At 65.5% G+C, this 57,671-nt stretch carries 47 protein-coding genes and 2 pseudogenes (2 of these 49 running past the window's edge); 23 read left to right on the top strand and 26 right to left on the bottom strand.

Annotation, left to right across the window (positions count from 1 at the left end):
• Positions 1–523 carry the start of an MFS transporter gene (locus tag ACOOF5_RS11500; protein WP_420439247.1) on the bottom strand. The gene continues 848 nt to the left of window position 1, outside the view, so the window shows 523 of its 1,371 coding nt (coding positions 1–523); it begins with the start codon at positions 521–523; its stop codon lies off the left edge, out of view.
• 213 nt (positions 524–736) lie between these two features.
• Between ACOOF5_RS11500 and ACOOF5_RS11495 the strand changes: the two genes are divergently transcribed.
• Positions 737–1,516: an SDR family NAD(P)-dependent oxidoreductase gene (locus ACOOF5_RS11495; protein WP_420439245.1), complete on the top strand. Its 780-nt coding sequence runs from the start codon at positions 737–739 to the stop codon at positions 1,514–1,516.
• A 32-nt stretch (positions 1,517–1,548) separates the two neighbouring features.
• Here the strand turns inward: ACOOF5_RS11495 and ACOOF5_RS11490 are convergent, their stop codons facing one another.
• On the bottom strand, positions 1,549–2,328 hold the full coding sequence (locus tag ACOOF5_RS11490; RefSeq protein ID WP_420439243.1) for an alpha/beta fold hydrolase: 780 nt from the start codon (positions 2,326–2,328) through the stop codon (positions 1,549–1,551).
• 130 nt (positions 2,329–2,458) lie between these two features.
• Positions 2,459–3,298 carry an SMP-30/gluconolactonase/LRE family protein gene (locus ACOOF5_RS11485; protein ID WP_420439241.1) on the bottom strand — a complete coding sequence of 280 codons (840 nt, stop codon included), beginning with the start codon at positions 3,296–3,298 and terminating at the stop codon, positions 2,459–2,461.
• Between the two features lie 198 nt (positions 3,299–3,496).
• Here ACOOF5_RS11485 and ACOOF5_RS11480 point away from each other — a divergent pair, with 198 nt between their 5' ends.
• Together ACOOF5_RS11480 and ACOOF5_RS11475 are read left to right on the top strand one after the other, a co-directional pair.
• Positions 3,497–4,735, top strand: coding sequence for an exonuclease SbcCD subunit D (locus ACOOF5_RS11480; protein WP_420439239.1), 1,239 nt, complete (start codon positions 3,497–3,499; stop codon positions 4,733–4,735).
• Entirely contained in the window at positions 4,732–7,794 is a 3,063-nt protein-coding gene (locus tag ACOOF5_RS11475; protein WP_420439237.1) for an AAA family ATPase, read from the top strand. The genes ACOOF5_RS11480 and ACOOF5_RS11475 overlap by 4 nt, the downstream gene beginning before the upstream one ends.
• Positions 7,795–8,072: 278 nt before the next feature.
• On the opposite strand, the gene ACOOF5_RS11470 is transcribed toward ACOOF5_RS11475, so the two are convergent.
• Together ACOOF5_RS11470 and ACOOF5_RS11465 are read right to left on the bottom strand one after the other, a co-directional pair.
• The gene (locus ACOOF5_RS11470; RefSeq protein WP_420439235.1) at positions 8,073–9,470 is read right to left on the bottom strand and encodes an HNH endonuclease; all 1,398 of its coding nucleotides are present in this window, start codon (positions 9,468–9,470) and stop codon (positions 8,073–8,075) included.
• A gap of 470 nt (positions 9,471–9,940) precedes the next feature.
• Positions 9,941–10,675, bottom strand: a complete 735-nt coding sequence (locus tag ACOOF5_RS11465; protein ID WP_420439233.1) for an NUDIX hydrolase — start codon at positions 10,673–10,675, stop codon at positions 9,941–9,943.
• A 47-nt stretch (positions 10,676–10,722) separates the two neighbouring features.
• Between ACOOF5_RS11465 and ACOOF5_RS11460 the strand changes: the two genes are divergently transcribed.
• Positions 10,723–11,988, top strand: coding sequence for an acyl-CoA dehydrogenase family protein (locus ACOOF5_RS11460; RefSeq protein WP_420439231.1), 1,266 nt, complete (start codon positions 10,723–10,725; stop codon positions 11,986–11,988).
• Positions 11,989–12,045: 57 nt separating this feature from the next.
• Here the strand turns inward: ACOOF5_RS11460 and ACOOF5_RS11455 are convergent, their stop codons facing one another.
• Positions 12,046–13,233 (bottom strand): CaiB/BaiF CoA transferase family protein, encoded by a 1,188-nt coding sequence (locus ACOOF5_RS11455; protein ID WP_420439229.1) that lies wholly within the window; start codon positions 13,231–13,233, stop codon positions 12,046–12,048.
• A gap of 88 nt (positions 13,234–13,321) precedes the next feature.
• Between ACOOF5_RS11455 and ACOOF5_RS11450 the strand changes: the two genes are divergently transcribed.
• The 3 genes from ACOOF5_RS11450 (at position 13,322) to ACOOF5_RS11440 (ending at position 16,420) form a co-directional block, all read left to right on the top strand.
• On the top strand, positions 13,322–14,005 hold the full coding sequence (locus ACOOF5_RS11450) for a nitroreductase family protein (RefSeq protein ID WP_420439227.1): 684 nt from the start codon (positions 13,322–13,324) through the stop codon (positions 14,003–14,005).
• A gap of 182 nt (positions 14,006–14,187) precedes the next feature.
• Positions 14,188–15,411, top strand: a complete 1,224-nt coding sequence (locus ACOOF5_RS11445) for an aminotransferase class III-fold pyridoxal phosphate-dependent enzyme (protein WP_420439225.1) — start codon at positions 14,188–14,190, stop codon at positions 15,409–15,411.
• Between the two features lie 172 nt (positions 15,412–15,583).
• Complete coding sequence (locus ACOOF5_RS11440; RefSeq protein WP_420439223.1) at positions 15,584–16,420, top strand: LLM class F420-dependent oxidoreductase; 837 nt, start codon at positions 15,584–15,586, stop codon at positions 16,418–16,420.
• A gap of 75 nt (positions 16,421–16,495) precedes the next feature.
• Here the strand turns inward: ACOOF5_RS11440 and ACOOF5_RS11435 are convergent, their stop codons facing one another.
• Positions 16,496–17,326, bottom strand: coding sequence for a DUF6159 family protein (locus ACOOF5_RS11435; RefSeq protein ID WP_420439221.1), 831 nt, complete (start codon positions 17,324–17,326; stop codon positions 16,496–16,498).
• A gap of 222 nt (positions 17,327–17,548) precedes the next feature.
• On the bottom strand, positions 17,549–18,694 hold the full coding sequence (locus ACOOF5_RS11430; RefSeq protein ID WP_420439219.1) for a DMT family transporter: 1,146 nt from the start codon (positions 18,692–18,694) through the stop codon (positions 17,549–17,551).
• 142 nt (positions 18,695–18,836) lie between these two features.
• Here ACOOF5_RS11430 and ACOOF5_RS11425 point away from each other — a divergent pair, with 142 nt between their 5' ends.
• From ACOOF5_RS11425 to ACOOF5_RS11390, 8 genes and pseudogenes are all read left to right on the top strand, one after another.
• Complete coding sequence (locus tag ACOOF5_RS11425) at positions 18,837–19,637, top strand: SDR family NAD(P)-dependent oxidoreductase (protein ID WP_420439217.1); 801 nt, start codon at positions 18,837–18,839, stop codon at positions 19,635–19,637.
• A gap of 4 nt (positions 19,638–19,641) precedes the next feature.
• Positions 19,642–20,673 (top strand): hypothetical protein, encoded by a 1,032-nt coding sequence (locus tag ACOOF5_RS11420; protein ID WP_420439215.1) that lies wholly within the window; start codon positions 19,642–19,644, stop codon positions 20,671–20,673.
• Between the two features lie 71 nt (positions 20,674–20,744).
• Positions 20,745–20,942, top strand: a pseudogene (locus tag ACOOF5_RS11415) (hypothetical protein); the annotation flags it as partial.
• Between the two features lie 291 nt (positions 20,943–21,233).
• On the top strand, positions 21,234–21,551 hold the full coding sequence (locus tag ACOOF5_RS11410) for a hypothetical protein (RefSeq protein ID WP_420441023.1): 318 nt from the start codon (positions 21,234–21,236) through the stop codon (positions 21,549–21,551).
• Between the two features lie 83 nt (positions 21,552–21,634).
• A pseudogene (locus ACOOF5_RS11405) lies at positions 21,635–22,342 on the top strand (nucleotidyl transferase AbiEii/AbiGii toxin family protein); the annotation flags it as partial.
• Between the two features lie 120 nt (positions 22,343–22,462).
• On the top strand, positions 22,463–22,732 hold the full coding sequence (locus ACOOF5_RS11400) for a WYL domain-containing protein (protein ID WP_420440969.1): 270 nt from the start codon (positions 22,463–22,465) through the stop codon (positions 22,730–22,732).
• A gap of 84 nt (positions 22,733–22,816) precedes the next feature.
• Positions 22,817–23,740 carry an SMP-30/gluconolactonase/LRE family protein gene (locus tag ACOOF5_RS11395; RefSeq protein ID WP_420439213.1) on the top strand — a complete coding sequence of 308 codons (924 nt, stop codon included), beginning with the start codon at positions 22,817–22,819 and terminating at the stop codon, positions 23,738–23,740.
• 76 nt (positions 23,741–23,816) lie between these two features.
• Complete coding sequence (locus tag ACOOF5_RS11390) at positions 23,817–24,845, top strand: LacI family DNA-binding transcriptional regulator (protein ID WP_420439211.1); 1,029 nt, start codon at positions 23,817–23,819, stop codon at positions 24,843–24,845.
• Positions 24,846–24,985: 140 nt separating this feature from the next.
• On the opposite strand, the gene iolG is transcribed toward ACOOF5_RS11390, so the two are convergent.
• The 8 genes from iolG to ACOOF5_RS11350 all read right to left on the bottom strand — a co-directional run bounded on the left by iolG (position 24,986) and on the right by ACOOF5_RS11350 (position 35,582).
• Positions 24,986–26,008, bottom strand: a complete 1,023-nt coding sequence (gene iolG, locus ACOOF5_RS11385) for an inositol 2-dehydrogenase (protein ID WP_420439209.1) — start codon at positions 26,006–26,008, stop codon at positions 24,986–24,988.
• A 33-nt stretch (positions 26,009–26,041) separates the two neighbouring features.
• Positions 26,042–27,967 (bottom strand): 3D-(3,5/4)-trihydroxycyclohexane-1,2-dione acylhydrolase (decyclizing), encoded by a 1,926-nt coding sequence (iolD, locus tag ACOOF5_RS11380; protein ID WP_420439207.1) that lies wholly within the window; start codon positions 27,965–27,967, stop codon positions 26,042–26,044.
• Positions 27,968–28,014: 47 nt separating this feature from the next.
• Positions 28,015–29,232, bottom strand: a complete 1,218-nt coding sequence (locus ACOOF5_RS11375) for a Gfo/Idh/MocA family protein (RefSeq protein ID WP_420439205.1) — start codon at positions 29,230–29,232, stop codon at positions 28,015–28,017.
• A 78-nt stretch (positions 29,233–29,310) separates the two neighbouring features.
• The gene (locus ACOOF5_RS11370) at positions 29,311–30,102 is read right to left on the bottom strand and encodes an ATP-binding cassette domain-containing protein (RefSeq protein WP_420439203.1); all 792 of its coding nucleotides are present in this window, start codon (positions 30,100–30,102) and stop codon (positions 29,311–29,313) included.
• Complete coding sequence (locus ACOOF5_RS11365; RefSeq protein WP_420439201.1) at positions 30,099–32,375, bottom strand: ABC transporter permease; 2,277 nt, start codon at positions 32,373–32,375, stop codon at positions 30,099–30,101. The genes ACOOF5_RS11370 and ACOOF5_RS11365 overlap by 4 nt, the downstream gene beginning before the upstream one ends.
• Positions 32,376–32,381: 6 nt before the next feature.
• Positions 32,382–33,404 carry a substrate-binding domain-containing protein gene (locus ACOOF5_RS11360; protein ID WP_420439199.1) on the bottom strand — a complete coding sequence of 341 codons (1,023 nt, stop codon included), beginning with the start codon at positions 33,402–33,404 and terminating at the stop codon, positions 32,382–32,384.
• Positions 33,405–33,431: 27 nt separating this feature from the next.
• Positions 33,432–34,361 (bottom strand): sugar phosphate isomerase/epimerase family protein, encoded by a 930-nt coding sequence (locus ACOOF5_RS11355; RefSeq protein WP_420439197.1) that lies wholly within the window; start codon positions 34,359–34,361, stop codon positions 33,432–33,434.
• A 285-nt stretch (positions 34,362–34,646) separates the two neighbouring features.
• Positions 34,647–35,582 carry an MBL fold metallo-hydrolase gene (locus ACOOF5_RS11350; RefSeq protein ID WP_420439195.1) on the bottom strand — a complete coding sequence of 312 codons (936 nt, stop codon included), beginning with the start codon at positions 35,580–35,582 and terminating at the stop codon, positions 34,647–34,649.
• Between the two features lie 113 nt (positions 35,583–35,695).
• Here ACOOF5_RS11350 and ACOOF5_RS11345 point away from each other — a divergent pair, with 113 nt between their 5' ends.
• A complete protein-coding gene (locus ACOOF5_RS11345) occupies positions 35,696–36,934 on the top strand; it encodes a cytochrome P450 (RefSeq protein ID WP_420439193.1) in 1,239 nt (412 codons plus the stop codon).
• A 27-nt stretch (positions 36,935–36,961) separates the two neighbouring features.
• Here the strand turns inward: ACOOF5_RS11345 and ACOOF5_RS11340 are convergent, their stop codons facing one another.
• Complete coding sequence (locus tag ACOOF5_RS11340; RefSeq protein WP_420439191.1) at positions 36,962–39,364, bottom strand: DNA translocase FtsK 4TM domain-containing protein; 2,403 nt, start codon at positions 39,362–39,364, stop codon at positions 36,962–36,964.
• Positions 39,365–39,420: 56 nt separating this feature from the next.
• Complete coding sequence (locus ACOOF5_RS11335; RefSeq protein ID WP_420439189.1) at positions 39,421–40,188, bottom strand: hypothetical protein; 768 nt, start codon at positions 40,186–40,188, stop codon at positions 39,421–39,423.
• Between the two features lie 85 nt (positions 40,189–40,273).
• On the opposite strand from ACOOF5_RS11335, the gene ACOOF5_RS11330 reads away from it, so the two are divergent.
• The 7 genes from ACOOF5_RS11330 to ACOOF5_RS11300 all read left to right on the top strand — a co-directional run bounded on the left by ACOOF5_RS11330 (position 40,274) and on the right by ACOOF5_RS11300 (position 46,242).
• Positions 40,274–41,896, top strand: coding sequence for a long-chain fatty acid--CoA ligase (locus tag ACOOF5_RS11330; protein ID WP_420439187.1), 1,623 nt, complete (start codon positions 40,274–40,276; stop codon positions 41,894–41,896).
• A 7-nt stretch (positions 41,897–41,903) separates the two neighbouring features.
• Positions 41,904–42,599: a transcriptional regulator gene (locus tag ACOOF5_RS11325; protein WP_420439185.1), complete on the top strand. Its 696-nt coding sequence runs from the start codon at positions 41,904–41,906 to the stop codon at positions 42,597–42,599.
• A gap of 72 nt (positions 42,600–42,671) precedes the next feature.
• Positions 42,672–43,556 carry a 4-hydroxy-tetrahydrodipicolinate synthase gene (gene dapA / locus ACOOF5_RS11320; RefSeq protein ID WP_420439183.1) on the top strand — a complete coding sequence of 295 codons (885 nt, stop codon included), beginning with the start codon at positions 42,672–42,674 and terminating at the stop codon, positions 43,554–43,556.
• On the top strand, positions 43,553–45,289 hold the full coding sequence (locus ACOOF5_RS11315) for a ribonuclease J (protein WP_420439181.1): 1,737 nt from the start codon (positions 43,553–43,555) through the stop codon (positions 45,287–45,289). Before dapA ends, ACOOF5_RS11315 begins: the two co-directional genes overlap by 4 nt.
• A 7-nt stretch (positions 45,290–45,296) precedes the next feature.
• Positions 45,297–45,464 carry a hypothetical protein gene (locus tag ACOOF5_RS11310; RefSeq protein WP_420439179.1) on the top strand — a complete coding sequence of 56 codons (168 nt, stop codon included), beginning with the start codon at positions 45,297–45,299 and terminating at the stop codon, positions 45,462–45,464.
• Positions 45,465–45,685: 221 nt separating this feature from the next.
• A complete protein-coding gene (locus tag ACOOF5_RS11305; RefSeq protein WP_420439177.1) occupies positions 45,686–45,907 on the top strand; it encodes a DUF433 domain-containing protein in 222 nt (73 codons plus the stop codon).
• Positions 45,904–46,242 carry a DUF5615 family PIN-like protein gene (locus tag ACOOF5_RS11300; RefSeq protein ID WP_420439176.1) on the top strand — a complete coding sequence of 113 codons (339 nt, stop codon included), beginning with the start codon at positions 45,904–45,906 and terminating at the stop codon, positions 46,240–46,242. Before ACOOF5_RS11305 ends, ACOOF5_RS11300 begins: the two co-directional genes overlap by 4 nt.
• A gap of 23 nt (positions 46,243–46,265) precedes the next feature.
• Here ACOOF5_RS11300 and ACOOF5_RS11295 read toward each other — a convergent pair whose 3' ends face one another.
• The 8 genes from ACOOF5_RS11295 to ACOOF5_RS11260 form a co-directional block, all read right to left on the bottom strand.
• Positions 46,266–46,868 carry a hypothetical protein gene (locus ACOOF5_RS11295; RefSeq protein WP_420439174.1) on the bottom strand — a complete coding sequence of 201 codons (603 nt, stop codon included), beginning with the start codon at positions 46,866–46,868 and terminating at the stop codon, positions 46,266–46,268.
• 298 nt (positions 46,869–47,166) lie between these two features.
• Positions 47,167–49,164, bottom strand: coding sequence for an AAA family ATPase (locus ACOOF5_RS11290; RefSeq protein ID WP_420439172.1), 1,998 nt, complete (start codon positions 49,162–49,164; stop codon positions 47,167–47,169).
• Entirely contained in the window at positions 49,161–52,481 is a 3,321-nt protein-coding gene (locus ACOOF5_RS11285) for a helicase-related protein (RefSeq protein WP_420439170.1), read from the bottom strand. The genes ACOOF5_RS11290 and ACOOF5_RS11285 overlap by 4 nt, the downstream gene beginning before the upstream one ends.
• Before the next feature lie 168 nt (positions 52,482–52,649).
• Positions 52,650–52,940, bottom strand: coding sequence for a hypothetical protein (locus ACOOF5_RS11280; protein WP_420439168.1), 291 nt, complete (start codon positions 52,938–52,940; stop codon positions 52,650–52,652).
• Between the two features lie 27 nt (positions 52,941–52,967).
• Positions 52,968–53,726, bottom strand: a complete 759-nt coding sequence (dapB, locus tag ACOOF5_RS11275) for a 4-hydroxy-tetrahydrodipicolinate reductase (protein WP_420440967.1) — start codon at positions 53,724–53,726, stop codon at positions 52,968–52,970.
• A gap of 181 nt (positions 53,727–53,907) precedes the next feature.
• Positions 53,908–56,442 (bottom strand): polyribonucleotide nucleotidyltransferase, encoded by a 2,535-nt coding sequence (locus ACOOF5_RS11270; protein ID WP_420439166.1) that lies wholly within the window; start codon positions 56,440–56,442, stop codon positions 53,908–53,910.
• Positions 56,443–56,619: 177 nt separating this feature from the next.
• Positions 56,620–56,892, bottom strand: a complete 273-nt coding sequence (rpsO, locus tag ACOOF5_RS11265) for a 30S ribosomal protein S15 (protein WP_420439164.1) — start codon at positions 56,890–56,892, stop codon at positions 56,620–56,622.
• Positions 56,893–57,100: 208 nt separating this feature from the next.
• Positions 57,101–57,671, bottom strand: the 3' portion of a protein-coding gene (locus tag ACOOF5_RS11260) for a bifunctional riboflavin kinase/FAD synthetase (protein WP_420439162.1). Its footprint extends 374 nt past the window's final position; only the last 571 of its 945 coding nucleotides appear in the window; its start codon lies off the right edge, out of view — the gene reads right to left on this strand; its stop codon occupies positions 57,101–57,103.

Genomic DNA, 57,671 nt, shown 5'->3' with positions numbered 1-57,671 from the left:
TGGTCATGGAGATGCGAGCAGGCCCGATCAGGCCGAACATCAAGCCCTGCAAGGCGCTGGACACCACCAGCATCCAGAACTGGATGATGTCCGTTGCCAACGCAATGCCCATGCCGAGCGCAGTAAGCAGCAGTATCAGCTGGCCGGCGATCAGCAGCGGCCGTTTGGGCAGCCGGTCGGCAGCCACGCCCCCGAGCGGCGTCGACACGAGCAACGCCAAGCCGAAGAAGAAGAACACGGTGCCCAGCGCGCTCTCCCGCTCGGTGAGTTCCCATGCCAGCCAGCCCCGCAACAAGAACTGCATCTGGATGGCCATGAACGAGAACACGCCGCTCAGCCACAGCGCCCGGAAGGCGGGAACAGCAAGTGTGGCGAACGTCGTCATCTTGGCAGGTGCCGCAGAGGAGCCCGCTGGCGTCGACTGCAGCCCAGGGTCGGGCGCTGAGGCAGCGGCAGGAGCGTCGCAGTCGTCGAGCGAGGGGGCAGGCCCGCCGGGCGCCGCCGTCGCCCGTGATTCCGTCATCCCTGTGGCCCCTTCGGACAAGCCGACAGCCGACGCTAGCGGTTTGCCGGTTCACGGCACCGCTGATCGGCTCTGCCTCTTGGTGAGCGCGGGGGTGGCTCGTCTCGGTGAACGGTGGCTGCGGGTAGCGTCACACCGGCCCGGATCCGGCGCGGGATTGGCCCACAACCGTTGTCAACCGCGTCCGGAGCCACCAATGAGGAGGTTCCCCAGATGCCACGTCTCGATCTCAGCGGCGCATCAGCCATCGTCACCGGCGGGGCGTCGGGCATCGGCGAAGCCAGCGCACGCCAACTTGCCGAGGCCGGCGCCCATGTCGTCGTCGCCGACCTGCAAGAAGACCTCGGCACCGAGGTGGCGTCGTCTTTGGGCGGCTTGTTCGTGCGCTGCGACGTCACCAGCGTCGATGACGCCGGCGCAGCCGTCGATGCCGCATCGGAGATGGGGCCGCTGCGTGCGCTGGTCAATTCCGCAGGGTTGGGCCGGGCCGGGCGCACCATTGACCGCAACAACGTCCCGATGGACCTCGAGCAATTCCGGTTTGTCATCAATGTGAACCTGATCGGGTCGTTCAACATGCTCGCCCAAGCTGCGTCGGCGATGGCCAAGACCGAACCCGCCGATGCCGACGGGTCACGCGGCGCAGTCGTGAACATGGCGTCAGTGGCAGCGTTCGACGGCCAGATCGGCCAAGCCGCCTACTCGGCCTCCAAGGGCGGAGTGGTGGGCATGACCCTGCCGATCGCCCGCGACCTGTCCGCTACGGGCATCCGTGTCAACACGATCGCACCGGGCCTCATTGATACGCCGATCTATGGCGAGGGCGAGCAGTCAGATCAGTTCAAGGAGCACCTCGGCCGCAGCGTGCTGTTCCCGAAGCGGCTCGGCTACGGCGAAGAGCTCGCCTTCATGGTCATGGAGTGCATCACCAATCCGTACATGAACGGCGAGGTGATCCGCGTCGACGGCGGCATCCGCCTTCCTCCCCGCTGACTCGCCAGACCGCAGCGGCGCCGGCAGGGATCTCAACCAGTCGTGTCGGCAAGAAACTCGGCGATGGCGTCGTTGAATGCCTCAGGCTGTTCTTGGTTGGCCAGGTGGCCCGCGTCGCCGATTTCCACATAGCGTGCAGCCGCGATTCCCTCCGCCAGCCGCTGCGAAGCGCGCGGCGGGGTGACCTCGTCGTGCTCCCCCACCACCACCAGCGTCGGCGCTGCGATGCGCCAGAGGTCCGGGTAGTGGTTCGATTCGGCCATCGAGTCGCATGCCCACTGGTAGCAGGGCATGCGGATTGACGGAATCATCATCTCGGCGACATGAGACCGGAGTTCGTCGGTTGCGTCGGCGCTGACGAGCCGCTGCGCCCGTGCCTCGGCGAAGCCTTCGGGACCCAGGTCGACGAAATCGATCGCCCGCGCTCGCATGGCCTCCGCCTGCTCGGGCTTCGTGCCCGCGCCGGCACTGGAGTCGGCCAGGATCAACGCAGACACCAACTCTGGGTGGCGCAGGATCAGCCGCGTCGCAGTGACGCCGCCCCACGAGACGCCGAGCACAGCGACGGGGCCGTCTGACTCGGCGGAGATCAGCGACGCAGCCGCATCAGCCCAGCCGTCGATGCCGGGGGCACCGTCAGGATCGGCCGAATAGCGGTAGCCGGGAGCGTCCCAGGCCACGAGCCGCATGCCCAAGCGCTCAGCCAGCGGGCGCTGGCCCAGAAAGGCATCAGCGCACGATCCAATGCCGTGGAGGCACAACAGCACCGGCGCGTCGTGGGCGCCATATGACCAGCGAAAGATGTTGCTCATGTCGCCTCCGTCACCAGGGGAGAATTGCCGGCCACGCTCGCTCGCCTGCTCCCCAGCGCAGATCCAGTTGGCGCGCACACATCGTGCTTGGCGAAGGAAGAGCGAAGATTCGAGCTGACGTGCAGAGCGCTCACGGGTTCAGGCGCACCTGCGCCAACGGGGTGGGCACGCCGGCTATGGACGCACGCGTGCGGAAGATGCAGCCGCCGTCATCGGTGCCGCCGCCGGTCACGACATAGAGATCACGCATGTCGGCACCGCCGAAACAGACACTGGTTACGAAGTGATCAGGCACCGGCACGGCGACGTCCGACTCACCGTCGGGCGTGTAGCGCTGTACCCGGCCACCTTCAGCCAGCGCCACCCACACGCCGCCCTCGACGTCCACCGCCAACCCGTCGGGCACTTTGCCTTCCCGCACGAACTCACGACGGTTGGATACTGCGTCGCCGTCCACGTCGGACACCCACACCCGGCCCGGGATGCTGTCGGAGTGGTACAGGCGTGAGCCGTCGGGCGAGAAGCCGATGCCGTTCGTGAGCCGCACGTCGCCGTACACCTCGTCAGCGGAGCCGTCGAGGTTGATGCGGTACAGCTCGCCCGGCACATCGGCAGATGACTCGTCGAAGGGATTGCGGCGCAGCGAACCGACGTAGACGCGGCCCAACGCATCGGTGTGCATGTCGTTGAAGCCGGCGACGTCGGGAGCAAACAGCACCTCCGAGCCAGCCTCGGTGACGTGCTGGATATTGCGCCCGCTCACCACCACGCCGCCGTCGGCGTGCAGCACCATGCCGCCCACGCCCCGACGCTTAGGCACCACCACCTCGATCTCGCCATCGGGCCTCCGCCGACGCACACCGCCGTTGGGCACATCGGAGAAATAGAAATTGTCGTGTTCGTCCACCCGGGGCCCTTCGATCAACCCCCATCCCGAACTCAGCAACTCCAACTCGAACTCCGCACTCATCGACCTCTCCCCTACTCCAAGTCCTGACAATCGCCCATCGGCCCCGGCCCATCGGCCAGCGGCCAGCGGTGTGCGGACACTAACGAACGCAGCGAGAACCGGCGCAGGGGCGACGAACTCATGCGGCAGCAATATGTCGGCGCTCGGGATTCTTGATTCTCCAGACTCGCCGTGACAGCCCCTCGGTACTCTGCGGCCGTGCGAATCCTGCACACCTCCGATTGGCACCTGGGCCGAAGTTTCCATGGCGCGTCGTTGATGCGCGAGCAGCAAGAAGTCGTTGACCGCCTCGTCGATCTGGCAGCGGAAGCCAAGGTCGACCTCGTAGTCATTGCGGGTGACTTGTACGACCGAGCGATTCCACCAGCCGACGCCGTGAGGCTCTTCGACGACGCACTGGTACGCATGCGCGCAACTGGCGCGAAGATCGTGGCGATCGCCGGCAATCACGATTCGCCGTCTCGAGTTGCGGTTGCCGATCGGGTCCTCGAACAAGCGGGCGTGACCATCCGAGGCGATGTCAGTCGGTGCCTCCAGCCGGTGCAGATCGACGCCGACGACAACGGACCACCAGTTCTCGTCTGGCCGGTGCCGTACCTCGAGCCGTCACTTGCCGGCCAGGTTCTTAACGAGCTCGGTGCAATGTCCAGCGAAGCCTCCGACGCCACAGATCCTGAAACCGAAGCTGCTGAGACCACTGATCGTGAGCGAACTCGCCGCGCCAGTCACCACGACGTCACAGCGCATGCGACGGCATTGATCCGCCGACACGCCACCGCCGCGGGCGCCATTCGCACGGTCGTGGTGGCGCACACGTTCGTCGATAGAGGCAAGACCACGGATTCCGAGCGTGATCTCAGCATCGGCAACATCGAGCGCGTCGGCCTGGACGTGTTTGAGGGCTTCGACTACGTCGCGCTCGGTCACCTCCACCGAGACCAAGCGTTCGACAACGGCCGAATCGCCTACTCAGGCAGCCCACTCGCCTACTCGTTCTCCGAGGAAGACCAGACCAAGTCGGTGCGCATCGTCGAGATGGATGCCGCCGGGCGCTGCAGCACCGAGATCGTTCCGCTCGGCGTCGGCCTTCCGCTGCGCACGCTGTGCGGCCGATTGGCCGACCTCCTCCGGGACCCTGCGTTCGACGATGCCGAGCAGGCTCGGGTGCGGTTCCAGCTCACCGACACCGAGTTGCCGTTGCAAGCTATGAAGAGGCTGCAAGCCCGTTTTCGGCACGCCGTGACGCTCGAACACCATCCCGAAGGGCGAATGTCGCCCGACAGCCAAGACGTGGTCGGCGCCGTGGAGAACTCAGAGAGCCCGCTCGACCTCATCCGGCGATTCTGGGCAGATCAGCACGGCGCCGACGCGTCAGATGCCCAGGAGGAGGTGCTGGCCTCGGCGCTCGCGGCTGCCGTCGCCGGGAACGAGACATGAGACCGCACCGCCTCAGGCTCTGCGCGCTGGGTCCCTACCCCGCAGAGACCGCGATCGACTTCGACCAGCTCGTCGCAGATGGGCTGTTCTTGATCTGGGGCCCGACTGGTGCCGGCAAGACATTCCTGCTCGACGCGCTGTGCTTCGCTCTGTACGGCGAAGTGCCCGGAGAGCGCCGCCATGACGCCCTCCGCTCGGATCATGCCCCGCCTCATGCGTCTCCCTTGGTAGAACTCGAGTTCACCGCCCAAGGCACCCGCTGGCGCATCTGTCGCACTCCTTGGCATGAGCGTGCCAAGAAGCGAGGCGAAGGCACCACCGAGAACAAGCCCGAGGCGACTCTGGAGCGACGGGAAGGAGAACATTGGGGTGCCGTCGCGCAGCGGATTGCCGAGGTGAACGCCGAAGTCACCCGGCTGATCGGCTTCACCGCCTCGCAGTTCCAGCAGGTCGTCCTGCTCCCGCAAGGGCGATTCGAGAAAGTGCTGCGATCGCGGTCCGAGGACCGAGAGCAGTTGCTCCGCACGCTGTTCGACACATCGATCTATGCGTCAGCGGCGGGTTGGCTGGACGAACAGGCCGAGCAGCGGCGCGACACAGCAGCAGGCATCGAGCGCGAACTCCTCGGCCTGCGCAGCCGGGCAGCCGATCGGTGGCGCGAGGAGTTCCCCTTCGACGAGAGCGGCGGCTCACCCGACGATTCGGCTGAGCGATCGGGGGCCGAAGACCCGGCCGATGCACCATGGCCCACTGATCAGATCGAACTCGACGAACTCCTGCGACAAGCACAATCGGCTGCCCGACGGGCCGCAGGCGCTGCGGAGACCGCAGATGCGGCACTCCGTTCGGCGACCAACGACCACAAGCAAGCGGCGCAGCTTGCCGAACGGTGGGATCGGCGCGAGAGCGTTCGGCGACAGATCAGCAGACTCGCCGACATCGACGGCGCCATCGACGCCAACCGGGAGGTCCTGCGTCTCGCTGAAGCCGCTGAAGGCCTGCGGCAACTGCTTGACGACGAAGAACGCAGCCGCAATGCGCTGGACCAGTGCATCACCGAGCTCACAGAACGCTATGACGTGTTGCAGGAATGCTGGGCCAACGCGCCGAGCCTCCCAGCCGATCTGGTCGTTCCGGCCATCGACGAGAGATCATCACCGAATCTTCTCGCTTCCACTGCCGCGCAGATTTCCCGCCATGCGGACAAGCTCGCCGAGTTCGCGGAGCTTGCCATCACCGCAGACGGGCGCGAGTCCGATGCTGCCACTGAGCGAGGGTCCGCGGCCGACCATCTGCAGGCGCGCAATGAGCTGGACGGTGCCGCCGAAATACACGACTCCAAGCGGACCAGTGCCGAAGCGGAGCTTGTCAAGGCCCAGTCAGCCGTTGATCGGATCCCGGTGCTCACTGCCGCCGCACAGCGCTCACGCGAACGGGCTGCGGCAGCAGCCGCACTCCGAGAATTTCTGCCTCGGCTTCGCGCAGCCGACGACGCCGTGCGAGCCGCACGAGCGGCAACTCTCGATCGGCGCAACGAAGAGCTGGACCTGCGTGAGCGGTACCTCGGGGGCATTGCGGCCGTGCTCGCAGGTGAGCTGGTCGACGCTAAACCGTGTCCTGTTTGCGGATCGGTTGAACATCCGAACCCAGCCGAGCCTGCTGAGGACGCCGTGCGCGTCGAGGATTTCGAGACCGCCTCGGCTGCAGTCGAAGCGGCAGTCGGCGTCGAAGAGCGCGAAGAGGCGACCCTGCAAGACATCCAATTCCGTGTCGACGAGCTGCGCGGACAGGCTGGCGGCGACGACGACGCCGATACCGCCGCCGGGCAAGCCGAGTCTGACGCCGCCGACTTGGCAGTCGCCACTGAATTAGCTGGCCGGGTGCCGGCACTTCAGGAAGCGGTCGCCCTGCACACGAGCGACGCCGGCACCGCCCGGCGGCAGTCAGGTGAAGCGGCGACGTCTGCAGCGCTGGCGTGCGAACGGGCGAAGACTGCAGAGCACGAGGCTGCAGACCTACGGACAAAGATTCGTCAAGCGATCGGCGAAGTCGCCCCCGACGAAGCCGTCGCCAGCGTCAAAGCAGTCGAGTCATGCCTTGTCGAATTGCAAGATGCAGTCGGAGCTCGCGCAGACGCCCGAACATCGCTGGACGCATTGGTCGGCACGCTCGATGGAATGCTGGAAGGGTCTCCGTTTGCGACGGCTGACGAGGCTCGATCCGCTCTGCTCGAAGACACCGAGCGCGACGAATTGCGACTACAGGTCGAGCTTCATGACCAAGCGACCCGTGATGCCGAACGCGACCTCCGCGCCGATGACCTGCAAGGACTTGCAGACGAGCGTCCCGACACCGACGCCACACAACAGGCGTCGACGGCGGCGGATGACTCGGCCAAGGGCGCCCGAGCTCATTACACCCGAGTAGCTGGCGCCCGCGACGCGATCGGCGGTTGGACTGCAGAGCATCGAGAGGCCGATGCGCAGCATGCCGCCGCCCTCGCCGAGGCTGAACTCTGGTCCGCAGTAGCCAACCGCTGCAACGGCCGATCGGCGCCGAGAGTGTCCCTGCAGCGATGGGTGCTGTCGGCCTACTTGGAGCAGATATGCAAGTTCGCCAACCGGCGACTCGGCGCCATGAGCGGCGGCCGGTACCGGCTCAGCGTCTACCGCGAGGGCGAGCGGCGCGGTGCCAAGGCCGGACTTGGCCTGCGCGTTCACGACGCCCACACCGGAGCCGAGCGCGAGGTCTCCACCCTCTCGGGCGGCGAGACGTTTCAGGCATCGCTGTCGCTTGCGCTCGGCGTCGCCGACGTGGTGACTGCTCGCACCGGCGGCGTGCGCCTCGACGTGCTCTTCGTCGACGAGGGCTTCGGGACACTCGACAGCGAGGCGCTGCAGCTCGCTATGGACGAACTGGACTGTCTGCGCGAGGGCGGCCGCGCTGTCGGCCTCATAAGTCACGTTTCCGAATTGCGTGAACGCATCCACACCGGCATCGAAGTCCATCGAACGGACAAGGGATCCGATATCACGGTCGGCGCGATTTCCCAGATCTGACCCCGGGGCTCTGAACTGACCGCCAGTGCGCTGCCTCCACCGAGCTGCAAATCAGCTGACGTCACCGCTGCAGCGACCAGCGGGTGGGTACACGTCTCCATGCAAGGCGCACAAGCTGCCGGAAGTTGCGGTTGCGGTGACCGCTGTGCTCCGCCATCGCTATTCGTCCCGAGTCCATGTTCGACGCGCTTACACCGTCCTCCAGGGCGCTGGCTGATCGCAAACGCACAGGTCAGGGTCTTGCCGCTATAGCCATACCTGCAGGCTTCCGCATCCTGCTAAGGGAATAGAGCAGGCTCCCGAGACTGAGCCGGATTGCAAGACGGAGCGGGCTTGCGGGATGGGGCGGGGTTGGGGGACGAGGTGTTGTCGGGCGGTATGAGTCGATAGCGGCCGTTGCGGCGGATGACTTGCCAGTTGTGGTCGTGGATGCGGTCGTGGCAGGACCAGCACACGAGCACGAGGTTGTCGATCTTGGTGGGGCCGCCGCGTTTCCAGGGGATGATGTGGTGGGCCTCGCAGTCGCCGGGCGGGGCTCCGCAGCCGATGCAGGCGCCGTCGCGGGCGATCAGAGCGCGGCGCTGTGCTGCGGTGGGTGCTCGTGAAGCGACGGCCTCGTAGAGCGGTGTGAGCTGATCGCCGAACAGCACCACCGTGACGTCAGCGTTGCAGCTCAGCCGATCGACCACGCCAGCGGGGAGAAGGCCGGCGCCGTCGATCTCGCCGATGCCAGAGCACTCGTCGAGCAGGTCTGCGAGGTCGGCTCGCACGATGATCTGCGTCGAGTGGGCTTTGTGTCCCTCGGAGCCTGTGCCGTCGCCGGAAGCTGTGTCGCCGCAGGTGGAGTCTTGGGGGCCAGTGTCGTTTGAGGCTGTGCGGCCCGTGGGGGCGTCGGCGAGGATGCGGTCGAGCGCGTCGGCCATGCGTTGATCACGGGTGCGAACTGCGCCGATACCATCCGAGCTGTTACCCGCTGCCTCCTTGGGTGCCACGCCGTTGCCAGCAGCGTCCTCGGGGTTCGTGGCAGTGCCGTTGCGCATCAGGCGGCGGTCGGCTCGGCGGAGACGTTCGGCTTCGTCGCGGATGCGGGCTTGAATGCGGGCACCCATCTCGGCGTCGAATGCGCCGCGCATCTGCACGGTTCCGTCGTCGCCGTTCCAAAAGCGCACGCTGCGGTTCCGTCGATTGCGGAGGTGACGCTCAGCGAGGTCCGCAGCGTTCTGGTGCTGTGCAGTCCAGCGTTGGGAGGCTTGGGCGAACTCATCGGGCGGCAACGTCTTGGCCAGATTCACGAACTCGGTGTCATCTTGCACCGCATCGGGGCTGGTGTCGCGCGCGGCGCGGGCCAAACGGGCGGCGTTCGCCATGCACATCTCGCCCTCGGCCAGCGCGGACTGTGCATCAGGCACACGCTCGAGTTCGGCTGCTGTGCGCACATTGCGCGCTGCCTCCGAGCGCGGGACTGCGGCGAGCTGGTGCAACACTCCGGCGCCGCCGTCACCGTGGCGTTCGCGCTGCGCGATCTGCGACGCCACGGCGGTCTCGAGCGTTTCGAGCTTGGCACGCAGCGGCTTTGTCAGCCCCAGCGCCTCGCGCAGCTCCGCGGTGGGCGCACCGTCGACGTCGTCGAGCGCTGCTGCGAGCGAGTCGAGCGCCTGCCGCACCTGCGAGAACATACGTTCATCCTACCAATACGGTGTCACACTCGAACACTTGTGCGCTGCCAGAATTGTTTCAGTCATATGACACTTGGAGCGCGCTCTACCAGTAGCTGACCTGCGGGAACGAGTCGCTGACCTCATTCGCACTCAGGACTCTGACCTACGTGTGTGCACACGCTGACAGTCGAGGGCTCCCGATGAGAGGAAGTTTCCCCACCCATGGGCACGGCCCATCGCGCTGCTCTGAGAGGGAGCGTCAATAGGCGCCGACCTGCGCAAATGCTCAATACCCCCGCCGTCGGTACGGGGCTGTGACCTGCAGCTTTGCTGGGCTTTCTCATGGCTTGAGCGAAATTGGCCAAAAACGGCTTCGCTTCTTGGCGCGGTCTCTTAGCCGACTGATTTCAGTGATTGTCGGCTCTGCTACGGGGAGAAGACTGCGCGAACCGCTAACCGCGGCGGCACTGGAAGCAGCGCTCGCCGGGTCAGCTCGAAGGGCTGAATGTGATGGGCAGCGGGTGGCCGGCTCGGGTGAAGAGATCCTGGAGCATCCGCAACGTCATGCCCCAGACCACCCGACCGTGACCAACCTCGATGCCCGGGAAACGCTCATCGGGCCGTGGCGGGTAGAGGTAATCGATGTGGTGCTTCGGGTCGGCCAATTCCGCCACCGATACCCACAGCGCGTCCGCCACTTCATAGTTGAGCGTCAAGTCAGGGCGGTCGCCTGCGAGCCAGCACACATGCGGGGTCACTCGCAGCGCCGCGCCCCGCCAGCGCGGATTGCCTTCCAGATCATTGAGCCGGCCGAGCCAGTGGACCCCTGCGTGCGCGGTGATGTCGAAGCCGATCTCCTCGCGGCTCTCGCGAACGGCCGTGTCGAACGTGTCGTCGTCGTCGGGTTCAGTCCTGCCGCCCGGAAATGCCATGTGACCAGACCATGGGTCGCCATTGCGGATGGCGCGCTCGATGAACAGCATCTCGGGACCGCCGTCGCCCTGTCGCACCACCGCTGCCACGGCCGCAGTCGGACCCTCATGCGAGGTATCCAAGTCCTGGCTGAGCACCTCGGACAAGCGCTCAGCCTCGAACGCCCCAACCACGGAGTGCTGCCCAACCACGACATCGCAGCGTAGGTGGCCGAGCTCGGTCGGCTCCGGGTTGCCCTCCGCCTCGACCCCGGCCGCGACGCGAACGTCGATGCGTTCGTTCTCGAGCACTGCCGACCCCGGGTTGGCCTGCAATGGCCGCTGCTACCGTCGCCGCGATGGCTGCCGAAGAATCTGAGATCCCACACAACATGCCTCCTCGCTCAGCTGCCGGCAATGTCGACGACCGTGCCCACCTACCAGCCGACGACCCGATCCCTGGCATGGACGCTGCAGTATTCGAGGCGTTTGCTGGCGAGGTTGCGCAATTCCGGGACACCGCCGTGGCGCCGAACGTGGCCCGCTGGGAGAGCGAGAAGCGCATGGCGCCCGAAGCCCTGCGGGAAGCGTCGCAGATTGGGCTGCTGGCCATGGAAGTGCCCGCGTCGCTCGGCGGGCTCGGGATGAGCTTCGCCCAGAAGTGCCACATCGTCGAAGTGCTCAGCGCCGTCTCGATGCCGTTTGCGTTCAGTTTGGTGAACACCGGCAACGTTGCCGCCCGGGTGGCAAACCTCGGCTCCGACGCCCACCGCGAGCGCTACCTCGCCGACCTCATGGCCGGGCGCCGGTTCGGCTCGACAGCGCTGACCGAGCCAGGTGCCGGCAGCGACTTCGCCAACATCGCCACCACCGCAACACCCGTCGAGGGCGGCTGGCGGCTCGACGGCGCAAAGGCATGGATCACCAACGCCGCCCACTCCGACGTCATCTTCTGCTATGCGCAGACCGAGCCGGGTTCTCGGGGCCGTGGCATCGCATCGTTCCTCATCGACGGCACCCGGCCGGGATTCGAACGACTGCCGCCTTATGAGCTAGCAGGCGGCCACCTCATCGGCACAGGCGGCTTCCGGCTCGACGGCTACATCGCCCCGGCCGAAGATCTCATCGGTCCGCCCACCCAAGCGTTCGGGGCAGCCATGTCCAGCGTGAACGGCGCCCGCACCTACGTGGCGGCAATGTGCTGCGCGATGGTGGAGGCAACGCTGGCAGGCGCGGTGCGCTACGGCACGCAACGCGAGGCATTCGGAAAGCCCGTCATCGGTCACCAGGGGCTGGCTTGGAAGCTGGCCGGCGTCCAGAACCGCCTGGAGGCGGCCCAGCTGCTCACCGAGCGAGCCGTCGCAGCCGTCACCGAGTCACTGCACACCGGCGACGCCTCCGCAGCGATCCTGCCCGCCGCGCACGCAAAGAAGTTCACCACCGAGACGGCCGAGGCCGACATCGCCGCATGCATCCAGGCGATGGGCGCAGAAGGCCTTCGCAGCAGCCACCCATGGGGTCACCATCTCGTCGGTGCCCGCATCGCCAACTACGTAGACGGCAGCACCGAGATCCAGACCGACCGCATCGCACGCTCGCTCGCTGCCACCTACGCGACAAGCTGAACCCACTGCACTATCGCTCCCCCGCCACTGCGCATGCGACAGGCCGAAGCGGCGCGCTCAGCCGAAGACGCCTTCCTCGCGCAGCGCAGTGATGTCGTCCCACGTGTAGCCGTGCTCCAGCAGGACCTCCTCGGTGTGCTGGCCCAGCTCGGGAGCCACGGCACTGGGTTCGAGCGGCGTGGCCGACATGCGGATCGGCGTGCCGATTACCGCACGGTCGCCATCGGGATGCTCCACCCGTCGCAAGTAACCGTTCTCGTACATCGACTCATCGGCGGCGATCGTTTCGTAATCACGGACCAGCCCGTAGCGAACACCGGCCCCAGTCAACACCGCCTCCCACTCTTTGAGGGTCTTCGTCGGGAACACCTCGTCAATGATGGCGACCAGCTCGGCCCGTGCTTCAGAGCTCAGCATGAGGTCCAGGAACCGTTGTTCGTCGGCGAGGTCGGGCCGGTCGAGCAGCTTGGCAAACACGGGCCACCCCGGCCCGGTTCCGCTGAGCAGGTGGATCCAGCCGTCGGCCGCTTCCACGGTGTGGAGCAAGGTGGGAACAAAAGCGTGGCCCGAATCGATCCGCTCAGGGTTGCGGCCGGTCAGCAGCGTGTAGGTGATCTCCGACGCCTGGGCATAGATCATGCCGCCCACGAGCGACACGTCGACCCGCTGCCCCAGCCCGGTCTCCCGGCGATGGAGCAACGCCGCGAGAATGCCGGTGACCATGTTCTGGCAGCCGACATGGTCGGAAATGACTGCGCCGTTCATGACCGGAGGGCCGCCGTCGATCCGGGTGGCAAACATGAGCCCGCCCTCTGCCTGACCGCTCGAGTCAGCGCCCTCACGGCCCGACTTGGGCCCGATCGGCCCGAAGGTCGAACCCGTGGCGTACACAAGCCGAGGATTGATAGCCGACAGGTGCCCATATGAGAGGCCCCACGCCTCCGTGGTCCCGGGCACGAAGTTGTGAATCAGGACATCGGTCTCGGCAACGAACCGCTCGAGCGCGCTCTTGCCGCCCGGAGTGCGCAGGTCGAGGGTGACCGACCGCTTCCCCCGGTTGCAGGCCTCGTAGTACGGATTTCGGGGATCATCGGGCGACACGGGAATGACCCGCGCCAAATCGCCCATGCCCGGCAGCTCAATCTTGATGACCGACGCTCCCATGTCACCCAGGGTCAACGCCGCCTGGGGACCCTGCACCAAGATCGACAAGTCGAGCACGGTGTATCTGTCAAGCACTCCCATCGCCGGATCGTAACCCCCGCCCGCATGTGGCAGCCCTTCGGCTCTGGTTTGCCAAACTACGACGACCACACCTCCAAGGACGGTGACCATGTCAGCTGCATCAGCGCAGCCACCCCCAGCAGATCTCTACGAAACGATGAGCACGCTGCGGGCCGTGCGCCGTCTGCGAACCGACCCGATTCCGCCCGAGGTCCTCGAACGGGTGCTGCAGGCGGCGTGCTGGGCCCCGAGCGGCGGCAACCAGCAGCCGTGGCGCGTCATCGTCGCTGCCGACCCCACCGTCAAGCAGGGACTGGCCGACATCTACGCGCCGGAATGGGCAAAGTTCGCCCAAGGTTTCTTGAAGCGATTCGAAGGCCTCCCCGCAGGCGAAGTCGCCAAGTGGGAGCGCATCGTGGCTGCGGGCGATCACCTCGCCGACCATCTTCACGACGCTCCTGCGATCCTGCTGTTCTGCGCCAACCCCGCAATGATGGCGATCACCGATGCCAACTTGGATCGGGTCAGCATGGTCGGCGGCGGCTCGGTGTACCCCGCTGTGCAGAACGCGATGCTGGCGTGTGTGGCCGAAGGGCTGGGTTGCACCCTCACGACACTGCACTGCTTCCGCGAGGACGAGGTGAAGTCATTGCTGGGCGTGCCCGACGGATGGGCAACCGTGGCGATGGTGCCGATCGGGTACCCCGTCGGCCGGGGCAACGGCCCGATCAATCGACGGCCGCCTGCCGAGATGGCCTATCGAGACGCATTCGGCCAAGCCTGGACAAGCTGATCGGCCCAGAAAGATTGCGACCTCGCCCCCGAACAGCTGGCAGTCGGGCAGGCGGCGCAGAGACTCCGCATCGGCCAGCCACGGCTGCTGCGCCTCCGAATCGGGTGTGTCAGGCTCTCACCGGGCGCTCGCTGTGCTCACCGGTTGCTCGCAGCGCTCACAGCGCACACAGGGGGTAGGTCATGAGCGAGCCGATGCCAACATCGAAGTCACGCGAGCTGTACGAACGTGCGCAGGCGGTCGTGCCAAAAGGCGTCTACGGCCATTACGGGCCCGCCATCATCGACGACGGTCCGGTCTTCTTCGCATCAGCTGAGGGTGCCCGCTTCACCGATGTCGACGGCAACTCCTACATCGACTGGATGTGCGCGTACGGCCCGAACATCTTGGGCTACAACCACCCGACGGTAGAGGAAGCTGCCCACAAGCAGGCCGCCGACGGCAGCACGGTCAGCCTCGCCGCACCGGTGCTGGTCGAGCTGGCCGAAGAACTCGTTGATCTCGTGGACGGCGCCGACTGGGCGCTGTTCGGCAAGAACGGCGCCGATGCGACAGGGCTCGCCGTGATGGTCGCCCGCGCCGCAACCGGGAGGCGCTACATCCTCAAGATTGAAGGCGGCTACCACGGCTCGGCCCCGTGGATGCAGGCGCCGGGCAACAAGGGCACGATTGCCGAGGACCAAGCGTTCGTCATCGAAGTGCCGTGGAACGATGCGGCAGCGGTGCAAGCCGCCATCGACGCCCACCCGGGCGACATCGCCTGCTTTATCTCGTCGCCGTACCACCACCCCGTGTTCGCAGACAACGAGCTGCCGGCGGACGGTTACTGGACGGCCGTCGAGTCAGCATGCAGGGCGGCAGGCATCGTCGTCATCCTGGACGAAGTGCGCAGCGGGTTCCGGATCGATCTCGCCGGTGCGCATGTCGCGTACGGGTTCACGCCCGATCTCATGTGCTTCGGCAAGGCGATCGGCAACGGGCACCCCGTGGCGGCGCTGGCGGGGCGCGACGCGCTGAAGGACGCAGCCGGCGAGACGTTCTTCACCGGGACCCAATTCTTCAACGCCGCCCCGATGGCAGCAGCCCTCGCGACCCTGCGGGAACTGCGCGCGACAGATGCGGCAGCCGCCGCGACCCAGACCGGGCTTCGCCTCGGTGAAGCGCTGACCGATGTGGCCGCAGCGCACGGCCACGAGCTGCGCGTGAGCGGCGTGCCAGCGATGCCGTACCTGCGCATCGTCGGCGAGGGCGGCTCGAAGTTTCACGCCCGCTGGATTGCAGAGTGCATCCGCCGCGGCGCCTATCTGCTCAGCTACCACAACAATTTCGTCTGCACGGCCCACACCGAAGACGACATCAAGCGGACCTGCGACATCGCCGACGCAGCCTTCGCCGCGCTCGACTGAACCGGCCACTCAGCGCCGCTGAGCGATCTTCTGGTGCGCCCTGGCACGAAGCGGCCAGCCGGACCAGCGACTTGCCAGTCTCATTCACGGGTGACCCGCCCACAATGATCGCTACTACTGCTGCACCGCACGCCGATGTGCTGTGCTGACGCAGCGAAAGGAGCACACCGTCATGAAATACGGCTTCACCGTGCCCAACAACTTTGGGGTCGACGATCCCGCCGAGGTCGTCGCCTTGGCCGTCGAGGCCGAGGAACTCGGCTTCGACTCGGTGTGGGTGAATCATCACGTGCTCAATGTGGGCTACGTATGGGACCGCCTAGGCGAACGGCCCTATCACGATGCGCTGGTGACGCTCACCTGGATCGCGGCCCACACGTCCCGGGTGCGCCTGGGCACCAGCGTGCTGGTGATGCCCTACCTGCACCCGATGGTGCTGGCCAAGGAGCTGGCCACATTGGATCGGCTGAGCGGCGGTCGCTTGGTGGTCGGGCTGGGCGTGGGCAGCCTGCCCGAGGAGAACGAGTTGCTGGGCGCGGAATACGACGACCGCGGCCGGCTCAGCAACGAGTTCATCGAAGTGCTCGACCTGCTGTGGACCCAGTCCAGCGCCGACTTCGACGGCGAGCACTACTCGTTCAAGGGCGCAGTGAGCTCGCCAAAACCGCTGCAGCAGCCACGCCCGCCCATCCTCGTGGGCGGCAACCGCCCGCCGGCGCTGCGGCGCGTCGGACGGCTGGGCGACGGTTGGCACCCCATGATGCTGTCGCCCGAGAGCGTCGCAAAGCGCCTCCCGGTAATCCGCGAAGCCGCCGACGCCGCAGGCCGCCAGGGCATCCCCGCTGAGCTATCTGTGCGTCTCACCGCCAATGAATTGACCCCTGAGTTAGCCGCTGAGTACTCGGCCGTCGGCGTGAATGAACTCGTCGTCTCGTGGAATACCGGCGACGTCGCCGAGATCAGCAGCGGCTTACAGGCCTTCGCCACTGAGCATGACATCGGATGCTGAGAGCCGAACTGCGATGACCCGGCATTACCGACGGCATTCGACGCCGGCGAGTTGTTTTTTCCAGGCGCTCGACAGCTATTTCGTGCGGAAAGAGGCGCTCATCTGATCGACGTCGTAGCCGCCGTGGGCGACACCGTCGGTGGCGTACTCGTACAGCGCTGTCTTGAAGTACTGGCCCAAAGCGCCGACGACCACGCTGACGGTCAGCACCCCCACGACGCCCAGAGCGATGCCGACGAACATCCCCACCCCGGGCACCAACGCCGCAATCGCGATGGCGATCAGAATGATCGGCAGAGCAAGCACAAACCCCAGCAATCCGAACCCCGCCTGCGAGATCAGATTCTCACCCCATGTGCGCCGCACCAACGACATCGACTGCTTGACGCCAGCGAACGACCCATAGTCGTCGATGATGATCGCCGGTACGACGAGATAGGTGGCCACACCCCACGCAGCCTCCGCCAAGAAAGTGAGCATCTGGCCCAGCCAGCCCAGACGCTCCCGCAGGAAGCGCAGCACCAGCCCGACGGTCATAGTGATGAGCGCCCAGCCCAGCAGGCTCGGCAGCCGTGACATCGCCTTGCCCATGGCACTGCGTACCGTGGGGTCGCCACCGGTCATGCGCTCGTGCGCTCCGGCCACGAGCGCGCCTTCGAAGAACACCACGATCGCAGTCGCCACAAAGACGAACACCAGTCCGAGCACTACTGCACTGCCGCCCAAGCCTTCGGCACCGCCGTCAGCGTCGAAACTGCCAGTCACAAAGCCCACAACCGCTGCGGCGGCCGCGACAGCGACGAGCGTCAGCATGCTGAGAACCGGCAACCACAACAGCTCCCGGTCCTGCTTCAGCAACGACCACGAGACCTTCGTCAGTCTCCACGTATTGGCGAATCGGCCCATAGCCATGCTCCTTGCCTGTCAGCCCCCGCATACGTGTCGCAGATGATCCCGCGGCACGGCTGACGAACTCTGCACGCCCGAGGGTACCCAAGCCATGCGGCACCGATTCGTCAGGGGGTTCGCTGCGTCGTCCACGTCACTGTTCGCGGGACTCGTTGTTCAGGAAAATCGTTACGGACTCATGGGCTGCTGCGGACAGCCATGGCTTCGCGGTTCGCACTCTCAGTGACGTGAGCGCGCAGCTGCAGCCGGTTCAGGCTCAGCGGCCTGCCCAACCGGTTCGGGTGCAGTGCGCGATCCGGCTGGCATGCGGATCACCATGGCCACCGAGAACAGCACGACGGCACCGCCCCCGAACTGCATAGGCGTGACCGGCTCACCGTGGATCAGCCACGCCGTCCCCACGGCCACGATGTGCATCGCCAGCACATACAGCGAGGACCGGGCCACCTCGATGTGGCCGTGGCACCACGTCATCAGCACATGACCGAACACACCGGTCACGAACGCCACGATCACGATCCACAGCCAGTCCAGCCCGCCGAATTCGAAGAACTGGCTGGGTGTCACCAGCAGCAGCGTCGGCAGGATCGCCGCAACGAAGGACCAGAAGTTGATTCCTGCCATCCACTCGATCGGGTCAACTGCGCTGGTCGATCTGGCCATTCGGGTCAGCACGAAATACACGGTGAACGTCAGCACCGACATGGCGGTGAGAAACAAGCCGAATGTGCTGGCACGGAACTCGCCGCCGGCACCCATGATCACACCGGCGGCACCGGCAACTCCGACCAGCGTGAAGACGATCTGACGCACGCTGACTCGGTCGCCAAAGATCGGTCCCACCAGCGCCAGCAGCATGGCCGGCTGCAGCGCCATCATCACCGACATCACCGAGATAGTCACTTCCTGCACTGCGGCGAACACAAAGACCATGTTGATGCCGAACGACAGCCCCGGCAGTGCCGTCTGCCAGAACACCCGCCGAGACAACCAGCGGCCCCGCAGCGCCAGCAACGCGAGCAGGAACGGCGTGGACATGCCGAAGCGGATGAATGCGCTCACCATCGGCGGCGCTGAGAGCAGCTTGGAGATCGGCGGCCCGAGACCCCACGAGATGACCACCAGGCCCATGACGAGCAGCGGCAGGCCCCCGCCACTCGTGATTGCGCCAGCCGAGCGAGCAGACGAGCCGCCAGGCGACTCAACTGCCGGCGCACCCGCCGCCGGAGCCGGAGCGCCGTTGGCTGATGGGCCGATGTCGCCAGAGCGGCCGATAGACGGCGCTACCCCGAAGACGTTGCCCGTGCCCGCCGCAACGGAGCGCACGCTGCTACGCGCTCCATCCGGCCGACCCGCACCCCTCACCAGAGCGAGGCTAGGGCCGTCGCGGAAGCGGGGCCGGGGATCGGCATTCCACCCGCGAGCCGTGTCACGAGCGTCCAATACGCTGCGAAGCTGAACGCGCAAACAAAGTGGAGATGTCCATCATGCAGCCGAGGAGGCAACCGTGAGTGACGACGCCGACAACCCGGGAGCAGACATCAGCCTCCCGCCCCAGTGGTCAGCCGATCTCAGCGGCCAGACGGCATTCGTCACTGGCACGACTTCTGGATTGGGTCGCCGTTTCGCCACGGTGCTGGCCGCGTGCGGTGCCAGCGTGGCCATCTGCGGTCGGCGGGTCGAACGGCTGAACTCGCTGGCAGCCGAGTTGGAGGCCGACGGTGCCACCGTGCTGCCGATCCCGCTGGATGTCACCGACACCGAGGCGCTCTTCGAAGCGGTCGCGACCGTCGAGGACCAGCTCGGCACCGTGCAGATCCTGGTGAACAACGCCGGCAAGCCCGACGCTCGCCTTGCGCTGAAGATGAACCCGGCGTTCGTCGACGAGATGGTCGCCACCAACCTCACGTCGCTGTTTCACCTGTCGTGCGAGGTCGCTCGGCGGCTTATCGCTGCCGAATTGCCCGGCCGCATCGTGAACATCTCCTCGGGCGCAGCGTTCAGGGCACCGATCGGAACCGCCATGTATGCGATTACCAAGAGCGCCGTGGTGCGCATGACCGAGGTGCTGGCCCAAGAGTTCGGCCGCTACCACGTGAACGTCAACGCGATTGCCCCGGGAGCGTTCGAGAGCGAGATGATGGACGGCATGCTCGAGCGCATGGGCGACATCACCAAGATGTTCCCGCGCCGACGTCTCGGCAAGGCCTCACAGCTCGACTCGACGCTGCTGTACCTGGTGTCGCCGCTGTCGGACTTCGTGTCGGGCACCTGCATCACCGTCGACGACGCCCAAGGCGCCGGCTGAGATCGTGAGCACGACCGACGCAGCCACTGGAGTCGGCACCACGAGCATCGGCAATGGCCCTGATGCCGACACCACGAGCATCGGCAATGGCCCTGATGCCGACGCTGAGGGCGTGGGCATTGCCGATCTCGACGAAGCGGCGCTGCATTGGCAAGAGCACGGCTGGGTGCTCGTGGACGGGCTCGTGCCAACTGCTGACATCGATCACGCGGTCGAAGATCTCTGGGATCTGTACCCGCATCCCGATGAATTCCACGGCGGCGATGCGGCACATCGAAGTCGGTTCGTCGGCAGCAGCCATGACCAAGGCCACAATTTCGACAAGGCCGGCGACGACGGCCCGGCGTTCCGGGCCGAGCAATTCCTGGGGCACATCATGTTCCCCTACGAATCGCTCCGGCTGAACCGGCTGCAAGTGCACCGCAACGTGGTGCACTTCGCCCGTCGGGCAATTGGGCTCGACGACATCCGCATCTACCAGGCCCGCACCTGGGGCAAGTACACGGGTGTGACCAACTACGAGCAGCCCTATCACCAAGACCGCAATCACAACGTCGTCCCCGATCGCCTCGAACCGGGCTGGTGGAACCTGGAGGGTTTCCTGTACCTGAGCGACGTCGAGCCCGACGTCGCGCCGACAGAGCTGGCGGGCGGCCCCGCCGATCCGGCACGGCCCTACGACGGGCCACCCGAGAGCCGGCGGATCTCTGCCGCCGGCACCCGGGGCTCGTTTCTGGCCTACCGGCCCGATACTTGGCACCGTGGCGTCGACCTGAGAAGGCCCGGCGGGAGCCGCTTCCTCATGAGCGCCTCGTTCAAGCCGGGCAGCGCCGACTGGATCGGTTACGACAACGTGCAGCCCGTAACGGTGGGGCGGCCGTGGATTCAATTTGCTGCAACCTGCACCCCCGACGAATTGTCCCTGTTCGGCGCCCCCGTGCCCGGCCACCCCTACTGGACACCCGAGCTAGTCGACGCGCTCGAGCACCGCTATCCCGGCATCGACGCCAGCCCGTGGCGAGACGCGCTGGATTAGCCATCCCTTCACATCGTCATTGACAATTAAAATCCATCAATTCCTCTCCAGATGGAATTAATGGATTTACAATGTCACACGTGAACTCCGTTACTGAGCCAGGGGGACTATCCAAAGCCAGTCGCCTCATGCTCGCGCGTCTGTTCGGTGGCGGCGCACGAACGGTCAGCGTAGAGACAGCTGCCGGAGTTTTGAATGTGAGTCGAGAAACCGCCGCGCGTCGCTTGTCGGCGCTGGCATCGCGGGGGTGGCTACGGCGAATTCGCAGAGGGTTGTATCTGGCGGTGCCGGTAGATGCACAGCACCCAGGCACATGGACAGAGGACTCGTGGTACTTAGCTGACCTGGCGTGGAAACCGTGCTACATCGGAGGGTGGTCCGCCGCGAATCACTGGTCCCTCACCGATCAAGTCTTTCGATCGACCATCGTCATGACTTCTCAGAGGGTCAGGCGAGTTGAACAGGAACTTGCCGGGGCGGAGTTTCTTGTTCATCACGTCGACCCCGAACTTCTCGCGTGGGGCCTCGCTCCAGAGTGGCGCCACGACCGGAGCGTGCTTGTGTCGCGTCCTGCGCGGACGGTTGCAGATCTGCTCTCGAATCCCGCGCTGGGAGGCGGAATCCGCCACTCCATCGAGATCCTCGAGTCGGCATTGGTTGATGTGAGCATCGAGTCCGTCGTCGACGCGGTGAGACGCCTCGGCAACGGCGCCGGACTCAAGAGACTTGGATTTCTCTTGGAGCAACTCGGTCACAGCACCGACGCCATCGACGAACCGTTGACGAACGGTGTGCCGCTCCTAGACCCCACTCTGCCAGACAGGGGCCCGAAGTCTCCTCGCTGGTGTTTGCGATTGAACGCCGACGTGTCCGCGTGATCACACCGAACGAGATTGCCAACACGGCCGCCGAGTGGCTCTTGGCTCACAACGTCGTCGAGAAGGACTACGCCCTCGGCTGGATGCTTGCTGGCATCGCGCAGCACCCCGTAACGAGCTCATGGGCGTTCAAGGGAGGCACATGCCTGCGCAAGTGCTGGTTCGAGACATATCGATTCTCGGAAGATCTCGACTTCACGGTGTCGGATGCGCACATCGACGTTTCGCTCTTACGCAACGCCTTCGGGGAGATTGCCGATTGGGTGCTGGCTGAATGTGGCTTGCGACTCGTCGTCGATGATCGATCGTTCCGCATGCGCGAGAACAAGCGGGGAAACTCCACGATCGAGGGTCGCATCGCCTACATCGGTCCGCTCGGGATGCCGACGCCTCCGAAGGTGAAGCTCGATCTCACAGCAGACGAAGTCGTCGTTCGAGACCTGGAACGCCGACCGGTGGCACATCCATTTGGGGATGCGCCCACCAAAGGCGCCCCTCATCGGGTTGCCGAGGTCCTTTGCTATGCGCTGCCTGAGCTTCTGGCAGAGTAGCTGCGCGCATTGGCAGAGCGGTGCCGTCCCCGCGACCTTTACGACGTTGTCCATACCCATCGGCACCCAAACCTGCTGGGACGAGCCACCGATGTCGCCTCGATTCTTGAAGCCAAGTGCGCACACGCAGGAATCGACGTGCCGACATTGCCTTCGATGCTCGAAACGCCGTTCAGGGACGAGATCGAAGGTGAGTGGTCGAACATGCTCAACCACCAGCTGCCTTCCCTTCCGCCTTTCAGTGAGTTCTGGGCACAGCTCGACGCTGTGTTCGGCTGGTTGCGCGGAGACACGCGAACGCCTTCGCTCGAAACGTTCCCTGGCACCGAGGCAACGTCCGCTTGGCGTCCCGCCACTCACATGACGACGTGGCGAACAGGGTCGCCGGTCGAGCTCATTCGGTTTGCTGGTGCAAATCGCTTGAGAGTCACGGTCGACTGCGTCGCCGCTGCTGGCCGATCCGGACCTCGAACTGTCGAGCCGTACTCATTTCGACGGTCCCAAGACGGGAATCTGCTGCTGTTCGTCGTCAACGATCTCGGTGAGCTGCGCTCCTACCGCGTCGATCGCATCCGCGGCATTCAGATTGAGTCTGAGACGTTCTCACCGCGCTACTTGGTCGAGTTCTAGTCCCGGGACGGGGACCACTACCTCCACGTGCAAGGACGTCCTCGGATGGAAGCAGCGTCGAGAGGCGCAGTAGCGTCGGTGGCCATGAGCTTTTTCGGACCGGACCACTTCGAGACCATCACCGACGGCCTGATATTCCCGGAGGGACCGGTGATGCTGGCAGACGGCTCGGTGGCCGTCGTGGAGATCGGGCGGGGCACGATCACCCGCGTCGATGTCTCCGACGGTCGCAAGGACATCCTGGCCACGCCGGGCGGTGGACCGAACGGCGCCGCGCTCGGTCCTGACGGGGCGCTGTACGTCTGCAACAACGGCGGCTTCGAGTGGATCACGGTGCGCGGACGGACAGTTCCTGGCGAGGTGGCAGCCGACTACACGACTGGCCGGATCGAGCGCATCGACCTCGAAACCGGCGAGGTGGACATCGTCTATGCCGACGTGAACGGCGTGTCGCTCAAGGGGCCGAACGACATCATGTTCGATTCCACCGGCGGCTTCTGGTTCACCGATCACGGCAAGACCCGCACCCGCGACCGCGACCGCGGCGGGCTCTACTACGCCAAAGCCGACGGCAGCCACATCGAAGAGATCGCCTTCCCGATGGACGGGCCGAACGGTGTTGGCATCTCCCCCGAGGAGGATCGGGTCTATGTGGCCGAGACGTTCCAGGGCGCCATGTTCGCCTTCGACCTCGAAGCACCAGGCAAGGTGGCCGCAGGGGTTCCCGCTCGGGGCTGGTTCCTGGCGCGCCCCGCCGGCCGCAAGTACTTCGACTCGCTGGCGATGGACGCCGAAGGCAATGTCAGCGTGGCAACCATCCTCACCGGCGGCATCAGCACCTTCACCCGCGACGGCGACGAGCTCGAGTTCGCCCCCACCGACGACTCGGCCACCACCAATATCTGCTTCGGCGGCGACGACATGCGAACGGCCTACGTGACCTTGTCGGGCACCGGCCGCCTCGCAGTCGGCGAGTGGCCCCGCCCCGGCCTCAAGCTGCCCTTCTAGCCCGCAGCGCGGCAACGCTTCCCGTCCCCGAAATTCGGTTCGGTACCATCGACGCGGCGCGGGACCGAGGGACTTCATGACGGCGAAACGGCAGGGTGGGTACCCGACGATCAAGGATGTTTCGCAGCACGCGGGCGTGTCGAAGTCCTTGGTGTCGCGCGCTCTGCGAGGCGAGGGCGCCGTACGCGAGAGCACCCGCCAACGAATCCTCGATTCCGCAGCAGAACTGGGCTACCGAGTGCATGCCGGTGCGCGCTCGCTCGCGGGCCTTCGCACCGGCACGCTCGGCTTCGTCGTCACAGGCTTGTTCGACGCGTTCTGGGGCGAAGTCATGTACGCCGTCGATCAAGAGGCAGCCCGTCGAGGCATGCGCACGCTGTACCTGTCCAGCCCGCCTGAGAGCGGAGGCGAACTCGAGGTCATCGAACGGATGCTCGAGTACCGCGTCGACGGTCTCGCACTCGGTCTATTGGGTCGTCGCGATGCCGCCGAGCTGGAGGCCTACGCCGACGTCCTGCCGGTGCTCGCGCTCATGTACGACCTGCGCTCGGACCGCTACGACACACTGGTGACTGACGATGCATCGGCGATGGCGTCGGTCGTGGGGCATCTCGCCGACTTGGGACACAGCAGCATCGCCCTGATCGGTGATGCCGAACTGCCGAACGTTGCGGCGCGCGCCCGTGGCTATGCCGAGGGAATGATCAGTCGCGGGTGGGGCGACTACATCACCTTCGAGCCGGCTGGCTTCCTGCAGTCGGACGGCTACGAAGCGACCGACAAGCTGCTGCGCCGCCCGAATCGGCCGACTGCGATTGCCTGTGTGAACGACGCGCAGGCACGCGGCGCGGTGCTCGCGGCGGCAGATGCCGGCCTGAGCGTGCCCGGAGACCTCAGCATCACGGGCTACGACGACTCGCTGTACGCAGTTGCCGGCGTGCCCAGGCTCACGACGGTGAGGCTGCCCCGGGCGGACATCGGGCAGACAGCAGTCAGCATGCTCAGCGACCGCCTCAACGGTCGCGATACGACGCTCGTGTCTGTGCTCCGCCCCGAATTGGTCGAGCGAGACTCAACCGGGCCTGCTCAGAGGCTGAGCCGATAGGCGAAACCGCGGCCCGAGCGGCCCGTGAGCGACAGCAAACAAGAGCGGGAAACAACGGGTGCGACAGCGGGAGGGTTCACCGGTCCGCGCATCTTCTCAGCCTGGTTCCACCGGTGGGTTGGCGGGTTTGGGTGGTGCGCTCAGTTCTCGATCTCCGCGACATCCACAGCACGACCCTCTCGCGCCGATCGTGTCGCCGCCTCGGCGATCACTGCGCACGCTCTGCCGTCGGTCAGCGTGATCGGCGACGGGGCACCATCGACGAGCTCGGCAAAGGCTCTCCACTCGGCCCGGTACGAATCGGCATACCGCTCGGTGAAGAACCACGGCATCGGCGCTGTACTTGCTCCCTCGCGCAGGTAGCGGACTGCTGCATGCTCGGGCGGGTTCTGCGAGACGATCGCACCCCCTGAACCGAAGGCCTCCACGCGCTGGTCATAGCCGTAGACGGCCTCGCGGCTGTTGTCGATTGTCGTGATCGTGCCATCGGCATGGGTGAGCACGATGACCGCGGTGTCCCAATCGGAGTGTTCGGCGAATGCATCATCGATCCGCACCGCACCGGCGGCATACACCCGCTCGACCTCTGCGCCCGACACGAAACGCGCCATGTCGAAGTCATGGATCGTCATGTCGGCAAAGATGCCGCCCGAGCCCGCGAGGTACTCCAACGGAGGAGGCGCGGGATCCCGGCTCGTGATGCGAAGCAGGTGCAGCTCGCCGATGTCGCCGCCGTGAACTGCATCGGCTACGGCTCGGTGCGACGGGTCGAAGCGGCGATTGAAACCGACTTGCACCGCTGTGCCTGATCGCTCAACGGCCTCTATGGCACGGTCGATCTCGGGCAACGACAGGGAAACCGGCTTCTCGACGAATGCGGGCAGGCCGGCAGCGGCGACCTCGACGAGCAGATCGACGTGGCTCTCAGTCGTCGAACAGATCGCGACGGCGTCCACATCTGCGCGCTTCAGCAATGCCGTCGGCGAATCTGCCACCGCAATGCCCAGGTCGCTGCCCAATACCGCAGCAGCCTGCGGGACAGCGTCGCAGACCGCAGCGAGATGCAAGCCTTCAACGCCGCTAGCAAGGAGTTCCGCGTGTAGGCGCCCGATGCGCCCGCATCCGATCACGCCGATGCCGAAGGCCTTTGCCGCAGCCTTCATTGCAGCGCGCTCACAGGGTTCACCGGCCAGCGCTCAAAGGCCGGGGCGCTGTGACAACATTGCTTCGGCCATTGCCGCCGCCGCCTCGCTGATTTCGGGGCGGTCGCTCACCTCGGGCACGCCGACTTGCCAGGCTGCGCCGCCTTCGGTCCACTCGGTCGGATGGGTGGACAGCACGATTACATGGCTCCGATCGCTGGTTCGAGCCCGCGCGAGCGCAGCCTCGAGTTCCGCAATCGACGACACGGCTTCGGAGGTGCACCCCAAGGACGCTGCGTGCGCAGCGAAGTCGACGTGGGGCCGATCTTCGTTCGCTCGCAAGCGCGCTCCGCTTGGGCCATCGGGCTCGTGGGTCATGGTCTCGGCAAGAAAGTTGTTGAACGACTCGCCGCCTTGCGCGAGCTGCAAGCGGTTGATGACGGCGTAGCCGCCGTTGTCGCACACCACCACGGTGATCTTGTGACCGCTCAGCACCGAGCTGTACAGGTCTGAGTTCATCATCAGATACGAGCCATCCCCGACGAGCGCTATCACGTCACGGTCGGGCATTGCCTGCTTCGCTCCCCATGCGCCCGAAATCTCATACCCCATGCACGAATAGCCGAACTCGCAATCGAAGGAGTGCTCGACATCGCTACGCCAGCCGTTGATGGTCTCACCCGGCAGCCCGCCGGCCGCCGTGACGACGTATGTCTGGCGGTCGGCAGCCCGGGCGACGGCGCCCACAACCTGTGCGTACGTCGGAAGGCTGTCGCTCGAAGATTCCACCGCCTCCGGAGCAGAAATCTTGTCGATGTAGGCGTGGTACTGGGCCGTCTCTGAAGAGGCTCGTGACGCCCAGTCCGCCGGCGCTCGATAGTCGCCCAAGGCCGTGCCCAATTCAGCCAGCGCTTCCCGGGCGTCGGCGACAAGCGGCAGTCCCCGGTGCTTAGTGGCATCGAACCGGGCGACGTTCAGGCCGATGAGGCGTGAAGCGCGGTCGAACACGGTCCACGATCCCGTTGCAAAGTCGCCCAGGCGACTTCCGACGGCAAGCACGACGTCGGCGGCTCCGGCCATGGCATTCGCGGACACACAGCCGCTGACACCCAGCGGCCCGCAGTGCAGTGGGTGACTCGAGGGAAAACTGGTTCGCCCCGCCACTGTCTCGACAACGGGAATGTCGTGCCGCTCTGCAAAGCGCAACAGCTCCGCTTCGGCCATCGACCAGCGCACACCTCCCCCGCTGATCAGCAACGGGCGCTGCGCCGAAGCCAAGAGCTGGGCCGCGGCCGCCAGCTCGCGGCGATCAGGACGGGCCCGCCGCACTCGATGGACGCAGGGGTCAAAAAAGCCCTTGGGATAGTCGTATGCCTCGCCCTGCACGTCTTGGGGCAGGGCAATGAACGCCGGCCCGCAGTCGGCAGGATCGAGCATGGTCGCGATCGCATTGGGCAGGCTCGCCAGCACTTGTGCAGGCGACGTCAGCCGGTCCCAGTAGCGCACGACGGATCGGAACGCATCGTTCACCGTCACCGACGGATCCCCGAAGTGCTCGACCTGTTGCAGCACGGGATCTGGCAGGCGATGGCTGAATGTGTCCCCTGCCAGCAACAGCAAGGGCATCCGGTTGGCATGCGCGACCGCTGCGGCGGTCACCATGTTGGTGGCGCCCGGCCCCACTGAACTGGTCGCCGCCATGATCCGGCGACGGCGCATCGCCCGTGCGTAGCCGACACCAGCCAGGCCCATGCCCTGCTCGTTCTGACCGCGCCACGTGGGCAAGACGTCGCGCACCGACGCGAGTTCGGGACCCAAACAGGTCACGTTGCCGTGTCCGAAGATCGCATAGACACCGCCGAACAACGGCACAGGGTCACCCAGATCGTCGCGGCCGGGATCGCCATCATCGATTGCGATGCGTTGCGCAGCGAGGTAGCGCACTATTGCGCCGGCTGTTGTCAGCCTCACATCAGTCACACCAGGTCCTCCTTCTTGGCACCGTCACCGCCTCGGCAGGCACGAGATCATCGCTGGAGCAAGGCCGCCGCGTCGGCAGGCACGAGGCTTGTGACGTTGGCCGAGTTGACCGGAATGACCTTTTCCCACGACCCACTGCTCCAGCTGCGCAAAAGTGCCGCCTGGACACTGACGTACGCCACGGCTTCATCAAACCCGGCACTGTGTGGACGGCCCTGCGATACCGCTGTCAGGTACTCATGGTCCTCGATCGCGAGCAGATCCTCAAATCCGAGGGCGTTGGCGTCGCCAGGCACGAAAGCGGCGTTATGGGGGTGGCGTTCTCCCGCTCTCACCGTCGTGTAGCCGCGTTCAGGCGCGTCCGCGAGGTACACGCCCAACTCGTTCATCGTCTCGAAGTTCCAGTTGACGGCGCCCCCGGTGCCGTAGACGTCGAAGGCCATCTGACTCTCGGGTCCCACAATGGTGCGACTGGCCTCGAAGGTTCCCCGTGAACCGTTGGCGAACATCACCAACGCGCCGAAATAGTCCTCGTTGGTGACCGGACCCATCGGATCGCCGTGGGTGCCCCGTGCATAGTGGCTTGCGCCCGCACCTGCCACCGGTCGTTGCGTGATGAAGCCGGCGCCAGAGCCCACGACGCTGGTAATCGGGCCGTTCAGCATCATCGCGAGATCGATGGCATGGCTGAGAATGTCGCTCGTCACGCCATGACCCGCGGCGTCCAAGTCGAATCGCCACGACAGCAGTCCCAACGGATCGGCACCGAACATCGAGAAGAACCTGCCCCGGTAGTTGGTGATGGTGCCGAGATCGCCGCGCTCAATGAGCCCCTTGGCGTGCTGCACCAGCGGGGCGAAGCGGTAGTTGTAGCCGACGCCGGTCACGCTTCGGGCTGCATTGCAGGCGTCCCAGCAGCGCACCGTCTGCGCCGGCGTGCCGCCGACGGGCTTCTCGCAGAACACGTGCTTGCCCAGCGCCGCCGCCGCAGTGACGATTTCTTCGTGCAGCATGTTCGGTGCGGTGACGTAGACGACGTCGACGTCAGGCCGGTCCACCGCGGCGCGCCAGTCGGCTGTCGACTCCGCAAATCCGAATCCCCCGGTCGCAAGCTGATGCCGTTCACGCACTGACTCGGCGCACACCACCAGCTTCGGCGCGTAGCCCCGCTCAGGAAACAGGCTTGGAATGCGCATCACCGACCGCGAGTGCGCCTGGCCCATCCAGCCGAAGCCGACCACGGCTATGCCCAGTTGTCTTCTCACATCCCACCTCGCGCGGGCTCCGAAAGCAGTGTCTTCGTCTGCCGCAAGGCCCCGGGGCGGCGCTGGGGCAGCATCACCTCAGTGGGTCGCCAATTCGTGCTGCAATGCCTCGAGTTCGGCGCCGCCAGCCATCATCTGGGTGAGTTCGTCTTGTGAGATGTCAGCCTTCGCAAAGTTGCCCATCGAATGGCCACGGTTGAGGATCACGAAGCGGTCACCGACGGGATACGCGTGATTGGGGTTGTGGGTGATGAAGATCACCGCCAGGCCCCGGTCACGAGCCTCCACGATGCGTCTCAGCACCACGCCGGACTGTTTCACGCCCAACGCCGAAGTCGGCTCGTCCAAGATGAGCACCTTGGCCCCGAAGTAGCTGGCTCGGGCGATGGCGACGGACTGCCGCTCACCGCCCGACAGCGTGCCGACCGGCTGCTCGGTGTCGCGAATGTCAATGCCCATCTCGGCGAGCTGCGCCTTGGCGATCGCCTTGGCGCTCTCGATGTCGATCTGCCGAAACGGCCAGAACCCCTTCATGGGCTCGGCACCGAGGAAGAAGTTCCTCCACACGGACATAAGCGGCACCATGGCTAGGTCCTGATACACCGTCGCTATGCCCTGGGACAGAGCTTCGCGAGGCGAGGCAAAGCGGACGGCTTCTCCCTCGATCAGCAGCTCACCTGCGTCGTGCTGATGCACGCCGGCGAGGATCTTGATGAAGGTCGACTTGCCGGCACCGTTGTCGCCGAGCACGCAGGTCACCTCGCCCGGATTGACGGTAGTGGAGACTCCCGTCAAGGCAATGATGTTGCCGTAGAACTTCGAGATCCCCCTCAATTCGATAAGCGGGTACGAATTGGCTGAGTCGCTCATGACTGGCCGCCTGTCATTGCCGCCTCTGGTTCGGGCGGCGGCGGTTCAGGAGGAGGTTCGCCTTCGTCCACGACGTGGGACTGCGAACGCTCGGCACGCTGGCGCACGTAGTTGTTGACGATGACTGCCACCACCAGCAGCCCGCCCAGCACCAGGAACCGCCAGTCGGTGTTCCAATGCGCAAATCCGATGCCCTGGCTGATCATTCCCCAGATGAGAGCACCGATCGCAGCGCCGATTGCCGAGCCGTAGCCGCCGGTCAGCAAGTTGCCGCCAACAACAGCGACGATGATGTAGCGGAACTCGAGACCGTCGCCGACGTTGGCCTGCACTGAGTTCAGGCGGAATGCAATCAGCATCCCGGCCACCCATGCACAGACCGACACGAGCATGAACAGTGTCGTCTTGGTCCGGGCCGCAGGGACGCCGATGGAGCGTGCCGCTTCCTTGTTGCCTCCGACGGCGAAGGTCCAGCTGCCGAATCGAGTTCGGGCCAGCATCCATGCTCCGGCTGCGGCGAAGAGCAAGTAGAAGAGCACCGAGACGCGGAAGCGGGTCACGGCCTGCGTCGCTTCAGCCTCGGCCGCCGTAATGAACAGCAGCTTGGACGCAAGCGCGAGGCCGCCAGCCGCGAGCCCGACGTACATCAGTCCCCGGCCCACGCCCTCATCTGCGGTGAACAGCATGCGGTACAGGGTGCCCACGGCATAGATGCCCATCGCCACGACGGCGCCCTTAGCGGCACCGGTGGTGAGGGCGTACAGGAATCCGTCGCCGTCGACCAGCTCGATGATGCCGAAGACTGCGGTGGCGGCGCCTCCCGCGGCAGCACCGATGCGCGTCCAGGCGCCCGACTCCGGCGCGGGCACGGCGCTCGTTCGCCGTTGAGCGAGCGAGCGGGCCACGGCCAGAGCAGCGAGCGCTAGCGCCACCAGCAACAACGTCGAGAAAAGCTCAACCCGCAGCTTGCGTGATTCGGCTTCGGACTGGGCCACGAACGCGAGCACCGCGACGGCGACCGCGACCGCCATCGGGATCCACATCGACGGTTGAGTGCGTGTGCCGACCATCGTCAAGATGAGCACGCCGGTGCCGGCGAGGCCCGCGAACAGCACTGCTCGCGCTCCCTGGATGGTCATCATGTAGCTGATCGTGGGCAGCAGCGCGACGACGACGCCGATCACCGGTGCACTGGTCCGCACCCGCCCGGTGGCCGCCAGCACTGCCAGCACACCCGTTGCGGCAATGCCGAACCCGAATACTGCACGACCGAGTCCGCCGCCGAGGAAGCCGAGCTGGCCGGAATTTTCGGCGCTCATCACGAGCACCAGAACGACCGCAGCGACGATCGCCACGATGCCGATCACCAACATGCGGACGGCTCGCGCATCCGGCCTTCGACGAGTGTGCTGCGCAGGCTCATATCGAGCCTTGCACCAGACCGCCACGCCTGACAGCGTCCCGACAGCGATGACACCGCCCCATGTCCAATTTGCCGCAGTGCCGTCTGTTCGCAGCAGCATGACGAATCCGAACAGCGGCGCCACTAGGGCACCCACGAGGCCGCGTGCAGCGTGCCACGGATGGGAATCCACGCGGCGGGCGTAGCTCATCTCGAACAGGCCAATCAGCAACGTGACGCCTGCGGCGACGAGCAATCCTGCCCAGGCCCAGTCGCGACCGTCCCAGACATGGGAATTCCGGATCCACTCCGCTCCGAAGATGTCGTCCCAGAAAACGTAACCCCGGGCGTCGTCGAGCCCTTCGACGATGACCTTGTTGGTGAACAGCTTGCCGAAGCCGAGCTTCGCCCCGATGAGGATGAAGAACGTCCCGAGGGTGACGATGAAGCTCGGCAGCGATGTCCGTTCGACGAGCGTCCCGTTGAACCAGCCGATCGCCAACGCGAAGCACAGCGACAGGGGAACGGCCAGATGCAGACTGAAGCCAGCGCCGCCGAGCTCGCCGACCTCGCGGCTCATGAGGATCACGAAGACGGCCGTCGCGCCGGTCATCGATCCCGACGACAAGTCGAACTCGCCACCGATCATGAGCAATGCCACCGGCACCGCCATGATGCCCAGCAGCGCTGCGACGTCGAGGTAGTTGGCCGTGCCCCCGACGGTGCCGAACGCTTCGGATGTCAGCCAGAACAGCAGCCACACGCCGGCAAGGCCCAGCAGCGCCCCGATCTCGGGACGGGTCAGGAGCTGCTGGATGGGCCCGCGATGCGCGAGCCGCTCGTCGACCTCACCGGCGGTGGTTGCCGCCATGACGTGCTACCGCGTGCCTGCGTCCACCAACGCCGCGACCTCGGCAGCGTTGTCGGGCGTCACGAATCCCGGTCCGGTCAGGATCGGAAGACCGCCGCCGGCAGTGTTCTGGTTGGTGGCTTGCAGGTGCATCAGCATGACTGGCAGGTAGCCCTGCAGGTACTGCTGCTGGTCAACGGTGAACGCGATGTCGCCAGCCTCGATAGCCGAAATGAGATCGCCCGACAGGTCGAAACCGCCGATGATGAGCGTGCGGCCCGCGTCCGACGCAGCGTCCAATGCCCGCAGCGGGACATTCGGCCCGGTGCCGAGCACTCCGTCGATGCTGGAGTCTGCCGTCAGCAGCGCTGCGATGGTGGCCTGCTGCTCGTCCGGCGTGGCGTCGAGCCCGATGAACTCGGAGGTGACTTGGCCGCTGAACCTCTCGGCGAGGCCCTGACAGCGCTCGTCGAGGCCGACGTTGGACTGCTCCTGGCGTGCACACAGCACATGGCTCGCACCGAGTGCGTTGAAACGCTCACCAGCGCCGTTGCCCGCCACCACCTCGGTTTGGCCGATGTGGGTGACACCGCCAAGATCCTTGTACTGGTTGACGCCGGAGTTCAGCGTGTACAGCGGAATGCCTGCTGCGACCACGGCGCGTGCCGCGGCTTCGAGACCAGTGGGGTCAGCCAATGAGATCGCGATGCCGGCCGAACCGTCGGCGATGGCGCCTTCAATGGCCTGTGATTGCGCCTGCGCGTCGTTGTTGGCGCCGAAGTAGACGACTTCACAGCCGATTGCCTCGGCGGCATCGCGTACGGCTACCTCCACAACAGACCAAAAAGTGCCGCTGTCGCCGTGGGTGATGACGTGATAGGTGTGCTCGCAATCGCTCTGCGTCAGCATGACCTCGGTCGCGTCGGACGCGGCCTCCGTAGTCTCAGCTGCCGCAGTGTCCGCGCTGTCGCTGGAGCCATCGCTGCTGCAAGCCGCAGCGAACAGCGCTATGACCGCAAGCAACGCCAACAGTCTCAGGGATTTCCTCATATCGTGCTCCCTCCCAGGTGCATGAACTCATGTAGACGCCGAATCCTGAACCCCCCGGTGAGGACGTGGCGAAGTGCCGAAGTCTTGCACGAATTCGAGACTTATGGCGACCCGATCCCGCAACCGTTCCACTTCGACAGTATCTGGGCCGTCGAGGGCAGCATCCTGCTCAAGGACGTACCAGAGATCCGGCCGTAGCGTCTCAAGCGTCTCGATGACGTCACGCAGGGGCACTGCCCCCAGTCCGAGCGGGGGGAACAGGCCGAGCTGTACGGCGGTCATCAGGCTGATTTCGCCCCGGCCGAGACGCGCTGCCACAGCCGCGTCGACATCCTTGAGATGGACGAGGCCGATCCGCTCGGCGTGACTGTCGACCAGCGCCCCAGGGTCGCTGCCGCCGAGGGTGAGGTGTGCCGTATCGAGCACAAGCTGCGTTTCGGTGTTCTCCAAGAGGAAGCGCGTCTCGGCGTCGTCCTGAATCAGCGCGCCAAAATGCGGGTGGAATGCATGGCAGAGCCCATGTGCCATCGCGATCTTGTCGAGCTGCGAGAATGCCTCGACCATCTGGTTCCACTGCTGGGCAGAGAGCTGTGGCCGCTGCCAGTCGTTGTGATCGCTGATGGGACAGCTGATGAACCAGGCAGCGCCGGCCTCGGCCATCTGTGCTGCGATCGCGTCCGCCCGATCCATCTCGACGCGAAGTCGTTCAGGATCGTGCGCAACGAGTGCGACGAACCCTCCGAGCAGCGAGAGCCCGTACCGGTCCAGCGTCGACGCGAGGGCGCTGCCGCCCGTCGGCAGGAATCCGAACGGACCCATTTCCGTGCGGGCGAAGCCGAAAGCCTCCATGTCGGCGAGCACTTCGTGGACAGTGAGCTGGTGACCCCACTGGGGCACCTCGCATACTCCCCACGTAATCGGCGCGGCGGCCAGCCGATCACGCAGTGACGTTCCCATCTTCATCCCCCTTCGAGTGCGATGAAAGAGTGCTCGCTGGGCTGATCCAAGTCAACCGTTCCACTCGAAGCCGCAGGTCGCGCGCTGTGATGCGTTCGCTGCGGAGGCGACACGGCCTGTTCGCACATGCCCCAATCCAAACAACGCTGCACGGTGCGGCCGCAGTCGACACGGCTTGTGATGGGCTGCCTCCCGCCGGCGGCGACTTCTACGCCAAACAGCGCGGCATGGCGCCGCCGCTAAAGGCGCTGTGCCCAATGGGTCGCTGACGGCCGGCGGCGACTTCTACGCCAAACAGCGCGGCATGGCGCCGCCGTTGTAGGCGACCATGTCCATGATCGCCCGTTCGACGCCGGGGAATTCGTAGCCGTGAGGCGCCGCCTCGCGGTACGCGACGTGGAGGTTGCCGGCGAGCCGCTCGGGGTCCGTGTAGCGGGCGTGCGGCCCGAGGTCGCTGGCTTCAGCCTGCTCGAGGGGCGAGCATCCTGCTGCGATTCCTTCGGCTGCTGCGTCCTGCACGAAACGCAGGTACGAACGCTGCTCGTCGAGCACCCGGCTGATGTCGTCGCCGCCGAAGTGCGGGCCGTGGCCCGGCACAATGACGTCCGCCCCGTAGCTCTCGATGACATCGAGGGCGTCCAGCGTTCCCGAAACCGACCCGAACAAGGCGAACGGCGTGCCGCCGTGGAAGATCAGGTCGCCGCAGAACAGCACCCCGCAGTCGGGAAGCCACGCCAGGATGTCGCCGTTGGTGTGCGCTACGAAGCCGAGGTCCGTCAGCTCGATGCGGCGGTCGTCGAGGTGCAGCACGGTCGAGCCCTCGAAGGTCACGTCGGGGGCCCGGAACCTCAGGTTCCCCCAGTCCACGCCGGGAAACACGGCGCTGTAGTCGGGGATGCCCGCCGCCACCATCACCTCACGGCATGCGGTATGGGACACCACCGTGGCGTCGGCGAACAGGTAGTTGCCATGTGTGTGATCGGCATGATGGTGCGTGTTGACCAGGATGGTGACCGGGTTTGGGGTCACCGACGCGATGGCGTCGATGTAGGCACGCGTGCGTCGCTCTGTCGACGTGGCGTCGATCGACACGACCCCCTCAGATCCCACCACAAATCCCGTGTTGTTGATGAACCAGGTGCCGTCGGGCTGCACATAGCTGTACACGCCCGCTGCCACCTCGCTCAGCTGCGCGTCTGCCACCGCTGCGTGTTCAGACATTTGCCCTCCTCGAGTACGGCGGACTGGCGCCGCAACTACGGCGAAGCGTAGAACCCATCGCCTACGCTGAGGAGCGCTTCAAACCGCGCCCGCGGGGATTCAAGGGAGCCACCATGAGCACGACTGCTGACATCGACAGCTCTTCGCCAGAGCGGGACTTCGACGTCTACAGCGACGAGTACATCCAAGGTGCGGCCGACGTGTGGGACGAACTGCGTGCCGAGTGTCCTGTTGCGCACAGCAACCACAACGGCGGACACTGGATGCCCACCACCTGGGACGACATTGCCGCAGTTGCCTACGACACCGAGAACTTCAGCTCTCGCGACATCGCCGTGGCGCCCACCCCTGAAGGCGTCGGGCTGCTGACTGCCCCGCCGATCACCTCGGATCCGCCGTTCCACACCGATGCCCGCCGGCTGCTGCTGCCGTTCTTCGGGCCCACGGCCGTCGACGACATGGTCGAGGTCACCCGCAGCATCGCCCGTGAGCGCCTCGACGCCATCGCTGCTGAAACCGGCACCGATCGGGGCGGCGTCGGCGTGACCGACGCAGCCGACACCTACTCCAAGCACATCCCGGTCCGGGTGATCGCCCGCATCTTGGGGCTGCCCGAGTCCGACGAGCCGAAGTTCACCCGCTGGGCGGTCGACGTGCTGCAGTCCAAGGGCGACGAGTTCGACCGGCGTGCAGACGCAACCCGCGAGGTGCTCCACTACTTCGGCGAACTCACCGAGCTTCGACGGCAAGAACGCGCCGACGACCTACCGTCGAAGCTGTTGGACATGACGCTGCCCAACGGCGACCCGCTGGCCAACCACCACATCACCGGCGCCAGCTTCTTGCTGCTGCTCGCCGGCATAGACACCACGTGGAGCTCGATCTCGGCCAGCTTGATGCACCTCGCGATGAACCCTGGGGATCGTGAGCGGCTCGTGGCCGAGCCCGAGCTCATTCCCACCGCCATCGAAGAGTTCCTGCGGGCCTATGCACCGGTCACGATGGCCCGGACCACCGCCACCGACGATGCGCAGATCGGCGGCTGCCCAGTCGCACACGGCGACAAGGTGCTGCTGCCGTTCGGCGCAGGCAACCGCGACCCCGCCAAATTCGACCGTCCCGACGAAGTCATCATCGACCGCGCCGAGAACCGCCACTTCGCATTCGGCTTGGGCATCCACCGGTGCTTGGGCTCGAACCTGGCCCGCATGGAGCTGAAGGTCGCGATCGAAGAATGGCTGGTGCGGTTCCCGAACTTCGAGCTGGCGACCAACGTCGGCCGCGGCGGCGTCGAATGGGGCGGCGTGCAAGTGCGCGGCCCCCGCAACCTGCAACTGCGCGTCGGCATCTGAGCCGTCAGCGGGCCGAGCCGCTCGCCCTCACTCGCCCAGCGCGTCCGACAATTCCTCGGGCGTCATCATCACGTCGCGGGCCTTGGAGCCATGCGAGGGGCCCACGACGCCACGCTGTTCGAGCAGGTCCATCAACCGCCCGGCACGGGCGAAGCCCACCTTCAGCTTGCGCTGCAGCATCGACGTCGAGCCGAGCTGGGTCTCCACCACGATCGCCATCGCCTGGCGCAGCAACTCGTCGTCGTCCGCGTCGCCGGTGGTGCCGCCCGGCAGGGTGCTGACCCCATCAGAATCGGCCGTGCCCTCCACACCTTCGACATAGCTGACCTCGGGCGCCTGGCGACGCCAGTGAGCCACCACATGGGCAATCTCGGACTCGCTCACCCAGCTTCCCTGGATGCGACGCGGGGTGCTGGAGTTCGCCGACAGCAACAGCATGTCGCCTTGACCGACCAGCCGCTCGGCGCCCGGCTGATCCAGAATCACCCGGCTGTCGGCCAGGCTGGACACCGCGAATGCCAGCCGGCTCGGGATGTTGGCCTTGATCACGCCGGTGATCACGTTCACGCTCGGGCGCTGGGTCGCCACGACGAGGTGAACGCCGACGGCCCGGGCCATCTGTGCCAAGCGGGTGATGGATTCCTCCACATCGCGGGCGGCCACCATCATCAGGTCGTTCAGCTCATCGACCACCACCACGATGAACGGCATCTGCTCATAGGGCTGATCGTTGCCGAGCAGCTCGCTCTCTTCGCTGTGCAGCGCGCCGTCGAGCACGGCGGCGTTGTAGCCGGTGATGTCGCGGAACCCGGCCTCAGACAGCACGTCGTAGCGGCGCTCCATCTCCTTGACGGCCCACGCCAGGGCATTGGCCGCCTTGCGGGGCTCGGTCACCACAGCGGTCAGCAGGTGCGGCAGGCCGTCGTACTGGCCGAGCTCCACCCGTTTGGGATCGACGAGGATCATGCGCACCTGGTCGGGCGTAGAACGCATGAGCAGTGACGTGATGATCGAGTTGATGCACGACGACTTGCCTGCGCCGGTGGCCCCTGCGATGAGCACATGGGGCATCGTGGACAAATTGAGCATCACTTCGCGGCCCGAGATGTCCTTGCCCATCGCGACTTCCAGCGGATGCATGGACTCGGCCGCTGCCTTGGAGACCAGAATGTCGCCGAGGGCCACGAGATGGCGATCTCTATTAGGCACCTCCACGCCGATAGCCGATCGCCCAGGGATCGGCGCCAGGATGCGAACGTCGGCGGCCGCCATCGCATATGCGATGTCCTTATGCAGGGCGGTGACACGAGACACCTTCACGCCCGGGCCCAGCTTCAGCTCGTAGCGGGTGACCGTCGGGCCCGGTTCCCATCCGGTCACCTGCGTTTCCACACCATGGCTCGCTAGCGCTGCCACCAAGGCCTCGGCACCTGCTGAGAGCATCGCCTTGTCGAACTGCTGGGCGCCGCTTCGCTTGAGCTCAGTCTTTTTCGGCAGCTTCCAGCGGGGACGCTGAGTGCCGCTCGGGTTGCCCTTTGCAGCGGCGCGTGCCGTCGGCACTGGTGGCGGGGCACCATCGTCGGCCCGAGGCGCCACGAACTCAGGCGACGACGGCTCGAAGACTGCGTCGTCGCCGACCGTCTCGCTGGAAGCAGCTGCAGACGGGTCTGGGTCGGCGGAATCCAGTCCTGGGATCGCTGCTCCCTCTCCGGCCGCCGGCTCGATGTCGCGAGAGTCGAGGTCGTACTGCTCTTCGCCGAACGAGGGCGGCGCCGGATCCTGACCGACGCTCTGCAAGCTGCGAGCACCTTTCGACAGCAGGCCGCTCAGCGCATGTCCCAGCGCGGCCAGCCCGGTCCATATCCATCGCAAGACCTGCCCGAGACCGATGTTGGCGACGATCATGACGGCGAACAGCATCACGAGCAGCAGGACAGCCCACGTGGCAGGGCCGTCGATGAGGCGCCGCAGGGGCTCGGCTACCAGAGCACCCAGCACTCCCCCGCTGGCTCGCAGGTCATCCAACGAGCCGAATCCGTCGGCCGAGCCGGACAGATGCGCTGCACCGGCAAACGCCATAGTCAGCAGACTCAGTCCGAACGCGGCACGGCCGCTGCGTTCAGAAGCGGTCATCCGCGCGAGCGCCACCCCGATCCAAATGAACAGGATCGGTACTGCGTATCGGAACACGCCCAGCAGCACGGCGAGGGCGGTCTCGAGGACTCGGCCGACGACACCCGCCCGATCGCCCAGCAGGCCCAACGCGCAGATCACGGCAAGTGCGAACAGTGCCAGCGCCACGATCTCGCGAGATCTGCCGTTCAGCGCGTGGCGAAATACTCCGGCGAACCCGTTGCGGGAATCCTTCGTCGTCGACGATTTCGATTGGTCGGCTGAGCCGTTGGCTTCGGTGGCGCCGCGTGCACTCACCTCAGCGAGAGTACCGAGGCAGCGATGAACCTTCGCAGACCCATTGAATGTGGCGATCAGCTGAGATCAGGGTCAGCCTCGCCGGGACGGTCGCTGGCCGACTCGGGCTCGCGCCTGAGGCGGTCTCGCTCGGCGTTCGAGGCCCGGTGCTGATTGCGAGCCGTCTGCACCACAACCAGCACGAACATCGCGATGGTGAACGGGATCGAATAGCGGTTGATGAAGTCGATCACCGAGCCGAGGGGTCCCGAGAAGAGATCAGCGACCCACCACACCAGAGCCAAGCGAGTGACGGTGCCGGCCAGATTGACCACCACGAACGGCAGCTGGCGCATCCGCGCGATGCCAGACAACAAGCACATCGGATAGCCAGGAATGGCGAACAGCAGCAACCAACCCACACGGGGAAACCAGCGCTCGAGCCAGTCCATGGTCCGGATGATGCGGTTGCGCGGACCCAGTTCGGCAGCCAGGTAGGCCTTGGCATTAGGGCCGTAGTCGTAGCCGAGCCGGTACAGGAACGGATCGGTGATGAACAGCCGAGTCACCCCGATCGTCATGAAGGCCCACAGGGGTGCCTGGTGCGCGACGCCGAGCAGGATCGGATCGGTTGCGTTGAGCGACAGGAGCAGCAGCGGTGCCCGAGCAATGAGGGCCGCAAAGAAGATCTGCCCGACATAGGCGGCCAACGCGAAGCCCACCGGTATTGCCGCCAGCAGTTGCATCCTGCGCCGGTCGGCGTCGGTGATTGCTCCGGAGGGCAGGCTCGGGTCGGCATCTGCGGCATCGGCCGCCGCTGGTTGATCCAAGCTGTCGTCAGCCACCTTTGTCGAGGCTACGCACCTCTGCCGGCGCCGCACCGCCATGGCCTCTGAAGCTGCTGCGTCGGGCCCTCTAGCCTGCGGCGTCATGGACTCGACGATGATGGATGTGCCGCTCACCTTGGATCCGATCTTCGAGCGCGCCGAGACGCTGTTCGCAGACAAAGAGCTCGTCACCGCGACGGCCACCGGCATCGAGCGCACCGACTACGGACGCTGGGCAGAACGCACGCGGCGGCTGGGCGGCGCACTCGATGACCTGGGCATCTCGGCCGGCGGTCGGGTGGCCACATTCGCCTGGAACACCGACCGCCATCTTGAGCTGTACTTCGCCGCGCCTTGCTCGGGCCGGGTGCTCCACACGCTGAACATCCGGCTGTTCGCCGAGCAGGTCACCTACATCGCAAATCACGCCGAAGACGAGGTGATCTTCGTCGATCGCTCGCTGCTGGGAGCACTGTGGCCGCTGGTGGACGAGATGCACACGGTGCGCCACGTGGTGATCATGGACGACTCGGGCGGCGGCGCGCCGGATATTCCCGACGACTCTCGCATCGTCGACTACGAGGAGCTGCTGGCCGCGGCGTCGCCTGCTGGCTTTCGAGTGGCTGACGAACGTCAGGCGGCGTCGATGTGCTACACGAGCGGCACCACGGGTGAGCCCAAGGGCGTCGTCTACAGCCACCGTTCCACCTACCTTCACACGATGGCAGCGATGCTGGTCGACTCCGTCGGCGTGTGCGAGAGCGACGTGGTCATGCCCGTGGTGCCGATGTTCCACGCCAACGCCTGGGGACTCAGCCATGCGGCGGTCGCGGCCGGAGCGAAGCTCGTCAACCCCGGTCCGAACCTGGCACCCAAGCCACTGGCCGAGCTGATCGAGACTGAGCGGGTCACCCTCGCCGCCGGCGTGCCTACGATTTGGATGGGGGTGCTCGGCGAGCTCGAAGGGCGCGACACCTCAAGCCTGCGTGCGATTCCGTGCGGCGGATCCGCGGTGCCAAAGGCGCTGTCGGAGGGCTACCGGGAAACGGTGGGGCTGCCGATCCTGCAGGCATGGGGCATGACCGAGACCAGCCCGCTGTGCTCGCTTGCCCATATTCGTTCGGGTCAGCAGGACCTCGACGACGATGCCAAGGCCGACCTGCGCACCACGGTGGGCACGGTCCTGCCCACGGTGGAGTTCCGCATCTGCGAGCCCGACACCGCCAACGTTCTGCCCCACGACGGCGAGTCGTCGGGCGAGCTGCAGGTGCGGGGGCCATATGTGACGGGCTCGTACTACAAGCGGCCCGACGCTTCGGACTCATTCACCGATGACGGCTGGCTGCGCACCGGCGATGTGGCCACCTGCGACCCGAACGGATACATCCGGCTCGTGGACCGCACCAAGGACCTAATCAAGTCCGGCGGGGAGTGGATCAGCTCGGCCGAGGTGGAAAACGAGATCATGAGTCATCCGAAGGTGGCCGAGGCCGCAGTGGTCGCCGTGGCATCGGAGCGCTGGATGGAACGCCCGATGGCGTGCGTGGTGACCGTCGAGGGCGAGACGATCACCCATGACGAGCTGATTGATTACCTCACGCCGCGGATGGCGAGGTGGTGGCTGCCCAGCGCCACCCAGATCATCGACGAGGTCCCGAAGACGTCGACCGGCAAGTTCTCCAAGAAGACTCTGCGGGATCGCTTCGCCGACCTCGTTGTTGAGTGAGCGACCGGTGAGCAGCATCGACACCGGCCGAGGCCGGCCGCACCGTTCCGAACCGCGCCTGCTCGTCTGGCTGGCGCTGCGTCTCAAAGGTCTCGGCGAGATCGACGACGTTGCCGCAATTCACGGGCTCGAGCCCGACGACACCGAGTGGCTGCTGGCCGAGCTGGACGCGGCCGGGCACTGCATGTTCCGCGAGGTCGGCGGCGTGCCGAAGTTCATCCTCACGCCCACCGGCCGCGACGACGGCGAAGCCGCCCTTGCGGCTGAGCTCGACGAGGCAGGTACTCGGGACGCGGTCATCTCGGCGTACCAAGAGTTCTTGGCGCTGAATCCCAAGATGCTGCAGCTGTGCACTGACTGGCAGGTCTGGCCCGCCGATCATCCGGCTGCGGCTGATGCCGGACCCGGTGACGGCGGCCGCCTCAACGACCACAGCGACCCGGACTACGACGCAGCGATCATCGAGCGCCTGCAGTCGCTGCACATCGAGCTGTCGGGCGTGCTCCATGCGCTCTGCAGTGCTATGGGTCGCTACGAGAACTATGCGCCCCGGTTCGCTGATGCCCTGAACCGGCTGCAGGCGGGTGATTTGGACTACCTCACCAAGCCGATGATCCCGAGCTACCACACCGTCTGGTTCGAGCTGCACGAGGACCTGCTGGCCACCCTCGGCATCAACCGGGCCGACGAAGGAAGTGTCTGAGGTCATCGCGGCCGAGATCCCGCAGCAAGATCAAGACCCTCGTCGCGGCGGCTCAGCAGTAGTCTCGAACCCATGAGCGCGCGATTCGGACGAGTGGTTCCGGCAATGATCACGCCGTTCGCGGCGGACGGTTCGCTGGATGTGGACGCAGGCGTGAGGTTGGCGCGCTGGCTCGTAGCCGAGGGCGCCGAGGGACTCGTCATCACCGGCACTACCGGCGAGGCACCCACCATCACCGACGAGGAAGACTGGGAGTTCTGGCGCGCCGTCGCCGAGGCCGTCACGGTCCCGGTGGTGGCCGGCACGACTACCAATGACACGGCGCATTCGGTGAGCCAGACCCGCAAGGCGGCCGAGCTGGGCGTCGACGGCATCCTGGCAGTGACGCCCTACTACAACCGCCCCTCACAGGCAGGCATCGCCGCGCACTTCGCGGCCGTGGCCGATTCCACCGACCTTCCGATCGTCATGTACGACATCCCGGTTCGCACGGGGCGCAAGATCAACACTCCGACGCTGCTGGAACTGGCGCAGATTCCGAACATCGTGGGCGTGAAGGACGCGGCGGGGAACCCCGGCGAGACCGCCAAGGTCATCGCCGAGGCGCCGGAGGGCTTCGAGGTCTACAGCGGCGACGACAGCTTCACGCTGCCGTTGCTGGCCGTGGGAGCTGTGGGCGTGATCAGCGTCGCAGCGCACTGGTCGATCCCCGAGCACGTCGCGATGTTCGACGCCTGGGAGGCTGGCGACACGACCAAGGCCCGGGAGATCAACGCAGCTCTGCTCGAGAGCTACGACTTCGAGACCGGTGATGCGGCGCCCAATCCGGTGCCGACGAAGGCCATGCTGCGCACGCTAGGCCTGCCGGTTGGCGAGCCCCGTCTGCCGATGGGTCCGACGCCCGACGGCTTGGAAGACCGCGCACGCGAGGTCTACGCCCGACTGAAGCAGACTTGAGTCGGCGCGGGAGGCGCCCCGCGGCGTCCAGCACTTCGACGCGGTCGGACGCTCGAGCGGAGGGCGCATCGAGACAGCCGGTCACCGTCACCTTCCTCGGCGGGCTCGGCGACGTCGGTCGCAACTGCACCGTCGTCGAGTCCGGCGGCAAGCTGCTGGTCATCGATTTCGGGGTCATGTTCCCCGACCCGGCGATCATGCCCGGGGTACAGCAGGTGCTGCCCGACATGGGCTGGCTCAACTCGCGTGCCCGCGACGTCGTCGGGCTGGTGGTGACGCACGGCCACGAGGACCACCTCGGCGGCGTGCCCCACTTCCTGCGCAACATCGAGGTTCCGCTGTACGGGTCTGCGCTGTCCATGGCATTGGCGGAGCACAAGGTGACCGAGGCCCGCCTGACCGACCGCACGTCATTTCATGTCATCGGCGACGGCGAGCGGCGAAAGATCGGCCCGTTCGACGTCGAAGCGCTGCCGATCACCCACTCGGTGCCCCAGAGCCTGTGCATCGTGCTGCACACGCCGGCCGGTGCACTCGTGCACACGGGAGACTTCAAGATCGACGAGTCGCCGGTCGACGGCCGTCTCACCGACCTGGATCGGTTGCGAGCGCTGGGCACCGAAGGCATCGCCCTGCTGATGGCCGATTCGACCAATGCCGACCGTCCTGGGCGCAGCGCGTCGGAGACCGAGATCGGCGCCACCCTCCGGCGGCTCTTCACGCAGCGCCCCGATCGCCGACTCATCGTGAGCTGCTTCGCCAGCCACCTGCACCGAGTCCAGCAGATCTGCGATGCCGTGATCGAACAGGGCCGTGCCGTCGTGCCCGTCGGCCGCTCGATGGTGAACAACGTGCGGATAGCTCGCCAGCTCGGGGTGCTGGACGTTCCCGAGCGTTCCCTGTTCGGCGTCGAGCAGCTCGACCGCTTCGAGCCGTCGGAGGTCTGCATCGTGTGCACCGGCAGCCAGGGCGAGCCCAATGCTGCGCTGTCACTGATCGCTCACGGCAATCACCCCGAGATCAGTGTCGGCCCCGACGACACCGTGGTGCTGTCGAGCCACCCGATCCCAGGCAACGAACGCTCAGTCTTTCGCATGGTGTCCGGATTGGCGCGCCGGGGTGCCGAAGTGATTCACGACGGGCACGAACTCGTGCACACGTCCGGCCATGCGCAGCGAGACGAGCTGCGGGAGCTGCACAAGGCGTGCCGACCGCGCTGGTTCGTGCCGATCGAGGGCGAATTCCACATGCTGGCTCGCCACGCGCAGCTCGCCCGCGAGCTTGGGATGAAGGCCAAACGGGTGCTGACGCTGACCGACGGAGCGCAGATCACGCTCAAGGGCGCCGAGCTACAGGTCCGTGCCGGCGTGCCGGCGCCCTATCACTACGTGGACGGGACGCTCGACGACCCCGACGCCGAAGTCATCGCCGAGCGCTTGGCCCTGACAGCAGGCTTCGTGCACGTCACCGTCGTGCTCGACGGGCGGGGCCGTCTCGCGGCACCACCCGACATCGCCTCGCGAGGCTGGCTCGACGTGACGAAGCACGCCGACGTGGTCGAAGCCCTGTCCGACGAGATCGCACAGAAGGTCGAGCGAACCGTCAAGGCAGCTCGGAACCGTCCCGACCCTGACGAAGTCGAGCGGATCGTCCGCCGCGCCACCGGCAGCTTCGTCGGCACCCGGACCCGACGCCGCCCGGCCATCTCAGCCACAGTGCTGTCGCTCGACTGACGGAGAGGTGGTTACCGAAGCCTTGCGCCAGCTGAGTCGCGACGAGTGGTGGGATTCGGTTCGCGATGCACTCGACGACCTCGACGCCGCGGAGGTGGCCGCGTACCAGACCGAGAGCAGCGGGTTGGATCCAACGGCATCGGACTGCCTCACTGAGCGCCGAGACAGCGCTTGACTCGCGCCAGCGTGATCGCTGTGCGGCGCGCGAACGCCGTGCCGCCTCACTGAGCGCCGAGACAGCGCTTGACTCGCGCCAGCGTGATCGCTGTGCGGCGCGCGAACGCCGTGCCGCCTCACTGAGCGCCGAGACAGCGCTTGACTCGCGCCGACGTACTTGCCCGTCAGTCGAGAAATCGGCTTCAGACATCCGGGCTGCTGTCACTACGATGGAGGCCGATGGATGCCTCGTCGCTGATAGTCACTAAAGCCGGCGTACGGAGCGGGAAGCCATGCTTCGTCGGTACGCGCATCACCGTTTACGACGTCCTGGAATACTTGGCATCCGGCATGTCCAGCCAGGAAATCGTCAACGACTTCCCTGAGCTCACCGAGCAACACATACGGGCGACGCTCGAATTCGCCGCGATGCGCGAGCGCCGCCTCGTAGCGCCGGTGTGAAGCTTCTCTTCGACCAGAACCTCTCGTACCGGCTAGTTGCCTTGGTCGCCTCGGCGTTCCCGGAAAGTCATCACGTCGTCGACTACGGCTTGGACACCGCCACGGATCGAGAGATCTGGGATCACGCGGCCTCTCATGGTTACATGATCGTCTCGAAAGACTCAGACTTTCGCCAGTTTGCATTCCTGCACGGTCCGCCGCCGAAGGCGATCTGGGTCCGGGCCGGCAACGCGTCGACTCGCGCCATCCTTGAGTTGTTGCTTCGGCATCGCGGGCTCATCGAGGAATTCGAGGCCGACGCCGAGGGTGCGCTGCTCGTGCTGCCATTCGACTGAGGGGTAGCGCGGCCCCGGGGTTGCTAGCCCTGACGTAGCAGGCGAGGATCGAATTCCCCGACGGTGCCGCAGTGGAGGAATGCCGCTGTGCACTCGCGGGTCAGCGAGCGAAGCGCAGACCCCTCATCGGTCTTGAATGTCCACCGGCCGTCGCTTGCGCCGGTGAGCGCCGATCCACTCCAGATCTCGTTGCCTTGGGCACGCTCAGCTGCCGGATTGCCGAGTGCAATTGAGCTCAATGCCTCAAGAGATCCTTCGTCCAGATAGCCGACCAAACGACCGAGCTGGAAGGTCCAAGCGACGCCGCGAAGGTCCGTTTGGACAACGGCGCAATAAGGCGCCCCGGTCGTTGAACTCGGGACGACGCCGTCGACGCTCGTTGCGAGTTCCGGAGCGCTGTGGACCAGCACAACCTCAGCGAAGTCAGCCGCCGGATCGACACCGACGACGAGGCACAGTCGCCGCGTGCCGGCTGCAGCCTCCCGGACTGGAGGCTCCACAACGCGCAAGTCGCCTCTTGCGACCCGACGCGTAGCGCTATCGCTGAGCGAGCGCACCAGCTTCGAATCTTGGCTGCGGCGAAAGGCCTCAGCCGCAGACTTGACGACGGCGGGGATTTCGGTCATGGCGTGCTGTCCTCCAATCCGTCTGGCTCATCATTGAGATGTGCCAGCTCTTCTAGGAGCACCCGCGTAGCTTCGCCGTGAAGCTCTTCTGGCAATTCTGCAATGAACGGCGTCCGTTCTCTCATTCCAGGTCCTCATGTCGCACACAGAACAGGTGTCCCGGCCCGTAGTTGAACTCGGGTCCAAGCTGGCGTCTGATGCTTGTCCAGTCGTTGTGTATCCTCGCCTCCAACAGCCTCCGTCATGGCCAACGTGACCCTACGTCAAGTGCCCACGACGGACCGCTGCTCTATGGCGATCAGCGGGGCGGGCGGAGAACGCGTGGAAGCCGCCGGGTATGGACGACGATGAGCTCCTTGTTGGCGCGAGTCAGACTCGTGTAGAGCACGCCCTGCCTGCCGACATTCTCGGGAAAGTCCCCCGGCTCCACGACGACCGCTGCGTCGAACTCGAGTCCTCGTGCTTCGTCCGGGTGGAGAACGACCACTGTTGCCCCGTCACGGGTCCAGCTGTGCTGCCAGCGGCCGCGTTCCCAGTTGCGCTGTCTGAGCTCAGTCGACACCGGTCTCGGTTGTGTGGCGATGACCGCCACCATCCCGGTGTGTCGTTTGGTGAGGTCGATAGCTGCATTGATAGTTTCTGCGGTGAGTTCGCTGGCAGACGTGCGTGTCACGGTGGGTTGCGGTCCGTCTCGAAGCGCTTGTTCGTCTCGTTCGCTCCGAGGCAGCAGCTGGTTGGCGAAGCGGAGGATCTGCCGCGTCGACCTGTACCCCGTTCGGAGCACGTGCATGTCGCAGTACCCGGCGTCGTCGGTCATTTCGAGGTCCACAGCGAGCTTCTGCCAAGTAGGCGCTGTCCAGTCGGATCGCCGCTGGTTCATGTCTCCGAACAACGACAGCGAGCCACCGCTTTCAAGCAGCGAACTCGTCAGGACGCGCCACTCCAGAGGGCGAACATCTTGTGCTTCGTCGATGATGAGGTGCCCGGCGTGTTCGCTGATCTCGGTGGAGCCAACCGCCAAGGCGACCGTGGCGAGCATGGGCAGGAAACGGGCTTGTCCGGAGATTTCGTTCCAGGTGGGCAGTTCTCGAAGCCATGCCCGGATATCAGTGTCAGGAATCTGGGATGCGTCGGCGCGTTGCATGGCCTCGACGACGCGCCGAACACGCAGATCCATGCGGCCCGAAAGGTGAGGCACGTCTATCGACTTCGCAAAACCGTCGATCGTTCTGCCGAGCGGCCAAGATGACTCAATTCGCCCGATACGCCCCGGCTTCGGGATCGCTCGGAGCCCGGCGATTCTGCTCAGCAAGGCAGGAAGACTGAGGACCTTGATATCGGCCCCCGGTTCCTTCAATTCGAAAATCATCGGCGCCACATGTTCGACGTAATGATCGGACGGCCCGATGATTGCGATGCGAGCGACCCGTTCCGAATCCCGCTCGACGCTTGTGAGGTAGACGGCTCTGTGGACAGCGATAGCGGTCTTGCCCGTACCGGGTTGGCCTTGGACTATGAGCCCTCGGTCGGCGGCAGCGGCCACCAAGCGGTACTGGTCGGGCTGCATCGTCGGCAGGATCGCACCCATGCGGCCCTGCTTCGGCATCTGCATGACCTGGACGACCGCCTCAGCAGCGCGAAGACCTCCCTGCCGAGCATCGACTCCGCTTGCGACCTCGGCCGGCTCAGGCGACGGCTCAGCCGGTTCGAGTCTCGGCGGTTCATCAAGCCTCACGCGTTCAGGCTCAGGCGATTGCTGCTGAGGCCGCTGAACATTCGGCCGTCGCCGCGTCGGCGCTGCCGGGACCTCAAGGGCACGCGCCCGGTGCCTGAATGGGTCTGCGACGTCGTTCTCGATCTCGTCGAAGTAGTCAGCGAGATCGGTGAGGCGAGGCACGAACGTCCGTCGGCCGTCCACCGATGACGCAATCTCGTGTTCCGACGAGCGACCGTCGAAGTACAGACGTGCGATCGGGGCAGCCCAGTTGACAGTCTCGAACGCGTTCTCCTTGACGCGCGAGCCAGCGATGTAGAAGGTCTGGCCCATCTCGTCGCTGTAGGGGTGGCCATCCGAAAGCGCGACCCGGCCTATGAGTGCAGCGATTGCGCCGCAGTCGATGCCCGGTCGAGGAAGCGCGGCGGTGGTCCACTGCTGACTTTGAACAACATCGATCTGCTTGACGAGATGCGGCTGCTTGGCAAGCAGACGTTCGATCTCGGCCAGATACTGCTCATTGACTGCCCGTTCGGCGTCAAGTACGGCTTGACGATCTTGATCGCGTGTCGCGTCAGTCACTCTGACGTCACCTCGGCCAGGCAGACAGCAACCGCCTCGACGTCCATATGGCAATGAAGGCTTTGTTCGAGTCGTTCCTCGGCTTCGCGCAGCAGTCGGTCTTGATTCGATCGCTGCGCTTCTTGGAGGCGAATCACCCCGGTGTTCCCGCCTTCTCTCAGGGTCTCGATGCGGCGCTCGATCTGAGCTACCTTCCGAGCGTGGGTCTCCCGCAGGCTGATGCGTCGGGACTCGACGAGCGCTGAGTTCATCACTTCACGGCGCTCGGACTCCTCCTGTTGTCGCAGGCGGAGAGAGCGTTCGGCTTGTCGGAGACAAGCGCTAATGGGCGTGCCGGCTTGTACGTCCCCTTCTTCAAGCTGGGACTCTGCGAGAGCAGCCAAGACCGCCGGCCCCACGGTTGCACTCGTCAGGTTTCCTGTTTCGAGGTTCACCGCCGCCGTCCAGAACTCAGCCGACGGTCGGAGCCCTTCCCACCGAGCCAGAGCCACGAGAACGAAGTACAAGCCTTGGGCGGCAGCACTGCTCTTAACGCGGACATGGCTGAATCGGGCTTGGGATGATCCGGGAACCCGGAGCGCTGCTCGCACCAGCGGACTGGTGGCTGAGAGGAGGGGCTGGCCTGTCTTGCGGGCGCGCTCCGGATCGAGGCAGAGCACCACATCTCGTTCGTCGAGCATCGCCTTGGCCAGTTCGTCAACTTCGGCTCGTGATCGCTCCCCCGCAGATTGCACACCTCGAAGCTGTTGTTCCATCGCGGGGTTGCCGCGGAATGTGAGGAATGTGCCGCTGCGGTCCACTTCGCAGCGCGCCCCGGGTGCGCCTGCGGCCCAGTCACGAAGCAGGCGGACCAACTCTGGCTGGCCGATGTACCGGCCGGACTCAAGGAGATCTTTCTCGAGCCCGTCGATCTCTGCGGTATCGGTCGATGACAGGTATGCGGCCGCGGCTTCGACGTCTCCGATAGCGAGCCGCTGTTCCTCGATCGCTGCGAGCGTCTCGTTCAGTCTGAGTTCTCGTTGAGCCTTCGACAAAGAGAAGTCGAGCATTGCGCGTCGCAGGTCTCCCATCCGCGACTGGAGGATCGGCTCAAGCTCACCAATGGAGTCCGTGAAGACACCGATCCGCTGATGCACTCGTTCGATGATGTCGGATTCGATGGTTCCGGGTGTGTGGAAATTGAGGACGAGAATCTTCTCCTCGGTTTGGCCGAATCGGTCGATTCGGCCGATCCGTTGTTCGACCTCCATTGGATTCCACGGGAGGTCGTAGTTGACGACGGCCGAGCAGAATTCGAAGTCGAGACCTTCGCTCGCGACCCGGCTCGCAAGGAGAACGTCGAAGTCGTGGTCGCGAAATCGTCGCATGATGTCGTGCCGGGCGTCGCGGCCTACCCCGCCGTGCATGACTGCAATGCGAAAATCTGTGCTCAGGCGTTCGCTGAGGTACGCCAACGCGCGACGCGAGAAAGTGAAGACCAGGACTCGTCGGCCGTCTTCGATGATCGGTCGGAGATGCGCAAGGAAGGCGTCGAACTTGGTGTCAACCTCACCCATTCGGCGCGCGCATTCGAGCACATCGGCAGGGGGATTCGTGAGGTCCCACGAAACGTCGTCTGTGGTTGCGTCGAGGTCTTCGTCCCCGCGCTCGTCTTGCCAGTTCAAAACTCGGTCCCTGGCGGCTGGAAGGCAGGTGCTCGCGAGACGCAGCGGCATCTGAGTCGCGAAGCCGACCGGCAGCTTCAGGGCTATGGCCCGATCGATCTGCCACTTCTCGAATGCTGCGTAGAAATCGGCCTCCGGGTTGGTCCATGCGACGGGGATGGGAATGGCTTCTCTCACCGCCTTCCGTTCCTGCACTTCCACTTTGCGTGTGCGCGTGACGACTGCGGAGAGCGCGTGGAGTCGGCCGATAAGACGTTTGGCATGGGCGATCTGCCGCGGCGGCAACGTCTCGCGTTGGAGAAGCGTCACCAGTTCGCGGTACTCCGGTCGGACCGAGACGGCGGGGCCAAAGTCCAGAGACTCAACGCTCCCTAGTCGCTGAAGGCGGTCGGCATTCGTCATGTCGACATCGAAGAGGCTGGCGCTCAAGGCGTGGAGGACAGCGTTGGGCTCCAGCCGCTGCTCTAGGACGAATCGGTTGTCGAACTCGCCGGGGGCAAGGAGTTGGAGCAAGCTGAAGAGGTCTTCGTTGCCGAGGTTCAGCGGTGTTGCTGACAAGAAGACCAGCGCGCCGGCCCAATCGGACAGCAGCGCTCCCAGCGCGTGGCTCCTGGTTTCTGAGTTGCGGAACGCATGCGCCTCGTCGACGATGACCAGATCGAAACGCGGAGCGAGCTCAGCGAGATCCTCGAGGCCGGACCACACTCGCAGACGCTCAAGGCTGCAGATGCCAGCGAACCGTGACGGCATGCGATCATCGTCGATTCGTTCCAGCATCTCATCGAGGCCTCGCCGGTCGAGATCCTCAAGCTCGTAGTCGAATCGTTCACGCATCTCCGCGCGCCACTTCGGGACGAGCATCGAAGGGCAAACGACAAGAACACGGTCGGCCTGCCGTCGGGCATCAAGCTCGGTCCAAACGAGTCCGGCTTCGATGGTCTTCCCAAGGCCGACCTCGTCAGCGATCAGCAGGCGAAGCTGGCCTGTCTCGAGAAGTCGAATGACAGGCCGGAACTGATACGCACGGAAAATTGTCTTAGTGGCACGAAACGAGTACACAGTGTCCGTGAGTTGCTCGCGGAGCTTCGCACGAGTGAGCGTGGCTGCGAAGCGGTCGGCGTGGACCGGTGGGCGGGCAATCCACTCGCAGGGATCGTCGTCGAGTTCGGGGAGTTGAAGACTGCGTTCTGGGACGGTGACGGTGTGTCCGTCGACACGAACGCGGTACCACCACTGGCCATGTTCGTAAACACGGCTGCGCACGAACGCCTCCTGTCCGGTTCCCCGCATGAAGGCAGGCGCGTTGTTCTCAAAGAGCGGTGCGGCGATCTCGTCTGCGTCGTCCCACCAAACACCCATCCAGTCGTAGGCGGAGCGGAGCGGATGTGATTCCACCGTCCAATCGGTATGGGCGGGACTGGCCGGATTACCCCCTTCGATGACGACCATCACCTCCACTTGTGCGCCGTCGTCGAACACGTAGATGCCCATCGGAAGCTGTGTCTCATCAGAGTCGCGCCTACGCGCCGTGGTCGACAGGGAAACCGAGTCTGGGACGCGCTCGCCCACGACAAGCATCCGATGTGGCCGCAAGGAATCCACTTTGCTATCCGCGTCGCCCACCACCGGGTGGTACAGCAAGTAGCCCGTCACTGCTCCAAGTCGTCCTCTCGTGGGCGTCCACGTCTAACAGACGGCGCATAGCACAAGCAGGTACCAACGCTAGGGCAACTGGCCGCGACGTTGCCGATATGTGTTGCCGAGGTCAACTGGAAAGGCGCGGGACATCGCAGCGCGACCAGCCGCGACGCAGGTTGTGTCCTATCCGAGGGCAGGTGCAGTCGGTTCGGTGGACCCGGTTCCCATGCTTTCGCGCACATCGATGACCCACAGGCTCGAGGCGGCGCTGACATCCTGGATCGCATGCTGGATGGCGTGCCAACGCGTCGGGGCCTTGCGATCGAACTCCACTGTGCGATGTCCGATGCTGGCATCGGTACAGCCCGCCTCGTAGAGCACTTCGAAATTGGCATCGTCGAGCAGGTCACACCCCTCGGTGACCAGCACGAAGTGGTGCACAGGGTTGCCGTTCGTTGAACTTGACTGAGTCATGTCCCCTCACCGATTCGCTGGCACCAACTAGAGCTGCAGGTAGGTATCGAGGCCGATCGTCACGCCGGGGTAATCGGCAATTGCCTTGCAGGCCAGCAGCACGCCCGGCATGAATGACACCCGATCCATGCTGTCGTGGCGGATGGTGAGCGTCTCACCCGCTGTGCCCAGCATCACCTGCTGGTGCGCCACGAGGCCTCGGAGCCGGACGGAGTGAACCGGAATACCGCCGGAACCCTTGCCGCCCCGCGCGCCCGGCACCACTTCGTCTTGGGTGGGATCTGGGGCCCAGTCGCCCGAGGCCTCGGCCATGGCACGCACGGTCTGCATGGCAGTACCCGAGGGCGCATCGACTTTGTTGTCGTGGTGGAGCTCGATGACCTCAGCGGTTGGGAAGAACGGCGCGGCGAGCTCGGCGAACCGCATCATGAGCACCGCGCCGATCGCAAAGTTGGGGGCGATGAGGCAGTTGCTGGCGGTGAACGCCTCCCGGCATCGCTCGTAGTCGTCGGGGTCGAGACCGCTGGTGCCGACCACGGAGTGGACGCCATTCGCCGCGCACCACGCGAGATTCTCCCGGGCCGCAGCAGCAACCGTGAAGTCCACCGCGACGTCGACACTCGCCGGATCGACTTCGGCGGCGGTTGCCACGATGTCGATGCTGTCAGTGGCATCGCGCTGGTCCGGTGCACCGGGATCGACCCCGGCCGCGAGTTCGAGGTCGGCATCGCCAGCGACCGCCTCGCAGACCGTGGCACCCATGCGCCCGCCCGCACCGAACACCATCACCCTCACGGTCGCCACGCTAGTAGCGCCAAGGGGCTGAGCCGGGGGCCCGGCAACCCGCCAGCGCAGCGAACGAGACCGACGCGCATAGGTTCGTCGGCGAGCAGGCCCGCCTGCGGACGCTGCTACTGCAAGGCGTTCGAGTCAGCCCGGCGGCACCGAGGCCGCCGGGCTGCGTTGGTCAACGGCGGCCGCGACGCCGGCCTGAACCCCGTCCGGACTGCTCGAGCTCGGGCCCGAGGTCGCCGTAGACGTCTTTGGCGATCTGCTCGAAATGCTCGCCGAACGAGACATCCTCCCGGGCAGTGCCGGTCGGTGCCGATGCGGCGCCGCCATCGTCAGCGCCATCGGTGGCGGCATCCGGTGCATCTGCGCCGCCGCCCGCCGGCACGGCGGCGGCTACGGGCGTGCGGGATCGGCGCGTGCCGTTGCCGCTGCTGCCCCGATCCCGATCCCGGTCGCGGCCGCGGTCTCGCCGCGGCGGCGCGTCGTCGCTCGACCCGTCATCGTCGCCTTCGCTTCCACCGACCTGGGTCGGGTCGGCAGGCGTGAGGCTGATCTTGCCGTTGGGGTCGATCTCTTCGACGATCACGCTGATGACGTCGCCGAGCTCAAGCACTTCCTCGACCGAGTTCAGCCGTCGCTTGCCGCCCAGCTTCGAGATGTGCAGCAGCCCGTCGGTACCGGGCAGCACGTTCACGAACGCGCCGAACTTGGTGATATTCACCACGCGACCTTCATAGGTGGCGCCCACATCAGGCGTCGGCGGGTTGACGATCAGCCGGATCTGCCGCTCAGCCTCTTCCACGACATCGCGGTCGGTGGCACCGATGCTGACGGTGCCCACCGTGCCGTCGTCGTCCACGTTGATGTCGGCGCCGGTCTCTTCCTGGATGGAGTTAATGACCTTGCCCCGCGGGCCGATGACCTCGGCGATCTTGTCGATCGGAATCTCGAAGCTGGTGATCTTCGGCGCGGTCTCGCCGACGTCGGGCCTCGGCTCGGCGATTGCCGCGCGCATGACCTCGAGGATCTGCAGGCGAGCCTGCCGTGCTTGCTGCAACGCCTGGGCCAGCACCTCGGCGGGAATGCCTTCGATCTTGGTGTCGAGCTGGAGCGCCGTGATGGCGTCCTCGGTACCCGCCACTTTGAAGTCCATGTCGCCGAATGCGTCCTCGGCACCCAAGATGTCGGTGAGCGTCACGTACTTGCCGTCGGCGTACACCAAACCCATGGCCACGCCGGCAACGTGATCCACAATCGGCACGCCGGCATCCATCAGCGACAGCGACGATGCGCACACCGACCCCATCGACGTGGACCCGTTGGAGGTGAGCACATCGGACACCAGCCTGATGGTGTACGGGAAGTCTTCCTTGGACGGAACGACCGGGAAGATCGCACGCTCAGCAAGTGCGCCGTGGCCGATCTCGCGACGCTTGGGGCCACGCATAAAGCCCGCTTCACCGGTGGAGAACGGCGGGAAGTTGTAGTGGTGCATGAACCGGCGCCGGTCCTGAGGATTCAGGGTGTCGACGATCTGCTCCATCCGAGACATTCCCAAGGTGGTGACGTTCAGCACCTGGGTCTCGCCGCGCTGGAACAGACCCGAGCCGTGAGCGGTGCGCCCGAGATAGCCCGCAACTGACGAGAGCGGCCGAACCTCATCGGTCGCCCGCCCGTCAATGCGGAAGCCGTCCGCCACGATGCGCTCGCGCACGATCTCCTTCGACAACGACCTGACGGCTTCACGGATCTGACCCTTCGCACCGTCGAGATCGGCAAACTCCGCAGCAACCTCGTCGATCACGGCGCTGCTGGTCTCAGATTGCGCCGCCTCGCGCTGTGCTTTGTCGGCGATGGCCATCACCTCACGCATGCGATCCGAAGCGACCTCGCGGACGCGGTCGAGCACCTCGTCGGCGTAGTCCTTGCTGGAGGTGTACTCCATCTGGACGATGGGGCCGGATTGCTCCTCCACCAGCCGGCGCAGCGACTTCTGCATCTCGATGATGTCGTCGATCCACTGCTTGGAGGCCTCGAGACCGCTTGCGAGCACGTCCTCGGTGACCTTTGGCGCGCCCTGCTCGTAGTACGAGAACGACTTCTCCGTTCCGCCGGCCTCGACCATCATCACGGCGATGTCGCCACTCGGGAGCTGGCGGCCGGCCACGACCATCTCGAACGTGGCAGCCTCGGACTCTTCATGGGTAGCGAACGGGATCCACTCGCCATCGGTGGAGTAGGCGATCCGCACGCCGGCGATCGGGCACTCGAACGGGATGCCGCTCAGCCATAGGGCCGCCGACGCTCCGTTCAACGCGACGATGTCGTATTGATTGACGTGGTCAGCGCCCAGAATCGTGCCCACGATGTGTGTGTCGTGGCGGTAGTCGCTGGGGAAATTGGGTCGCAGCGGGCGATCGATCAGCCGGCAGGTCAGGATCGCATCGTCTGATGCACGCCCCTCTCGCCGGAAGAACGAACCGGGAATCCGGCCCACCGCATACATGCGCTCCTCGATGTCGACCGTGAGCGGGAAGAACGATGCGCCGTCGCGTGGACGGTTTGATGCCGTTGCGGTGACGAGCACTTGTGTGTCGCCAATGCGGGACGTGACCGCCCCGTTTGCGAGGCCGGCGAGCACGCCGGTCTCAAAGGTGATGGTCTTGTCGGTGCCCGCGATGGGACTGGTGACCGAAATGGCTTCAGCCATGTCTGCTCCTGTTGTGGTGGCGGGACTGCTTCAACGAGTTCCGGCCCGCCTGTTGGTTGATATTCATGAGGTCGTGTCGTCCCATGGGGTGTGAGTCCCCGCAGTGCACGTGAAGCGGTGGCGAGTCCATGGCACACGCAGCGGTGCGCGAGAAGACTGATGTCGCCCGGAACCGCTTCAGCGCCGCAGACCGAGCTTTGCGATCAAAGCTCGGTAGCGCTCGACGTCATTGGCGCTCAGGTAATCGAGCAGCCTGCGCCGACGACCGACGAGCTTCAGCAGCCCTCGGCGGGTGTGGTGGTCCTTCTTATGAGTCTGAAGGTGTTCGGTGAGGTGCTCGATGCGGGCGCTCAGCTGAGCGACCTGAACCTCGGGCGATCCGGTGTCGGCCTCGAAATGGCGATGTTCGTCAATCACCGAGGCCGCTGGACTTGATCTCTTGGCACTCATGCCGTTGCTGTATTCCCTGTCGTTGTGGCGCCGAGCAAATGCTGCGCTGTCGATTGCTGCGAATACGCAGACTGCGTTTGCGAGGTTTGCTGCGACGTCTCGGCTGGGCGACCCAGCCGCGCTGTTCTGTCTCTTGTCAGTCGTGCAGGCTACCAGCGGGACCCCTGCATGCCCGCTGCGGAGGCGGCCGGCAACTCGCCTCAAGCTCTCAGGTGTGCAGGCACTTCGCAGCGTCTTCGATGTCGCGGCGGAGCTGAACCTTCAGTTCGTCGATGCCATCGAAGCGTCGCTCGGGTCGCAGCCTGCGGACGAAGCGAACCTTGGCCGTCTCGTCATAGAGATCACCGCGAAAGCCGATCAAGTGCGCTTCAATCAGCGAACGCTCGGCAAAGTCGTAGAACGTTGGGCGACGACCGATGTTGACGGCCGCCGGGTATTGGGCACCGTCAGGACGCACGTACCACGCCGCATACACGCCGTCGGTAGGAATCTGCAGGTCAGCGGTGGTGGGCAAGTTCGCGGTGGGCACCCCGATCTGGCGGCCACGGCGGTCGCCGAGCGTGACGACGCCCCGTACCTCGAACGGCCGTCCGAGCAGCCGGTGTGCCCGTTCCACGTCGCCTGCGGCAAGCGCTTCGCGGATCGACGTGGATGAGATGACTTCGCCGTCGCCGGTCATCTGCTTGACCAGTGGGAGGCCGACCACCTCATAACCGTGTTCGGCGCCGACCTGGCGCAGCGTGGAGATGTTGCCCCGGCGCCCCTTGCCGAAATGGAAG

Origin of the sequence: Candidatus Poriferisodalis sp. (assembly GCF_965214215.1) — a bacterium.
Lineage (GTDB): Bacteria > Actinomycetota > Acidimicrobiia > Acidimicrobiales > Poriferisodalaceae > Poriferisodalis.
This window is presented reverse-complemented; position numbering and strand designations above follow the sequence as displayed.

Excerpts from the sequence above, each read along its gene's own strand:
- ACOOF5_RS11495 (WP_420439245.1), top strand. The coding sequence starts at position 737 with ATGCCACGTCTCGATCTCAGCGGCGCATCAGCCATCGTCACCGGCGGG.
- ACOOF5_RS11490 (WP_420439243.1), bottom strand. The coding sequence starts at position 2,328 with ATGAGCAACATCTTTCGCTGGTCATATGGCGCCCACGACGCGCCGGTG.
- ACOOF5_RS11485 (WP_420439241.1), bottom strand. The coding sequence starts at position 3,298 with ATGAGTGCGGAGTTCGAGTTGGAGTTGCTGAGTTCGGGATGGGGGTTG.
- ACOOF5_RS11475 (WP_420439237.1), top strand. The coding sequence starts at position 4,732 with ATGAGACCGCACCGCCTCAGGCTCTGCGCGCTGGGTCCCTACCCCGCA.
- ACOOF5_RS11470 (WP_420439235.1), bottom strand. The coding sequence starts at position 9,470 with ATGTTCTCGCAGGTGCGGCAGGCGCTCGACTCGCTCGCAGCAGCGCTC.
- ACOOF5_RS11460 (WP_420439231.1), top strand. The coding sequence starts at position 10,723 with ATGGCTGCCGAAGAATCTGAGATCCCACACAACATGCCTCCTCGCTCA.
- ACOOF5_RS11455 (WP_420439229.1), bottom strand. The coding sequence starts at position 13,233 with ATGGGAGTGCTTGACAGATACACCGTGCTCGACTTGTCGATCTTGGTG.
- ACOOF5_RS11450 (WP_420439227.1), top strand. The coding sequence starts at position 13,322 with ATGTCAGCTGCATCAGCGCAGCCACCCCCAGCAGATCTCTACGAAACG.
- ACOOF5_RS11445 (WP_420439225.1), top strand. The coding sequence starts at position 14,188 with ATGAGCGAGCCGATGCCAACATCGAAGTCACGCGAGCTGTACGAACGT.
- ACOOF5_RS11440 (WP_420439223.1), top strand. The coding sequence starts at position 15,584 with ATGAAATACGGCTTCACCGTGCCCAACAACTTTGGGGTCGACGATCCC.
- ACOOF5_RS11435 (WP_420439221.1), bottom strand. The coding sequence starts at position 17,326 with ATGGGCCGATTCGCCAATACGTGGAGACTGACGAAGGTCTCGTGGTCG.
- ACOOF5_RS11400 (WP_420440969.1), top strand. The coding sequence starts at position 22,463 with ATGACGACGTGGCGAACAGGGTCGCCGGTCGAGCTCATTCGGTTTGCT.
- ACOOF5_RS11395 (WP_420439213.1), top strand. The coding sequence starts at position 22,817 with ATGAGCTTTTTCGGACCGGACCACTTCGAGACCATCACCGACGGCCTG.
- ACOOF5_RS11390 (WP_420439211.1), top strand. The coding sequence starts at position 23,817 with ATGACGGCGAAACGGCAGGGTGGGTACCCGACGATCAAGGATGTTTCG.
- iolG (WP_420439209.1), bottom strand. The coding sequence starts at position 26,008 with ATGAAGGCTGCGGCAAAGGCCTTCGGCATCGGCGTGATCGGATGCGGG.
- ACOOF5_RS11370 (WP_420439203.1), bottom strand. The coding sequence starts at position 30,102 with ATGAGCGACTCAGCCAATTCGTACCCGCTTATCGAATTGAGGGGGATC.
- ACOOF5_RS11365 (WP_420439201.1), bottom strand. The coding sequence starts at position 32,375 with ATGGCGGCAACCACCGCCGGTGAGGTCGACGAGCGGCTCGCGCATCGC.
- ACOOF5_RS11360 (WP_420439199.1), bottom strand. The coding sequence starts at position 33,404 with ATGAGGAAATCCCTGAGACTGTTGGCGTTGCTTGCGGTCATAGCGCTG.
- ACOOF5_RS11355 (WP_420439197.1), bottom strand. The coding sequence starts at position 34,361 with ATGGGAACGTCACTGCGTGATCGGCTGGCCGCCGCGCCGATTACGTGG.
- ACOOF5_RS11350 (WP_420439195.1), bottom strand. The coding sequence starts at position 35,582 with ATGTCTGAACACGCAGCGGTGGCAGACGCGCAGCTGAGCGAGGTGGCA.
- ACOOF5_RS11345 (WP_420439193.1), top strand. The coding sequence starts at position 35,696 with ATGAGCACGACTGCTGACATCGACAGCTCTTCGCCAGAGCGGGACTTC.
- ACOOF5_RS11330 (WP_420439187.1), top strand. The coding sequence starts at position 40,274 with ATGGACTCGACGATGATGGATGTGCCGCTCACCTTGGATCCGATCTTC.
- dapA (WP_420439183.1), top strand. The coding sequence starts at position 42,672 with ATGAGCGCGCGATTCGGACGAGTGGTTCCGGCAATGATCACGCCGTTC.
- ACOOF5_RS11305 (WP_420439177.1), top strand. The coding sequence starts at position 45,686 with ATGGATGCCTCGTCGCTGATAGTCACTAAAGCCGGCGTACGGAGCGGG.
- ACOOF5_RS11295 (WP_420439174.1), bottom strand. The coding sequence starts at position 46,868 with ATGACCGAAATCCCCGCCGTCGTCAAGTCTGCGGCTGAGGCCTTTCGC.
- ACOOF5_RS11280 (WP_420439168.1), bottom strand. The coding sequence starts at position 52,940 with ATGACTCAGTCAAGTTCAACGAACGGCAACCCTGTGCACCACTTCGTG.
- dapB (WP_420440967.1), bottom strand. The coding sequence starts at position 53,726 with ATGGTGTTCGGTGCGGGCGGGCGCATGGGTGCCACGGTCTGCGAGGCG.
- ACOOF5_RS11270 (WP_420439166.1), bottom strand. The coding sequence starts at position 56,442 with ATGGCTGAAGCCATTTCGGTCACCAGTCCCATCGCGGGCACCGACAAG.
- rpsO (WP_420439164.1), bottom strand. The coding sequence starts at position 56,892 with ATGAGTGCCAAGAGATCAAGTCCAGCGGCCTCGGTGATTGACGAACAT.